48 protein-coding genes (2 of these 48 running past the window's edge) are annotated in these 57,671 nt (G+C 63.7%); 1 reads left to right on the top strand and 47 read right to left on the bottom strand.

The features are described 5' to 3' along the window. The 22 genes from GEMMAAP_RS10025 to GEMMAAP_RS10130 all read right to left on the bottom strand — a co-directional run. On the bottom strand, positions 1-294 hold the 5' portion of the coding sequence (locus GEMMAAP_RS10025) for an LEA/WHy family protein (RefSeq protein ID WP_043581632.1). The gene continues 186 nt to the left of window position 1, outside the view; 294 of the gene's 480 nt are visible here — the first part of the coding sequence; it begins with the start codon at positions 292-294; its stop codon lies beyond the left edge, outside the window. A gap of 2 nt (positions 295-296) precedes the next feature. Further along, a complete protein-coding gene (locus tag GEMMAAP_RS10030) occupies positions 297-1,718 on the bottom strand; it encodes a replication-associated recombination protein A (RefSeq protein ID WP_053334475.1) in 1,422 nt (473 codons plus the stop codon). Then, entirely contained in the window at positions 1,715-2,245 is a 531-nt protein-coding gene (locus GEMMAAP_RS10035; protein ID WP_026850675.1) for a hypothetical protein, read from the bottom strand. The genes GEMMAAP_RS10030 and GEMMAAP_RS10035 overlap by 4 nt, the downstream gene beginning before the upstream one ends. 9 nt (positions 2,246-2,254) lie before the next feature. Further along, on the bottom strand, positions 2,255-3,520 hold the full coding sequence (locus GEMMAAP_RS10040) for a CCA tRNA nucleotidyltransferase (protein WP_158514806.1): 1,266 nt from the start codon (positions 3,518-3,520) through the stop codon (positions 2,255-2,257). A gap of 20 nt (positions 3,521-3,540) precedes the next feature. Next, positions 3,541-4,293 (bottom strand): SDR family NAD(P)-dependent oxidoreductase, encoded by a 753-nt coding sequence (locus tag GEMMAAP_RS10045; RefSeq protein WP_026850673.1) that lies wholly within the window; start codon positions 4,291-4,293, stop codon positions 3,541-3,543. After that, positions 4,290-4,877: a D-sedoheptulose-7-phosphate isomerase gene (locus tag GEMMAAP_RS10050; RefSeq protein ID WP_202969111.1), complete on the bottom strand. Its 588-nt coding sequence runs from the start codon at positions 4,875-4,877 to the stop codon at positions 4,290-4,292. The genes GEMMAAP_RS10045 and GEMMAAP_RS10050 overlap by 4 nt, the downstream gene beginning before the upstream one ends. Before the next feature lie 25 nt (positions 4,878-4,902). Next, positions 4,903-5,646, bottom strand: a complete 744-nt coding sequence (locus GEMMAAP_RS10055) for a tyrosine-protein phosphatase (RefSeq protein ID WP_026850671.1) — start codon at positions 5,644-5,646, stop codon at positions 4,903-4,905. 87 nt (positions 5,647-5,733) lie between these two features. Beyond that, on the bottom strand, positions 5,734-5,958 hold the full coding sequence (locus tag GEMMAAP_RS20555; protein ID WP_158514807.1) for a hypothetical protein: 225 nt from the start codon (positions 5,956-5,958) through the stop codon (positions 5,734-5,736). A 143-nt stretch (positions 5,959-6,101) separates the two neighbouring features. Next, positions 6,102-8,882, bottom strand: a complete 2,781-nt coding sequence (gene alaS, locus GEMMAAP_RS10065) for an alanine--tRNA ligase (RefSeq protein WP_026850669.1) — start codon at positions 8,880-8,882, stop codon at positions 6,102-6,104. Between the two features lie 42 nt (positions 8,883-8,924). Next, positions 8,925-9,581 (bottom strand): regulatory protein RecX, encoded by a 657-nt coding sequence (locus GEMMAAP_RS10070; protein WP_026850668.1) that lies wholly within the window; start codon positions 9,579-9,581, stop codon positions 8,925-8,927. Positions 9,582-9,696: 115 nt separating this feature from the next. Next, a complete protein-coding gene (recA, locus tag GEMMAAP_RS10075) occupies positions 9,697-10,773 on the bottom strand; it encodes a recombinase RecA (protein WP_026850667.1) in 1,077 nt (358 codons plus the stop codon). Positions 10,774-10,873: 100 nt separating this feature from the next. Continuing rightward, positions 10,874-11,239 carry a YraN family protein gene (locus tag GEMMAAP_RS10080; RefSeq protein ID WP_026850666.1) on the bottom strand — a complete coding sequence of 122 codons (366 nt, stop codon included), beginning with the start codon at positions 11,237-11,239 and terminating at the stop codon, positions 10,874-10,876. A 122-nt stretch (positions 11,240-11,361) separates the two neighbouring features. Next, on the bottom strand, positions 11,362-12,135 hold the full coding sequence (locus GEMMAAP_RS10085) for a glycerophosphodiester phosphodiesterase family protein (protein ID WP_026850665.1): 774 nt from the start codon (positions 12,133-12,135) through the stop codon (positions 11,362-11,364). A 140-nt stretch (positions 12,136-12,275) separates the two neighbouring features. Next, the gene (locus GEMMAAP_RS10090) at positions 12,276-15,197 is read right to left on the bottom strand and encodes a TonB-dependent receptor (protein ID WP_026850664.1); all 2,922 of its coding nucleotides are present in this window, start codon (positions 15,195-15,197) and stop codon (positions 12,276-12,278) included. A 259-nt stretch (positions 15,198-15,456) separates the two neighbouring features. After that, positions 15,457-17,799 carry an FtsK/SpoIIIE family DNA translocase gene (locus GEMMAAP_RS10095; RefSeq protein WP_053334473.1) on the bottom strand — a complete coding sequence of 781 codons (2,343 nt, stop codon included), beginning with the start codon at positions 17,797-17,799 and terminating at the stop codon, positions 15,457-15,459. Positions 17,800-17,820: 21 nt separating this feature from the next. Next, on the bottom strand, positions 17,821-18,567 hold the full coding sequence (locus tag GEMMAAP_RS10100) for a 2-phosphosulfolactate phosphatase (RefSeq protein WP_026850663.1): 747 nt from the start codon (positions 18,565-18,567) through the stop codon (positions 17,821-17,823). Continuing rightward, complete coding sequence (accC, locus tag GEMMAAP_RS10105) at positions 18,567-19,925, bottom strand: acetyl-CoA carboxylase biotin carboxylase subunit (protein WP_043581629.1); 1,359 nt, start codon at positions 19,923-19,925, stop codon at positions 18,567-18,569. Before accC ends, GEMMAAP_RS10100 begins: the two co-directional genes overlap by 1 nt. Positions 19,926-19,985: 60 nt before the next feature. Continuing rightward, entirely contained in the window at positions 19,986-21,164 is a 1,179-nt protein-coding gene (locus GEMMAAP_RS10110) for a type IV pilus twitching motility protein PilT (protein WP_026850662.1), read from the bottom strand. 11 nt (positions 21,165-21,175) lie between these two features. Beyond that, on the bottom strand, positions 21,176-21,676 hold the full coding sequence (gene accB / locus GEMMAAP_RS10115) for an acetyl-CoA carboxylase biotin carboxyl carrier protein (RefSeq protein ID WP_053334472.1): 501 nt from the start codon (positions 21,674-21,676) through the stop codon (positions 21,176-21,178). A 53-nt stretch (positions 21,677-21,729) separates the two neighbouring features. Next, positions 21,730-22,839, bottom strand: coding sequence for a M24 family metallopeptidase (locus GEMMAAP_RS10120; RefSeq protein ID WP_053334471.1), 1,110 nt, complete (start codon positions 22,837-22,839; stop codon positions 21,730-21,732). A gap of 17 nt (positions 22,840-22,856) precedes the next feature. Continuing rightward, entirely contained in the window at positions 22,857-23,297 is a 441-nt protein-coding gene (gene aroQ, locus GEMMAAP_RS10125) for a type II 3-dehydroquinate dehydratase (RefSeq protein ID WP_026850660.1), read from the bottom strand. Further along, positions 23,294-25,804, bottom strand: coding sequence for a tetratricopeptide repeat protein (locus tag GEMMAAP_RS10130; protein ID WP_026850659.1), 2,511 nt, complete (start codon positions 25,802-25,804; stop codon positions 23,294-23,296). Before GEMMAAP_RS10130 ends, aroQ begins: the two co-directional genes overlap by 4 nt. A gap of 279 nt (positions 25,805-26,083) precedes the next feature. On the opposite strand from GEMMAAP_RS10130, the gene GEMMAAP_RS10135 reads away from it, so the two are divergent. Next, positions 26,084-27,916 (top strand): peptidyl-prolyl cis-trans isomerase, encoded by a 1,833-nt coding sequence (locus GEMMAAP_RS10135; RefSeq protein WP_026850658.1) that lies wholly within the window; start codon positions 26,084-26,086, stop codon positions 27,914-27,916. A gap of 81 nt (positions 27,917-27,997) precedes the next feature. Here the strand turns inward: GEMMAAP_RS10135 and GEMMAAP_RS10140 are convergent, their stop codons facing one another. The 25 genes from GEMMAAP_RS10140 to GEMMAAP_RS10260 all read right to left on the bottom strand — a co-directional run. After that, a complete protein-coding gene (locus GEMMAAP_RS10140) occupies positions 27,998-28,252 on the bottom strand; it encodes a Sec-independent protein translocase subunit TatA/TatB (protein WP_053334470.1) in 255 nt (84 codons plus the stop codon). Positions 28,253-28,263: 11 nt separating this feature from the next. After that, positions 28,264-28,542, bottom strand: a complete 279-nt coding sequence (locus tag GEMMAAP_RS21225) for a DUF4321 domain-containing protein (RefSeq protein ID WP_026850657.1) — start codon at positions 28,540-28,542, stop codon at positions 28,264-28,266. After that, positions 28,542-29,546, bottom strand: a complete 1,005-nt coding sequence (locus GEMMAAP_RS10150; RefSeq protein WP_026850656.1) for a polyprenyl synthetase family protein — start codon at positions 29,544-29,546, stop codon at positions 28,542-28,544. The genes GEMMAAP_RS21225 and GEMMAAP_RS10150 overlap by 1 nt, the downstream gene beginning before the upstream one ends. After that, on the bottom strand, positions 29,543-32,629 hold the full coding sequence (locus tag GEMMAAP_RS10155; RefSeq protein WP_026850655.1) for a tetratricopeptide repeat protein: 3,087 nt from the start codon (positions 32,627-32,629) through the stop codon (positions 29,543-29,545). The genes GEMMAAP_RS10150 and GEMMAAP_RS10155 overlap by 4 nt, the downstream gene beginning before the upstream one ends. A gap of 76 nt (positions 32,630-32,705) precedes the next feature. Beyond that, the gene (gene hutI, locus GEMMAAP_RS10160) at positions 32,706-33,983 is read right to left on the bottom strand and encodes an imidazolonepropionase (RefSeq protein ID WP_053334469.1); all 1,278 of its coding nucleotides are present in this window, start codon (positions 33,981-33,983) and stop codon (positions 32,706-32,708) included. 15 nt (positions 33,984-33,998) lie between these two features. Continuing rightward, the gene (locus tag GEMMAAP_RS10165; protein WP_026850654.1) at positions 33,999-34,991 is read right to left on the bottom strand and encodes a radical SAM protein; all 993 of its coding nucleotides are present in this window, start codon (positions 34,989-34,991) and stop codon (positions 33,999-34,001) included. A gap of 10 nt (positions 34,992-35,001) precedes the next feature. Next, on the bottom strand, positions 35,002-36,663 hold the full coding sequence (gene hutU / locus GEMMAAP_RS10170; RefSeq protein ID WP_026850653.1) for a urocanate hydratase: 1,662 nt from the start codon (positions 36,661-36,663) through the stop codon (positions 35,002-35,004). Beyond that, the gene (gene hutH / locus GEMMAAP_RS10175) at positions 36,663-38,180 is read right to left on the bottom strand and encodes a histidine ammonia-lyase (protein WP_043581626.1); all 1,518 of its coding nucleotides are present in this window, start codon (positions 38,178-38,180) and stop codon (positions 36,663-36,665) included. The genes hutU and hutH overlap by 1 nt, the downstream gene beginning before the upstream one ends. A 38-nt stretch (positions 38,181-38,218) precedes the next feature. Beyond that, entirely contained in the window at positions 38,219-41,182 is a 2,964-nt protein-coding gene (locus tag GEMMAAP_RS10180) for a putative LPS assembly protein LptD (RefSeq protein ID WP_026850652.1), read from the bottom strand. Next, positions 41,179-41,943, bottom strand: a complete 765-nt coding sequence (gene tatC / locus GEMMAAP_RS10185) for a twin-arginine translocase subunit TatC (protein WP_075071482.1) — start codon at positions 41,941-41,943, stop codon at positions 41,179-41,181. The genes GEMMAAP_RS10180 and tatC overlap by 4 nt, the downstream gene beginning before the upstream one ends. Before the next feature lie 31 nt (positions 41,944-41,974). After that, positions 41,975-42,841 (bottom strand): tol-pal system protein YbgF, encoded by an 867-nt coding sequence (gene ybgF / locus GEMMAAP_RS10190; RefSeq protein ID WP_053334467.1) that lies wholly within the window; start codon positions 42,839-42,841, stop codon positions 41,975-41,977. 29 nt (positions 42,842-42,870) lie between these two features. Next, positions 42,871-43,428 carry a peptidoglycan-associated lipoprotein Pal gene (gene pal, locus GEMMAAP_RS10195; protein ID WP_026850651.1) on the bottom strand — a complete coding sequence of 186 codons (558 nt, stop codon included), beginning with the start codon at positions 43,426-43,428 and terminating at the stop codon, positions 42,871-42,873. 104 nt (positions 43,429-43,532) lie between these two features. Further along, the gene (locus tag GEMMAAP_RS10200; RefSeq protein ID WP_158514808.1) at positions 43,533-44,828 is read right to left on the bottom strand and encodes a PD40 domain-containing protein; all 1,296 of its coding nucleotides are present in this window, start codon (positions 44,826-44,828) and stop codon (positions 43,533-43,535) included. A gap of 34 nt (positions 44,829-44,862) precedes the next feature. After that, positions 44,863-45,624, bottom strand: a complete 762-nt coding sequence (gene tolA / locus GEMMAAP_RS10205; RefSeq protein ID WP_043581625.1) for a cell envelope integrity protein TolA — start codon at positions 45,622-45,624, stop codon at positions 44,863-44,865. A 2-nt stretch (positions 45,625-45,626) separates the two neighbouring features. Further along, complete coding sequence (locus GEMMAAP_RS10210; protein ID WP_026850648.1) at positions 45,627-46,040, bottom strand: biopolymer transporter ExbD; 414 nt, start codon at positions 46,038-46,040, stop codon at positions 45,627-45,629. A 3-nt stretch (positions 46,041-46,043) separates the two neighbouring features. Next, complete coding sequence (locus GEMMAAP_RS10215; protein ID WP_053334465.1) at positions 46,044-46,784, bottom strand: MotA/TolQ/ExbB proton channel family protein; 741 nt, start codon at positions 46,782-46,784, stop codon at positions 46,044-46,046. Beyond that, positions 46,781-47,758 carry an NAD-dependent epimerase/dehydratase family protein gene (locus GEMMAAP_RS10220; RefSeq protein ID WP_026850646.1) on the bottom strand — a complete coding sequence of 326 codons (978 nt, stop codon included), beginning with the start codon at positions 47,756-47,758 and terminating at the stop codon, positions 46,781-46,783. The genes GEMMAAP_RS10215 and GEMMAAP_RS10220 overlap by 4 nt, the downstream gene beginning before the upstream one ends. Positions 47,759-47,923: 165 nt before the next feature. Further along, positions 47,924-49,378, bottom strand: coding sequence for a LysM peptidoglycan-binding domain-containing protein (locus tag GEMMAAP_RS10225; protein WP_026850645.1), 1,455 nt, complete (start codon positions 49,376-49,378; stop codon positions 47,924-47,926). Positions 49,379-49,587: 209 nt separating this feature from the next. Then, the gene (locus GEMMAAP_RS10230; RefSeq protein WP_053334464.1) at positions 49,588-50,097 is read right to left on the bottom strand and encodes a single-stranded DNA-binding protein; all 510 of its coding nucleotides are present in this window, start codon (positions 50,095-50,097) and stop codon (positions 49,588-49,590) included. A 108-nt stretch (positions 50,098-50,205) separates the two neighbouring features. Continuing rightward, a complete protein-coding gene (gene rimI / locus GEMMAAP_RS10235; RefSeq protein ID WP_082821222.1) occupies positions 50,206-50,715 on the bottom strand; it encodes a ribosomal protein S18-alanine N-acetyltransferase in 510 nt (169 codons plus the stop codon). Between the two features lie 11 nt (positions 50,716-50,726). Continuing rightward, positions 50,727-51,434, bottom strand: a complete 708-nt coding sequence (gene tsaB, locus GEMMAAP_RS10240) for a tRNA (adenosine(37)-N6)-threonylcarbamoyltransferase complex dimerization subunit type 1 TsaB (protein ID WP_053334462.1) — start codon at positions 51,432-51,434, stop codon at positions 50,727-50,729. Between the two features lie 45 nt (positions 51,435-51,479). Continuing rightward, positions 51,480-52,958 (bottom strand): HD-GYP domain-containing protein, encoded by a 1,479-nt coding sequence (locus GEMMAAP_RS10245; protein ID WP_145979085.1) that lies wholly within the window; start codon positions 52,956-52,958, stop codon positions 51,480-51,482. A 139-nt stretch (positions 52,959-53,097) separates the two neighbouring features. Next, positions 53,098-53,568, bottom strand: a complete 471-nt coding sequence (tsaE, locus tag GEMMAAP_RS10250; protein WP_158514809.1) for a tRNA (adenosine(37)-N6)-threonylcarbamoyltransferase complex ATPase subunit type 1 TsaE — start codon at positions 53,566-53,568, stop codon at positions 53,098-53,100. Between the two features lie 4 nt (positions 53,569-53,572). Further along, complete coding sequence (gene uvrB, locus GEMMAAP_RS10255; protein WP_026850642.1) at positions 53,573-55,672, bottom strand: excinuclease ABC subunit UvrB; 2,100 nt, start codon at positions 55,670-55,672, stop codon at positions 53,573-53,575. A gap of 91 nt (positions 55,673-55,763) precedes the next feature. Further along, positions 55,764-57,671: the 3' portion of a RelA/SpoT family protein gene (locus tag GEMMAAP_RS10260; protein WP_053334459.1), read on the bottom strand. 270 nt of this gene lie beyond the right edge of the window; the window shows 1,908 of its 2,178 coding nt (coding positions 271-2,178); the start codon falls outside the window, past its right edge; it ends in the stop codon at positions 55,764-55,766.

Consider the following 57,671-nt stretch of genomic DNA (forward strand, 5'->3'; position numbering starts at 1 on the left):
GGAATCCTTCTCGGGGACCACAAAGCGACTGTCGAGCGCCCCTTCTCCCAGTTTGATCGAATCGACGTCCACCTGATAGGTCATCTTGAGGGCGTCGAGTTTGTATCCGTTGGGATTATAGACCGACAGCACGACATCCACGCTGCCGCCCGAGAGCCCGAGGCCGGTGATGTTGAACTCCCGCAACCTCACATCCGGCTCCTTGAATGTCGCCCGCCCAAGAGCGGCACAGCCAACAGCGCCGGTGGCGACGACAGCCACTACCACGGCGGTCACCATTCGTTTCATGCGCATGCTCACGCGTTTTCTCCAGAGGTTGTCGTTGGGGTCTGACCGTCGGCGGTCGCTGCTGAACTGTTCGTACCCGAGGATGCCACCGGTGGTCCCCCGCGTTCTGCCCACCACGCCAACCGCTGCGCGATGCGCTTCTCCTCCCCGAACGGACCGGGGTGATAATACGTTTGCCCCTCCAGCTGATCCGGCAGGTAGGCCTGCGCCACGAAGGCACCCGGGAAATCGTGTGGATACTGATACGGCACACGCCGTGCCTCATCGGCGCGCAGGTGCATTTCCGAATTCAGCAGGTGGGCCGGGACTGGTACCGCGGGCGTGCCCTGCGCCGCCTGTTGCGCGGCCTGCCACGCCAGATAGAGCCGATTGGATTTCGGGGCGGTTGCGCAGTAGACCGTCGCCTGAGCGACCGCGCGCTCCCCTTCAGCAGGGCCAAGGCGACGGTAGGCCTCCCAGGAGGCCATCACCACCGGAAGGGCTTCGGGATCGGCGAGGCCGATGTCTTCGGTAGCGATGGCGGCCAGCCGTCGCAGGAAGATCTGCGCGTCTTCACCGGCCAACAGTGCCCTGGCCAGCCAGTACAGGGCCGCATGCGGCTCCGAGCCTCGGCAGGACTTATGAAAGGCCGAAAGGATGGCATGGCGATCGATGTCCACGCGATCGTAGGCGACGACGCGTAGCCCCATGGCGGCGGATAGGGCCTCGATGGTGATGGCCGCCCCATCCGCCAACGTCGTCGCGACCGCTTCCAGTGCACCAAGGGCCCGGCGGGCGTCGCCATCACTTTGCTCACCGAGCCAGCGAACGGTATCCGGGTGCGCCTGCAACGCGCGCGCGCCAAGCCCCCTGGCCGCATCGGTCATCGCTCTCACGACCACCTGCACGACATCCTCGGTCACCAGTGGGCGGAGCGCGTAGACCCGACAGCGGGAGAGGAGTGCACCCACCACCGCAAATGCCGGCACTTCGGTGGTTGCTCCACAGAGCGAAATCACTCCACTCTCCACATGCGGCAACAACGCATCCTGCTGCGATTTCGCCCAACGATGGATTTCGTCCACGACCACAAGGGTGCGACGCCCGTCAAAGTTCAGGCGCCGCTCAGCATCCGCCACGATCTCACGCAGTCGCGGGATCCCATCCGTCACCGCATTCAGAATCACGACGGTCTGTTGCGTATAGCGCCCAATCAGACTGGCGATGGTGGTCTTTCCCGTTCCGCTCGGGCCGGTGAGAATCACACTGCCAATGGTGCCGTTCCGAATGGCATCCCCCAGCGGACGGCCCGGGGCCAGCAAATGCTGCTGCCCCACCACGTCCTCAAGCCGATCCGGGCGCAGGCGCGCGGCCAATGGTTCGGCCTTGCCGGCACCGCCAAAGAGAGACGGCCCCTCACCCTCACTGCCCTTCCCCGCGCCTTTGCTCATACGGTGACTTCCGCGAGGCCCAGCCGCTCGGCCGCCGTTTGCAAGGCCTGCTCAAGCTGGGATTCTGGACGCAAGGTACTACGTGATGGGATCCACGTGGGCCGTGGCGGGACCTCCCGCTCTACGAGGCCCAGCCCATCCAACAGGAAGCCCCATCGATCCGTTCGCGCGTAAATCACCAGCAGCATTTCCGGGGTCAGCGACAGCTGATCGTTCCCGGTACCCACCGTGAGTTCAACGCCACCATAAGCCGACAACGGGAGGCGCAGACGGCCCATGGTTTCGCGGACATCGGGAAGCGCGAGCAGCGATCCCGTCCAGGTCCGCGCCGTGCGAACATCGTGCAGGCGAACATCGACCGCCGGATCGAGATAGGCGCTGAGCGCATGCCACAAATCCACCACGCGCTCCGAGGAGGCCCCGACCTTCGTCGTGGTGAAACCCTCGTGCGACGTCATCACAAACCAATCGGTCGCGTCCCGAAAACGATGTCGGCCCGCCTGGGCGAGACTGGTGAGTTCACTCATGGCGACGCGTTACGCGGGGTGTGCGGCGAGCGACAGCAGTGTCTCCCGCGTATTGCACGCGGGATCGTCAATGACCGCATCCAGCAAACGCTGCAGCGTCTGCCCAAGATGCGGACCGGCCGCGATTCCTGCGCGTCGGAGGTCATCACCATCCACCGCCAGATCCGCCACCTCGATAGCCTCGTTGAACGCGATCCGCAGGAGCTGTCGATACAACGCACGCACGGTGCGGGGCTCCACCCGTCGGTCGTCGGTTGCCCAGCGCGCCGCGCACAGACGCAGAAAGGCTGCAACCCGCAGTCGCCCCACGGCCGCTGCCAGACGGCGCAGATCGGCGCCGGACGGCGCGGATCCTGACGCCAACTGGTCGCCAAGCGAAGCACCAAAACGCGCATACCGGTCAACGAGCACCGACACCGTGGTGATGTCCTGATTGGAAAAGCGCAACGCCCGCATGGCCTGCTCCGCCGCCTTTCCATCGTGACCGCTAAAGAGCGCGGCAAACCGCAGCGGCTTCCGTAACGGTCTCGTGGAGAGCCCCGGCACCGGCAAGGCATCGACCGCGCGCAACAGGCTGTCTGGCGCGTCGGCGAGGGTGGGCACCAGCGAGGCAAAAGCGCCGCTCTCCCGCCAGCGGGCCAACGCGTCGGAAGGGCGCACCACCTGTTCCATGGTTTTGTCCAGTTCCTGCTTGACCCGTTCCGGAGACAACCGGGTGAGGAACGGTGCGCTGGCGACAATGGCCAACCACGTCGCCTCCTCAATCGCGAAATCAAAACGTGCGGCAAAGCGGATCGCCCGTAATGCACGCAGGCGGTCTTCGCGCATGCGTGCGTCGGCGTTCCCGACGGCGCGGACCACCCCTCGCTGCAGATCGGCCTGCCCCTCAAAGGGATCACGCAGGACCCGGGCAATGGGGTCGTAGGCAATCGCATTGATGGTGAAATCACGCCGCGCGAGATCTTCATCAAGGGAGGCCCCAAACTCCACTTCTGCATGGCGGCCGTCGGTGCGAACATCATGCCTGAACGTGGTGACCTCGTGCATGCGCCCATCCCGATCGAGCACGCCGATGGTGCCGAACTCAATACCGACGGGCACCGTCCGCTTGAACAGGCGACGGACCTCCGGCGGCGTGGCCGATGTGGCCAGATCCCAGTCCAGGTGCGCCAGCCCCAAGAGCGCATCGCGCACGGCACCGCCAACACACCACGCCTCAAAGCCCGCGTTCTGCAACGTCCGCGCGACTTCAATGACCTGGCCCGGTGGCCGCAAGGCGGGCACCTGGAGGGGGGTTATCCGCAGAGCACGCTCCCGCCATTCACGTTCAGAATTTCGCCCGTGACATGCCGCGCCAGCGGACTGGCGAGGAACAGGACCGGTCCGGCAATGTCCATGGGGCTCGCCACACGTCCCAGCGGGATATTGGCTTCAATTCGACCACGATCGGCCGCGAAGGGGCGGATGACGGCTTCCGTATCCACCCACCCGGGGGCGACGCTGTTCACCGTGATATCATGCGAACCCAGTTCCACCGCCAGCGATTTCACGAACGAAATCATCGCCCCCTTGGAGGCGGCATAATCGGCATGCCCGGCTTCGCCGCGCTGACCCGCAGTACTGGAGATGAACACCAGCCGTCCACCATTCGGCATGTGCCGCACAGCCGCTCGAGCGCCGAAGAACATGCCGTCGAGATTGGTGGCCAGCGTGTGGTGCCATCGCTCATCATCGAGCGCACTCACCGGCACGGGTACGTCTGGCCAGACCCCGGAGTTGCCAACGAAGATATCCACGTGACCGAAGTGCTCCACAGCCATCGCCACGAACGCATCATTGGCTTCGCGTGTAGCCAGATCGCCTTTGTACGCAAAGGCCTGTACGCCCATGTCCGTCAGTTCCCGGACAAGCGCCTGTGCTTCTTCGTCTCGGGACCGATACGCAATCCCCACATCCACACCAGCCTGAGCCAGCAGCCGCGCACAGGCCGCGCCGATACCGCGAGCCCCACCCGTCACCAGCGCTTTCTTCCCAGTGAGATTGATCATAGCGTCGCCTCGATGGCATCACAGATGGCGTGCTGAATGCACAGGTGAATTTCCTGCGCCCGGTCGGTCCGCGAGGTTGGAACCACTAGACATAAATCCGCCCGGTCCTTGAGCGCGCCGCCATCCTTGGCACTCAAGGCCAGCACAGGAATGCCCTTGGCGCGCGCAGCATCCGCCGCCAGCAAGACGTTCGGGGAATTGCCGCTGGTGGAATGGATGATGAGGAGATCCCCCGCCTTCCCGATGGCCTCGATCTGTCGTTCGAAGATATGATCGAATCCGAAGTCGTTGCCGGTCGCCGTGATCAACGACGTGTCTGTGGTGAGCGCGATGGCGGGATACGCCCGACGGTTACGCATGTATCGCACCACGTACTCCGTGGCCATATGCTGCGCGTCAGCCGCCGAGCCGCCGTTGCCGCAGAACAGGAGCGTCCCCCCTCGGGACACGGTGTCCTGCACCATGCGCAGCGCCTGGCCAATTTCCTGTTCCAGCTGAGCGGCAGCACGTTCCGCGGTGGTGGCCAATTCACGGAGAGCGCCCAGCAAGGGCGCCACGGCGGGGGAAGTTTCGCGGGTCATCATGATTGGAAGAAAGGACCGGTCAGCCTCATCGACCGAATAACCGCTTGACGCGCTCCATGAGTCCGGCCTTGAGCGGCGGCACCGGCAGCGGGTCTTCATCGCGCAATACGCAGTCGGCGTTGGCAAACGTGAGCAGGTGGACTTGTTCATCCGCACCACGTTCCAACAGCCATTCGCGCGCGCTTGCCAACGAGCGAGCGTCGCCATGGTTATCCGAGGCCAGGATATCGATGAGTCCCTCGCTCAACATGTTTCGCGCCAAATCTGCCGGCACACCACGTCCCATGAGGACCGACGCATCGGTCTGGATGACGACGCCCATTCTCCGCCACTCCCGGACGGCATCGAGCGTGCAGCCGAAATATCGCTCCGGATGTGCCAGCACCGGGGTGCGTCCGGCGCGGGCGATCCGACGAAGCTCGCTACTGGCCCCTCGTGGGAGGCCGCCCCGCGTGAATTCCACGAGAAGCGCCCGGGACTGCCCCAACGCCAGATGCGGCGCGCTCAGATCCACGTTGGGACTATCGAGCATGATCTCCCACCCCAGTTGCAACGCCAGCCCCGCCGGCGCCCGCTGCTGCAACTGGGCAAAGAGCTCGCGATGGCGTTCGATCGGTGCGTGCGCGGACTGGCTGGCGTTCAGGTGCGGTGTGCAGACAAGCGTGGTGACGCCCTGCGCCGCAAACCGTTCCAGCACTGGCAGTGACACGTCGAACGAGGGAGAACCATCGTCCACACCAGGCAACAGGTGCGTGTGGATATCAATCATGCGTCCTCCCTGGCCAGACCGTGCGCGCGTCGGCGCGCCACGCTGCAGCCCGCACGAGCAAGCCTGGCGCGACGCGACATGCGCCGGTCACCCCTTGAGTGCTTCAGGCAATGCCGCGATGCGCGCCATGGCACGCGCGGCCCGCTCTTCCAGTCGCGCGGGATCGTCCGCTGCCGCCTGGAAGGCGTAAGTGATGAGCGCATCCACCGCCAACAGATCGAGCGCCGTGGCGCGCGACGTGGAGCCTGAGGCCAGGAGTTCATCCAACAACTGCTCCCCAGCCTCCAGGCACGCTTCCGGAACCTCAGCCACAGGACGGGCTGCCGACGCACTAACCAACGTGCTCAGCCGACGGTGGAGAGCGGGTGGTGGTGCGGGATCCATTCGCGCGATCCACTCACCAACCGTTGCAGCCGTGGCCATGCTTTGCTCCGCGCCGCCAGCGGGCACCATCATCACGCCACCGCCAGCCGCGCAACGATGTCGGCCACTGCGGAAAGCGCACGGTCGATCTGCGCGGCATCCACCCCCGCTTGGGCCATGTGCGGCTTTCCACCGCCCCGACCACCAACAGTCGCGGCGACATCACGCACAACGATGTCAGCCCGCAATCCGCGATCACGCACATCATCCGTGACCACCGCGAGCAGCGCCCCCTTCCCGTCTGCCAAAGCCGCGCCCAACACCGCCACACCACTGCCCAGCGCTTCCCGCACGGCATCACCGAGCGCCTGCAGTGCTTTCACGTCCGCCACGTCCACGCGAGCGGAGACATAGCGTACCCCCGCCTCGTCGGTCGCCTGCGCCACCAACTGCTGTGCGAGACCACCGCCCTGAGCACCACCACGCATGGCCTCATCGAGACGCTTCTCCAACTGCTTCCGCTCGTCCATCAGCGCTTCGAGCTTCCGGTCAATCTGCTCCAGCCCGGTAGCCATCCCCGACAGTGGCACCTTGAGTCGCGACGCGACCTGCAACAGCGTCCGTTCGCGGTCGGCCATAAACTGGAACGCCCGAGGGCCAGCCACGGCCTCTATACGACGGACGCCGGCGGCCACGCCCCCTTCGCTGACAATGCGCACCAGACCGATTTCGGAGGTGTTGCGCACGTGCGTTCCGCCACAGAGCTCCACCGACAACGACGGAATCTCGACGACGCGAACCACATCGCCATACTTCTCGCCAAACAACGCCATCGCGCCTCGTGCCACTGCTGCCGTATATGAGTCCTCGGCGATCGTTACCGGCACCGACGCCCACACCCCGGCATTCACATCGGCCTCGATGGCGGCCAACTGCTCGGCCGTCACTGGTCCGTGATGCGTGAAGTCGAAACGCAGTCGATCCGGTGACACCAGTGAGCCGGCCTGATGCACATGCTCGCCGAGCACCTTCCGCAAGGCGGCGTGCAGCAAGTGCGTGGCGGTATGGTGTCGCTCGGTATCCTTGCGCCGATCACGCGGCACGGCCGCATGCGCACGGCCAAAGGTGATTTCTCCAGAAGCGGTCCCGATGGCGGCGATCCGACCGTCAAGCTTGCGAACTTCGTTGACGACGACCGACCATCCCTCGCCGGTGATAGTCCCTTGATCGGACACCTGTCCGCCCGACTCCGCATAGAACGGCGTCTCGCGCAGCATGACCGCCACCCTACCGTCAGCCAGCTGGCGTACCGCCGTCACCAGCGTATCGACTTCGATCACGTCGTACCCCACGAACCGCCCAAGCTTCTCGAGGTGCTGCTGATCATGCGTCCACTGCGTGGGATCGGCGAAGTCATCGGCGCTCACGGCAATCTGCTTCGACTTCCGTTCGTCCTGCGACTGCTTGCGCTGCGCGGCCAACGCCTGCTCAAAGCCCGAGATGTCCACGAGATAGCCACGCTCGCGGGCCATCAACTCGGTCAGGTCAATCGGGAAACCGAAGGTGTCGTACAAACGGAAGGCATCTTCACCAGACAGCGTACCGCGCAAACGGGGCGACCCCTGCGTGGAGTTCTCAGGCGCCAACTCCTCAAAGCGCGACATCCCGGCATCGATCGTGGCGAGGAAGCGGTCTTCTTCGGCACGCGTCGTCTCGAGAATGTGCTTCCGCCGCACGTGCAACTCGGGGTACAGGTCACGCATGTGCTCAATGAGCGTTTCCACGACATGCACGAGCGTAGGCTCACGCCGCCCCAGCAGCCAGGCATGCCGCACCGCCCGACGGAGGATGCGGCGCAGTACATAGCCCCGCCCTTCATTGCTGGGAAACACACCATCCGCCAACAGGAACCCTACCGCACGGGCGTGATCCGCCAGCACGCGGAACGAGGCCGGATCGATCTCCTTGCCGTCCTTGCCCACCGCCTTGCCAAGACCAACACCCGGGCGATACGGATACTTGATTCCAACAACATCCTCCACCTTTTCGATGAGCGGACGGAAGCCGTCCGTGTGGAAGTTGTTCGTTACCCCCTGCATGACCGCCGCGATGCGCTCAAGCCCCGCCCCCGTATCCACAGAGGGCTTGGGGAGCGGCACCAGCGTCCCATCCGCCTGACGGTCATACTGCATGAACACGAGGTTCCAGATTTCCAGGAACCGGCCGGCCTCGGCGCCTTCCACGAAGGCATCCAGTGAATAGTCGGCAATGTCCGTATTCGTCCACTCGCCAGACGCATCGGCCGGGAACGCCCAGTCAGGTGCCATCTTGGCGAGGTCAACGTAGATCTCCGTACACGGTCCACACGGACCCGTATCGGCCATCTGCCAGAAATTGTCCTTCGCCCCCAGACCGTAAATGCGGTTGTCTGGCACGTTGGCCACATCCTTCCACAACTGACGCGCTTCATCGTCCTCGTGAAAGACCGTGACACGAAGATGCTCACGCGGGATCTTGAGCTCTTCGGTGACAAACTCCCAGGCGAAACGGATTGCGTCGCGCTTGAAGTAGTCCCCGAACGAGAAGTTGCCCAGCATCTCGAAAAACGTGTGGTGACGCGCGGTGTGGCCGACCTGCTCGAGGTCGTTGTGCTTGCCACCGGCGCGCACGCACTTCTGCGACGTGGTGGCGCGCCGCTTGCCTTCGGGCGCGTCCTCCATGCCGAGGAAGACTTTCTTGAACTGGACCATCCCGGCGTTCGTAAACAGCAGGGTGGGGTCGTCGGAGGGTACGAGCGAAGAGCTCGGACGGATGGCGTGGCCGTTCTTTTCGAAGTAGGCCAGGAATCGGGCGCGGATTTCGGCTGCGAGCATAAGTGGCTCAATATAGACAACTTGGAGAGCGACTGCAGCGGCCTAGTGCCCTTCGTGCAAGACCTCTTTGGCGATACGGCGGGCAATCGTACCTCCGTATCCGCGCCGCAGCAGAAACCCTAGCAGCTTGCGCTGCGCCGCCGCGGGGTCTTCGGCTGTAAGCGAACGGGCGCGCCTTACGGCGACGGCCCGACAGGCCGCCTCCTCGTCGAAGCCATCCTCAAGCATCGCGTCGGCGACCGCCTCAGAGACCGTGGGACCAGCCACCCCTTTTCGACGTAACTGCTGCTTCACCCGGGCCGGTGCCTCTCCCTTGCGCAGTCGGGCGGAGGCCTCGGCCTGTGCGACCTGCTCATCGGACAGCACCCCTGACTGTTCCAGCCGATCAAGGGCCTCGCGGATCTGCGCCGGAGTCGCGTCGCGCTTACGGAGCCTGACCTCCAATTCCCGGCGCGTGCGACGCCCGCGCGCCAGATAGTCCAAGGCGCGGTCAGCCAGGTCGGTGATGACGTGCTCGTGCAGCAATCGGTCGAGGACCGTGGGCTCGATGGGCATTCCGGCACGGGTCAGCCCCGTCTCGGCCATTACACCAATGCCGACGACGAGCTGACGCCCGTCACTGAGCGACAACAGATAGCGACCGGGGCGTCGCGGGGACTCCCGGAGCTCTTTGAGCAGGAGGGATTCGGAGTGAGTCATGGGCAAAAAAGAGCCGAGGGGCTACTCACGATGAGGAGTGGTGATCCGGGCACCACTTCCCACCGCGAGCAACCCCTCGGCCCTCACACACGCGTCCGGTATGAGCGGGCGGTGCCTATTCCTCCACTTCGTCTGCCGGTGCATTGGGGGCGGGCGCCGTCATGCCCAGCACCACTTTCACCTTCTCCTCAATCTCTGCCATCAGCACGGGATTGTCCTTGAGGAACATCTTGGCGTTCTCACGCCCCTGCCCGATGCGCTGGGAACCATAGCTGTACCAGGCGCCCGCTTTGTCGATGATGCCGGACTCGGCGCCAATATCGACCAGCAGCGACGTATGGCTGATGCCTTCGGCGTACATGATGTCAAACTCGGCCTGCTTGAACGGCGGGGCGACCTTGTTCTTCACCACCTTCACACGAACGTGCGACCCGATGACGTCTTCCTTTTCCTTCACGGGACCGATGCGACGGATGTCCAGACGAAGCGACGCGTAGAACTTGAGCGCCTTACCACCGGTGGTGGTCTCCGGGTTGCCGAACATGACGCCGATCTTTTCGCGCAGCTGGTTGATGAACACCACGGAGACCTTGGAACGGGCAATGGCACCGGTCAGCTTGCGCAGCGCCTGGCTCATGAGGCGCGCCTGCAAGCCGACGTGCGAGTCGCCCATATCGCCTTCGATTTCCGCCTTGGGCACCAGCGCCGCCACCGAGTCGATCACAATGACGTCTACCGCTCCCGAGCGTACCAGGATCTCGCAGATTTCCAGTGCCTGTTCGCCTGTGTCAGGCTGCGAGATAAGCAGGTTCTCGATATCCACCCCAAGCTTCTTGGCGTACTCGGTATCGAGGGCGTGCTCGGCATCGATGTAAGCCGCAACGCCACCCGCACGCTGGGCATTCGCCACGACGTGCAGACAGAGCGTGGTCTTGCCGCTCGACTCAGGACCGTAGATCTCGGTGATGCGACCACGCGGAATTCCGCCCACGCCGATTGCCGCATCGAGATTGATCGCACCCGTCGGAATGGACTCGACGCGAACCTTGGAGTCAGTGCCCAGCCGCATGATCGAGCCTTTGCCGCAGCTCTTCTCGATTTGCGCGACCGCGAGCGCCAGGGCCTTGCGCTTGTCGTCTGTAATTACCGAACCCGCCATGAGGACCGCCGTCGTAAGGGGTGAAGCTGCCATGCCCTGGCTCGCGAAAATCTAGGGAGAACGCGAGCAGGACCAAGACCCGAATAAAGTACGAAGAAAACGCGATGTGGACAACTACCGCAAGTGCCCGATTTCAGGGCAGTTCAAACGCATTGGGTATATGCCTGACACGGACAGTTTGACCGATTATCAGCACTCCAACCACGTCGAAGCGATACTGCGTGGTTTTGGAGCCGAACCGATCGACCCAGACCCGAGCCGACTTCCCGAGCTCCCACTGTTTCCGGTGGTGCACCGCTTCCACTGGCGACCCGAAGGACACGCCACGACGCGCCTTGACCTCCACGAATGCCACATGATTGTCACGACGCACCACCAGATCGATGTCGCGGTGTCCACTCCGAAAGCGGTGAGCCACCACCTGCCATCCATCCCGCATGAGCCAGCGCGCCGCAATGCGTTCGCCAAGCAGTCCAAGTTCCTGCCGCGCTTTCGTCATGGAGCGAGTTTACCGCCCCCCTCTGACAAAAGTCGCATCACTTCTTCGCCCATTGTGCGATAGCTACGCGGCACGTCGGCGGTGAATGCGGTTCTATCGCACGGACCTGGCGCCGTGGCCGCTCACCCCCCGCTGCGCGAGGCGAGAATGAGCCCCGGATCGTCGCTGATGATCCCGTTCACGCCCTTTCGCCACAGCCGATGAGCATGCGACGCGCTATTCACCGTCCAGATGTGCGTAGGGATCCGGTGCGGACGCATGGTGCGCACAATGGCCCCTACGGGTACGGGAATCCCGATATGCGCTGGGGGAATACACAGCGCGTGATACCACGAGGCCGCGACGGGGCGTCGGAGCAATGCGGGAACCACCAGTCCTGCCGCCTCCGGTTGGCTTGCCCCTAATGCCACATTACCGCCCCGCAGCGGACGCGTGCTTTCCGGATCAAACCCGGCGACGATAATGCGCCCTGCGAGCTTGTGACGGGCAATCGCCGCTTGCAGCATGGACGTCGCGGCGGCCGTCTTCAGCTCAATAATGAGCGGGAGCGTAGCAGGCAGCGCATCGATAACCTCATCGAAGGTCGGCACGCCAACTCTTTTTCCGCGCCAAGGGAAGTCGCGCCCGTTTCGCGAAAATCGCGCCCCCGCGTCCACGTCGCGTAACTCGGCCGCCGTTCGGCTGGCCACCGGTCCCTTGGCATCAGTCGTTCGATCCAACGTCGCATCGTGCATCAGGACCAGCACGCCGTCCTTGGAGAGATGCAGATCGAACTCCACGGCATCGACCCCCAACGCGACCGCTTCCAACAGGCTGGGCAGCGTGTTCTCAGGGGCGTGCGCCCGGTTGCCGCGGTGACCAATCACCGGCCGAGCGTCTGGATCAAGCAGGATCATCTGCGCAAGATAATGCCTCGCCCGGGTATTCCGAACGGACCGTCGGCAACGCCGAAAAACGACAACGGGGCGACACCCGAAGGTGCCGCCCCGTCGCAACTCACACCGATGCGATGTGAGGGGACGCCAACCCTGTCTCGTTAGAAAGAGTACTGGATTCGCGTCATGATCATGCGGCCGATCTCCGGCACGCCCGGGAAGGTACGTACACGGTTATCGAACATGTTGGTCGCGTTCAGCGACCACATGAGTCGCTGGCCGCCGAGGTCAAAGCGCTTGGAAACCTGCGCATCCACCAGGAACTGCTCGGGGACGTTTTCGTAGCAGAATGTGCCGGCCGGTGCCGGGCTGCAGCGATTGGCACCGCCTGACGCGTTCGCTGCCGCGCCGGTCTGCCCGGCAGCCAGTGCGTACGCCACGTTGGTGGCATAAACACCGGAGTTCACCGGATACGCTTCTGCATACCGGCCACGGAGGTCAAAGCCCAGGCCATTGTCGTCGTTCTTGTAGCGCATGCCGAGCGAGCCACGGGACATCGGGGAGTTCGACATAAGCGGCTGGTTGTTGCCGCCGTCGATGCCCTGAAACACGTTGCGGCTCTGCCAGCTGTAGGCGAGGTCAAGCGTCACGCGATCGGTAGCACTGACATCTACCGCCATGTCGACGCCACGGACCCAGATCTTGCCGGCTGAGGTGAGGTATGTGGCATAAATCGCATTGGCCGCAGACGGCTGGTTGGCAAAGGTGACCACACCGACTGGGAGCGCCGCCACGCTGGGAGTCAGCGCCGTCGCAACGCCGCCCGCCAGTGCCTGAATCTGTTGGAGCGACAGTCCCAACGGCTGTGAGGCGAAGAACGCCCCAAGCTGCTGGCCCATGTATCCACCCAACTGCTGCGGGTTCCCGAAGAACACGTTCGGGGTGGCAACGGCCGCGGAGGTGCCGACGTCGCCACGTTCCTGGCCCCAGCCAGCAATGTCGTAGCGCAACTTGTTGCCAATGATGCCCTTCCACCCGATTTCAAACGTGTTGTTGAACGATGCCGCCAGGGGACGGATATCCTGCAGCTGTGCATCGGTGACCGCCGTCGTGGGGGCGGTGATATACGACACGCGCGTGGCAAGATCGGCGGACGTGGGAGAACGGCTCCCCAGGTACTGCACGGCACCCGTGGCCAGCGCCGTCGCCTGTGCCGCGGTAAAGCCGTTCTGCTGCAGGGCGGCCGCAATACCCGGGATCAAGCGCGGGGAGAGCGCCTGAATGGCGCCGGGGAATGCGGCAGCGGCCGAAGTACCGGTGAAGTTCCCGCCGTTGGCGTAGGCCGACTTCATGCACAACGAGCCCAACGCACTGCCGTTGCAGTTGCGCGCGAACTGGAACCCTTCCTTTGGCGGATTGCCGCGCGCCCGGATATCGAATCCGGAACCGCCCACATTGGGCGACTGAATGAGATCGAGGAAAAAGGAGAAATTGGCGGGCGTCGAGAAGGCCCGGTTGTACGTGAACCGAATATTCTGATTTTCCGCCGGCTTGAGAATGATGGCGGCCCGGGGCGAGAAGAACTGGCCCTTGATGACATTGTTCCCGTCACCACGCGCCGCCAGTAACACCTCGAGGTACTTGTTCGGACGCGTCGTGGACTGCACATACGCCCCGTACTCGGTGACGTTGTCCACGTCCTCATTCACGCCGTTGATCGTGTTTCCCGTCTGCGGGTTCGTCCAGATGTAATCGACGCCGTAGGTGAACGTCTGCTTCTTGCCCATATCGAACCCGTGCTGAACCTGACCAGCCGCCACTCGCGACTTGTCAACGATGGGCTGGCCCGAACGCAGCAGGTATGTGCCACTGGCATCCTGCGCATCGTCATTGCCGGCGTTGCTGCTGTTCAGGAAGGCCTGGGCAAAGAACTTGTTCCAGCGGAAACGCTGCTGGACGCTGAGATACGTCCAATTCTTGATCTGCGCCGATCCATTGGCGCCCGTGAGTTCGATGCCGCTACCGACCTTCGTGTAGCCCACCGTCGTAATGGCTTCGGTATTCACCGTGGGCCGAACATCGACACGCGCTTCGCCGGTGAAGCGCTGGAGATCAAAGTCACGCTGATTGGCCAGCCCGCGGCGCGCTGCGGGAACGTTGCTCGTGCTCGGGAACAGCGTGGGCTCACTGCGATCGTTGTACTCCCAATCGCGCCCCTGCATGTATTCGCCGGAGAGCTTGAAGGCCACGTTCTCATTGAGTTTCTGCGCCGTCCGCACACCGGTACGGATCACCGAACGCTCGCCGCCGTCCACGCTGATCGTCGTCCCCTGTGAATTGAAGGGCGACTTCGTGATGACGTGCAGCACACCGTTGGAGCTGTTCGGACCGTACAGCGCGGACGCCGGCCCGAGCAGCACCTCCATGCGATCGATGTCTTCGTTGGTGCCCGTAAACAGGAAGGGTACGTTCACGCGCAACGACGGCACGCCGGCAAAGCGGTAGTCCTGCAGCATGAGCATGGACCCGCTGAACGCATTGTTGAAACCACGGGCCACCACGTTGGCCTGCGCAATACCGCCCCGATTGATATCGACACCAGGCGTGGTACGCAGGTGATCGGTAACCGTGACGGCGGGCGTGGACTCGATCCGCTCACTGGAGATCACCGAGATCGACGCCGGTGCATCGAGCGCCTTTTCCGGCCGGGCGCGGCTGGCCGTCACCACGGTTTGTGAGAGGGTGGATACGGCTTGATTCAACGCAAAATTGACCACCTGACCGGGACGGACATTCTGGACGGCCTTGCTTTCGTAACCGATCAGCCGCGCCGTTACCGTGTACGAGGCGTTGGCAAGTCCGACCACGCGGAAACTGCCGTCCGGCCCGGTGATCCCGCCATATGCCTGTCCGCCCGCGGCCTGGGCCTTCACGCCAACATTTTCGATTGGCCGCCCGGTCGAGGCATCGGTCACCTTGCCGGTGATCGAGCCCGACTGCGCGTCAAGCTGCGCGGCGGCCACGGGCACTATGCCCAGCGCCAGCACGGCAGACGCGATTACACGACGGAAAAACAGGGACATCACACACCTCGTGTGGGAGGGAAAAACTTCGAGGTTCGGCGGGGCGACGATGATTCGCCGCCACTGAGGTAGGAATCCGCTCATCCGGTACGCCGGTGGGATATGCGGAATGTCCCTACGTTGGCGGAGTGAGCCTTACTCGTCAATACACAAACGAGACAAAGCGGCGTTAAAGCAACCAGAAACGTTGGCGGAGGACTCCTGAGCACGGGGCCAGTCGAATACTTGCCATGCCCAGCGTTTCGACGCCGCGCCGAGTTTACGCCTCGCCGCAGATGCGGTCCAGATCCTGCACCCCGACGAGCACATCCCGTGGACGGGCCGCACCTTCCGAAGGCGCCAGCACCCCCGCAGCTTCGAGTTGATCGATAATGCGTGCCGCCCGGCCGTAGCCAATCTTCAGTCGGCGCTGCAACAGCGAGGTCGATCCCTGACGGTGCTGGATCACCACTTCCGCCGCCTCCCGGAATCGGGCGTCGCGATCATCGGACCCGGTGGCGTCATCGTCGTCGTCGCCGGCCGCTTTCGCCTCCTGCGCCCGGACCGTTTCCAGAATGTCAGGTTCCGAATAACCGGGACCGCCAGCCGCATCCGCCTCCAGGCGAGCCCGCGCGTCGTCATACCATCGCAGCAACTTTTCCGTATCCTCGCTGGACAGATACGCGCCCTGCAAACGCGAGGGCTCCGATTTCCCAGGCGGAATGAACAGCATGTCGCCGTTGCCCAACAGCGCTTCGGCCCCGGCACCGTCGATGATGGTCCGGCTGTCCACCTGCGAGGCGACCCGAAAGGCAATCCGGCACGGGAAGTTCGCCTTGATGAGCCCTGTGATCACGTTCACGCTGGGACGCTGGGTGGCCAGAATGAGGTGAATGCCGATAGCACGCGCCTTCTGTGCCAGCATGGCGATCGGCGTCTCTACCTCGCCTTGCACCGTCATCATCAGGTCGGCCATTTCATCAATCACCACCACGATATACGGCAGAATCCCGGCGGTGTACGTCCGATCTTCAAAGGCCACATCGGGACTGCGGGGCTTGAGCACTGGCCCCCCCTCGCCAACCGCGTGCTGCGCGACGCGCTTGTTGAACTCCTGCAGGTTCCGGCAGCCGTTGGCTTCAAGCAGCCGGTAGCGATCCTGCATCTCCATCACGGCCCACTTGAGTACCGCCGCGGCGTCACGGTTATCAGTAATGACCTTGTGCCGGAGATGCGGCAGCGTGTTGTACACGCTGAGTTCCACCATCTTCGGATCGACCATCAGAAAACGCAGTGTCCGCGGCGTGTGCCGATAGACCAGACTGGTGATGATCGTATTCACGCACACGGATTTGCCGGACCCGGTCGCACCGGCAATCAGCAGGTGCGGCATTTTGGCGAGATCAGCCAGCACCGGCCGCCCCTCCAGATCCTTCCCGAGCGCGATCGGCAGCGCCGCGCGCGCCGAGCGAAACTCCGCCGCCTCCAGCACCTCGCGTAGCACGACCATTTCCGGCGTGGGGTTTGGTACTTCCACGCCCACCGCGCCACGACCGGGAATTGGCGCGACGATGCGAATGCTCGGCGCACGCATCGCCAGCGCCAGGTCATCGGCCAACGCGGCAATTTGCCGTACCTTGATGCCGGCCGCCGGTTCAATTTCGAACTGTGTCACCGTCGGACCGGTCGTCCGCCCAACCAGTTCACCGTCCACCTTGAAGGTGCGCAAGGTGTTCATGAGCTTTTCACCGGCCAGATCGAGTTCGCGCTTCCCCTGATCCGCATTGCGCACAGGGGCTGCCGTGAGCAGTTCCGTGGGCGGCAGGTCCTCGCTGAATGCCGCCGGTTCCGCCTGCTGGTCGAGCGCAGCCTCCACCGACTCTTCGCGCGAGTCCTTCCCCTTCCGGCCCTTGCGGTCGGCTACGCCGTCACGCGCTGGCTCGGCCGGCGCGTCTTCCACCACCACATCCTTGTTGCGCGAGCGGGTCGGCGACGTACTCAGCACATCGCGCGCCAAAGCGGGGTCGATCGCCGGCATCTCTTCCGGGTCCGGAGCCAGCCGCTCTGCGAGCGTCGGCGTCCACGCGGGCCCCGCCGCCTTCTCTGCCCCCGACGTCCCCGGACCAACCAGCAACCGAATGGGGTTCCACCGCAGCGTCGCGACAGTCAGGGCACTGGTGGCAAGGACAAAGGCGATCCACGCACCGGCCGTCCCCAGCCCTTTTCGCAGATAGAAGGCCGCAAAGCTACCCCACAAGCCTGCGCCATCAGAAGCGGCCGGTTCACCACCCAGAGCCAATCCAATGGCCACGGGCACCAACATGACCGTCCCGGCAAAGAGGAGCGTCCAATCGGAGGCATCATCCGCCCGCCGAATGCGCCCGAACATGGCCAGCGCCACCACAAGACACCCAAGAGCAATGAGCACCATGCCGGGGATGCCAACGGCAGAGACGAGGATACAGCGTGCGATGGTCCCGGCCGGCCCGAACGGTCCAACGGCATCTCCGCAGGACACACTGCTGGACGGCGTCCGCTGAAACATCAGTGCGCCCACCAGGAACACCGACAACAGACTGAGACCAATGGCCCCCAGTTCGCGTCGCAGCAGCTGTTTTTCCATGCCTCCTCCGGACGCCGACCGCTAGCGCGACGCCGTCACGCCGGCCAACTGCAGTTGCCGGTCATGGTAGCGCACCGCGACATCAAAACGGTCCAGCGATAAGCACGCCTGTACATCCGCTTCAAATCCGTTCGCGGCGAGCGAGCGGGCATGGGCGGCCTCAAATGCAACACTCGCGATTCCACCCACAAAGGGACGCTCGACGGCCTCGGCCACGCGCGCGCCATCACCACGCACCACATCGTGCCGACCCTCGGCAATGCCGCGCACCAGACGACCCGCGCACACCACATCTTCCAGCGCGAGATGTCGTTCATGACCGGCACACACCACCGTTACGTCGGCGCCGTCATTCAACGCCTCACGTACGGCCGCCACCGTCGCGGCCGCATTGACGAATGCCGCGAAAAAACAGCTGCGCGCGCCCTGCGCCGACGTCAGCGCGGCTGTGCCGTTGGTGGTGCTGTACAGGATGGTTCGGCCCGAGACCGCTTCGGCCGTGTACTCCAACGGCGAGTTCCCGAGGTCAAAGCTCTCAGGCCGAACCATGCGCCGCTCGCCCGCCAGTTGCACTTCCCCGCGGGCATACGCCTTGGCCCGCATGACGGTTTCTTCGATCGTCTCGAACGGAATCACGGCGCGGGCGCCGTTAGCCAACGCCGTCGCCACCGTGGTGGCGGCGCGCAGGACATCGATCACCACCACCACGCGATCGGCCACATCGGCGGGCGCCACGGGGGCCTCGCCGAGCAGCACGTCGATTCGCACTAAGACGGGTCCCTGAGGAGGTCCGCGCCTTCAAACTCGAGCCACTTGGTGTGCACTTTACCCGCCTGGAAGCCGGGGTGTTGCATCACGCGGGCCAGAAACGGCATGGTGGTCTTCACCCCCTCCACCACAAAACTCTCCAAGGCAATCTGCATGCGCTTGAGGGCTTCCTCGCGCGTGTTTCCCTGCACGATGAGCTTGGCAATCATCGAGTCATAATACGGTGGCACGGTGTATCCCGCATACGCATGCGTATCAATGCGCACTCCCGGACCGCCGGGCTGATGAAACACTTCAAGCTTGCCGGGCGACGGCTGGAAATTCCGCGACGGATCTTCGGCGTTCACGCGGCACTCGATGACGTGGCCACGGAACGGCGGCACTTCCTTCACCGACAACGGCAAGCCGGCCGCCACGCGGATCTGTTCCTTCACCAGATCCACCCCGGTCAGCATCTCGGTGACCGGATGCTCCACTTGAATGCGGGTGTTCATCTCCATGAAGTAAAATGAGCCGTCTTCGTCGAGGAGCATTTCAATGGTGCCCGCGCCAACGTAGTTGATGGCCTTGGCCCCACGTGTTGCCGCTTCCCCCATGCGCTCCCGCAGCTCGGGCGTCATCACCGGGCACGGTGCTTCTTCGATCAGCTTTTGATGCCGACGCTGAACAGAACAATCGCGCTCGCCGAGGTGAATGACATTGCCGTGCATGTCCCCCATGACCTGAAACTCCACGTGACGGGGACGTTCAAGGAACTTCTCCACGTACACGTCGCCGTTGCCGAAGGCCGAGAGCGCTTCGGAACGGGCCAGTTGGAAGGAGCGCAGGAAATCATCGGGGTCGCGGGCCACGCGCATCCCCTTGCCGCCGCCACCAGCCGCCGCCTTGATGATGACCGGAAAACCGATACCACGGGCGAACTCGAGCGCCTCCTCCGGATCTTCCACCGGTCCCGGGGACCCTGGCACGATGGGGACCCCGACCTCCTGCATTGCCCGCCGGGCCGACGCTTTGTCGCCCATCACGCGGATTTGCTCGGGGGTCGGGCCGATGAACGTGATGCCCGAGGCACGACACGTTTCCGCAAACTCGGCGTTTTCGGCCAGAAACCCATAGCCCGGGTGGATCGCATCCGCCCCGGTAATTTCCGCGGCCGCAATGAGCCGCGGGATCTTCAGATATGATTCACGACCCGAGGGGGGCCCAATGCACACGTCATCGTCGGCGTACCGGACATGGAGCGACTCACGGTCAGCTTCCGAGTACACGGCGACCGTCTGGATATCCAGCTCACGGCAGGCGCGAATTACGCGGAGGGCGATTTCCCCGCGGTTGGCGATGAGGACCTTTTTGAACATCCCCTATGGTGGCGAGGTAACGCGCTTGCCGCCAGCCCTTTACACCGCCCGGTTACCGCTTCAGCCGGCGCTGCTGCCCGGCTTGAAGCCCGAAAATGAGGTGTCGCTCGCCCCGTCCACCCCCTGCACCCGCAGCGCAAACTCGGCCGGGTTGGTGGCATTGAACAGCGCATTCTCGTAGGAGATCACGCCACGCGAGTACCAGTTCATGAGGGACTGGTCGAAGCTCTGCATCCCGTACGCGACGCTGCCTTCCTTGATCAGGTCGGGGATATTCAGCGCCGAAGACAGGTCGCGGATCTGGTCGCGGACGGCTTCCGTATTCACCAGAATTTCACAGGCCGGGACGCGGCCGGGCTGATCGGCGCGCGGTACCAGTCGCAGTGAGACCACCGCCGACAACGCATTGGCCAGTGCGAAACGCACCTCGTTCTGCTGGTGCGGCGGGTAGAACGACAACACCCGATTGATCGTCAGGGTCGCGTCCGTGGTGTGCAGCGTGGAAAAGACCAGGTGACCGGTGCCGGCGGCCTTGAGTGCCACCTCCAGCGTCTCAAGGTCACGGATTTCACCGATCATGATGACATCCGGGTCCTGCCGGAGCACCCGACGCAACGCCTGCGAGAAGGAGGAGGTGTCGGTACCGACTTCACGCTGGTTGATGTGACACTTCACATCACGGTGCACAAATTCAATGGGATCTTCAATGGTGATGATATTCGCGTTGCGGCGCTCATTGATGTACTGAATCATGGCCGCGAGCGCCGTGCTCTTCCCGGAGCCCGTCACGCCTGTCACCAGCACCAGTCCACGCGGCTTGAGCGAGATGTGCTCGAGGACCGAGGGCAGATTGAGGTCGCGAATACTGGACGCCGCGTGCGCGATGGCGCGCATGGCGAACGCCACGGTGCCCTTCTGCTGGTAGACGTTGACGCGGAAGCGACCGATGCCTGGCACATTGATGGCGAAGTCTGATTCGCGCATCTCCACGAACTCGCGCAATTGCGCTGGCGGAAGCAGATGTTCCGCCAGCGCTCGCAATTCCTCGGGCCGCATGGGCGGCATTTCGAGGGGAACGAGGTCTCCGTGCAATCGCAGCGTGGGAGGACGGCCGACCTTGAGATGCAGGTCGGACGCCCCTTCTCGCACCATACGCTGGAGCGCAGCCTTGAGGTCAAGGCCTGTCGCCGGTGTCGCACTGGGGGCGGCGCCAGTCGCGGCGCCGGAGACCATCGTCATGTCGTCATGTCTCAGCCGGTTGGATCAATGCGGTAGAGGACTTGGCCGTATTCCACCGGATGCGCGTCGGAGACACTGATCTCACGGACGACCCCGTCGAACTCCGACTCTAGCTCGTTCATGATCTTCATCGCTTCGATGATGCAGACGATCTGGCCCTTGCTGATACGATCGCCGACCGACACGTACGGCTTCGCACCCGGCTCTGGCGCCGTGTAGAACGTCCCCACCATGGGCGACTTGATCTCGAGGGCCGCAGACTTCGGTGCCTCGGCTTTCGGCACCACCGTCCCCCCCTCCTCTGCAGGACGCGCTGCCGGCGCGGCAGGCAACACGGCTGGTGCGGGCATGGGCATGGCAGCCGGCATGGCCTGCGCTACGGTTACGCCGCGCTGCTGCGGACTCTTCGAGATACGGAGCTTCATCCCCTTGTCGGAGGAGATCTCAATGGAATCCACGGTGGAGCCGTCGAGCATCTCGATCAGCTTCTTCACGTAGCGCAGGTCGATCATGGCGGGAAAGGCTGGGGAATGCGCGGCAACCCAAAGGGCCGACAGCGCAGAGATCAGGCGATTTCGAGCAACTGCCGAGGGAAACCGGTAAGTACCCGGGCCCCGGCGTCTGTGATCAGGACATCGTCCTCGATTCTCACCCCACCCCAATCCGGGCGATAGATGCCCGGCTCGATAGTGACCACCATACCAGTGGCAAGGGGAGCGTCGACGGTTCGGGCCAAACGAGGCGACTCGTGCACTTCCAGACCAATACCATGGCCCAGTGAATGCCCGAACGCCTCGCCGTACCCACACGCGGCAATGTAGTCTCTTGCCACCGCATCTGCAGCCATCCCCAGCATACCGGCCCGAACCGCACCCGAAGCGCGAATATTTGCTTCCAGAACGATGTCATAGACTTCCCGCTGTTCCGCAGACGCGCTCCCTAGAACAACCGTCCGGGTGATATCCGAGCAGTATCCGTCCGCCACCGCTCCGAAGTCCAGCAGCACCAGATCACCTTTGGCGAGCAGGCGATCGGCGGCGCGCGCATGAGGAAGGGCCGAGCGAGGCCCCGACGCAACAATGGAAGGAAAAGGAAACGCCTCGCTTCCAGTCTCCCGCAGATGCCGCTCCAACCGGCCAGCGACCGCGGTCTCCGTCAAGCCGGGCACCAATTCCTTCAGGGTGTGCTCCAGCGCCGTTTGCGCCATTTGGACCGCTCGCTCAATCGCGGCCACTTCGCCAGGGTCTTTGACCGCTCGCAACGTCTCCACCAACTCAATGGCCGGCCGCCATTGCCAGCGACTGCCCTGCTCCAGCAACCGGGCGAAGTCACGGTGCATCAGGTGTGCGGACTCAAAGCCGATGCGCTCGACCCCGGCCATCCCCACAATCGCCGGCCAGAGTCCGGTCCAAAGGCTGGTGGGCTCGATGCGAACCGTAGCGGCCCCGCCTACTTCATCCCCGACCTGCGTTTCGTAGCGGAAATCGGTAAACAGGACACATTCGCGCGCCGTGACGAACAGCAGCGCACTGCTCCCCGAAAACCCGGTGAGGTAGCGGATGTTGGGGAGCGCCGTGACGAGCAGGCCATCCAGGTCGGCGCGGCCAATCGCGTCTCGTAGGGCGGCGAGACGGCGGGGCCGGAAGTCAGCGGGTACCTCTGCATCAGCGCGCATGGCGCGATGCTACGCCTTCAGCCGCGGGAACGCAACGTATGGATGAGGCCGCGCAGCGCAAACTCATACCCGTGCGCTCCGAATCCACAGACCATCCCCAACGACGCGCTCGCGAGCATGGAGTGACGGCGCTCAGGTTCACGGGCGTGAATATTGGACAAATGCACTTCAACGAAGGGAAGCGCGGTGGCCGTCAGGGCATCCCGCAACGCGAGGCTGGTGTGCGTGTAGGCCCCAGCGTTCACCACGACACCGCTCACCACCCCGCGCCAGGCGTGTAGCTGGTCAATGAGCTGCCCTTCCCCATTCGCCTGATAGTCTCGCAGCTCGACGCCGAGGGATTCGGCGACAGGCACGAGACCGGCCAGGATGTCTGACAGCGAAGCCGTCCCGTAAATGGACGGCTCACGTGTACCAAGCAGGTTGAGATTGGGGCCATTCAGCACGCCAATGATCACGCGTTCCCCAATCCCTTGAGCCAGGCAGAGAACTGCGCCAGATCGTCGCTGGTTCGCACCGAAGGGTCGCTCTCCGCCATGCTCGCTGACGGGGGCTCAGCCGATGGAGCCGCCGCACTGCTCGCGGCAGGGTCGGGGAAGAACCGGTCAAAGGAGAAATCCCCCCCACTGCCAACGGCCGGTGCTGACATCGGCGTGGCGGGACCAGCGGCGGACACCGCCGGGGATGACGCGTGAGGAGTGGGAAATGCGGACGATCTGATTGGCGTGGGCTGACGTACGGCGCCATACGCCGGAGTGGGCTCCCGTGAGACGCCCGGGTCGCCAAAGAAGCTGTCGGCGAACGAATTGCCCACAGCCCCCGTCTCCAACGGCATTGGCGCGAACGCGTCGGCCAATACCTGAGCAGCGTCATTGTCCTGCGCTTCCGCCGATGCACCGAACAGGGCCGCGAGCGAGTCTGGCGACGGCACGCCCTCCGACTGGAGCGCCGGAGTAGGCATGGGCGTGGCCGACAACGGGGTCACCGACGCGGACGCGACGGGCGTGGCCGCCCGCGGTGGGGTGCGGCGAGGAACTCGTCGGGCCGCCAATGCCGCGAAACGCTCACGCGCGGTGTACAACGACACGGGCGCCGCCGCCGTGACCTGTTCCTGCAGTTCTGCCAGGCGCGCCGACAACACGGGATCGTAGGGACGGCGACGTACCAGCTCCTCGTACACAACCACGGCCCGATCGACAAATCCCTGCGCGACGAGCAATTCGCCCATGGTTTCCGTTACGAATGCCGGAGCCGACTCGGTCGCATCCGCGGACTCGTCGTCCGACAGTTCGTCCACCGACACGTCGTCGGGTTCCCCACTCGCACGGGCATCTTGCTCCATGGCCTGCACAATGGCCGCAACATCGTCAGACGGTGTTCCACTGGCGGCCAGCCACGGCAACTCTTCGCGCGGGTCCGCCGCACTGACCAGATCATCGACTTCGTCGAGGGCGCCAATGGGCACTGCCTCATAGGCCGGCGACTCGGACGTGATCGCCGCGTCCAGCAATGGGCCGGCCTCGCCCACCACCTCATCGACCACCTCATCGACCACCTCATCGACCACGGTATCCGAGCCATCGACAGCCACCTCAACTGTCGGGCCATCGGCAGCCCCGACATCGATGAACTGGAGGGCGTTTTCTGGCGTTGGCGTTGTCCACGCTGGTGTAGACCAGGCCGGTGTCGGCGACGCGCTCAGCGCCACCAGATCCGCCTCTTCGCCAAGAACTTCCGGTTCGGGCAACGGCAGAGGCGCGACGACTGGATCCCGCGGCTCACGGCCAAACGCTTCCGCCGCTTCTGGGAGCACCTCAACACTGAGTGGCGTAACCTGCCGTGGGGTTGGCTGGCGCGACGTGAACTCCGTCGTATCCGGCCAATCCGCAGTGACCAACCCCTCTTCAAATTCAACCGCCAGATCGGACGGTGCCGGCGTCTCGGTCGGCTCGGCCGAGGTCAGCGCCAGAGTGGACTCTTCGGCCGGCAGCTCTTCTTCGAAGCCGAAGGGATCATCCGCCATCGCCTGACCAGTGGGTGCGTCAATCATCGGGCGCGCTTCCGCCACCTCAACAAACGCTACCTCAACCAATTCACCGACGTCAGCCGCCAGCGGCTCCTCTGCCACCGGCGCCTCAGCTGCAGGCGACTCGGTCAGGGGGTCGAAGCCAAGGTCAATGGGCTCGGCAGGCGTGTGGCTGAGCTCCACTTCCACCACCGCGGCGTCGGTCGCCTCTGCCCCCAAGGCATTGCCGGCCGATTCAATAGCTTCCAGATCGAAGAATGCATGCGACTCCGGATGCCGGAGGCTCGCATTGACCTCGTCGAAGTCAACGGCGCGCATGGCGGCGTCAGGGGTCGGCGCCAACGGCAGGTCGCCCACCGCATTTTGCGGATATGGGGGAGTCGCGATTGCCCCCAGATCCGTCCGCACCGGGATGGCCCCGAGGGACAGAAAGTCGAGATCCTCAAGGGGCTCGGCGGACGGCGCAGAGGCCGAGGGCTCCTCGGCTACCACCGCGGGTACGGCCACCGGCGGGGTTCGAACCGCCGCCATGGGACGTATCGGGGTCGCCAGAGCGGCCAGCTGATGCGCGATGTCGTCGTTCCGGGGGTCCGTTTCGAGAGCCCGCTCATACCACCGCCGTGCGGTAGCCGTGTCACCAACCTGCCGGGCAATATGCCCAAGATGGTGCAACGCGATGAGGTTCTCGGGATCGAGCGCCAGAGCCTGCTCGAATACCACCCGACCCTCGTCCAGTTCGCCACTCTCAAAGAGGGCCTGGCCGAAGACGATATACCCACTCATATGACCGGGCTGCTTGGGCAGGTGCTCGCGACAGAGCGCGATGGCCTGCGTCAAGTCTCCGGCTTTCCGGAGTTCGTTGGCCAGCGGCGCAAAAAAGCGGCGCGGGTTCTCCTCGAACTTTTTCCGGAGCTCGTCGATCCGGGCGGCAGTGCTCATCCGTGCGTTGCCCTCAAGGTGGTATCCCGCGCAGTTGCCGGTGTCACACCGGCGGCATCCGGCAGGTGAAACATGGCGGCACTGGCGAAGACTGGGAATTCTTCGCCTGCAACCGGCGGGAAGTCAATTGTGATCACGTGAATAGGAAGTCGTGGCGTGTCTTGCCTTTAGGAGAACGCGCTGGCTAGCTTTCCAGACTCTTCGGTACACGCCCGTCTCCAGGGAGGTGCGTGTGCCTTTCCGTTTGCCCGTTTTTTCCGACCGAAGGAGTCACGCCCCGTGCTGCAATCGATGCGGAGCGCCGCGAAGTACATCTGGATCATCCTCATCGTGGCGTTCGTTGGCAGCTTCCTGCTGTACGAGACCTCGGGCTTGGCTGGTCGTGCTCCGGTGACCACCACCACGTCCATCGCCACGGTGAATGGCGAGGAAATTCTCCTCACCACCTGGCAGAACGCTGTCACCGCGCTCGAACAGGAGCGCCAGCAGCAACTGGGCAGCGCCATCACGCTCGATGAACGGCAGCAGCTCGAAGAGCGTGCGTTCAACGAACTCGTGACGGATCTGCTGCTGCAGCAGGAATACAAGCGTCGGGGCATCACGATTACTGACGACGAAATCCTCCAAGCGGCACGAATGGCCCCGCCCCCCCAGGCAATGCAGTCCCCGGACCTGCAAACCGATGGCCAGTTCGACATGCAGAAGTACATCCGGCTGTTGAGCAGCCCCATGGCGCGCCAGTCGGGCATGCTGGCAGGTCTTGAGGCGTACTATCGCAACGAGATCCCCAAGCAGAAGCTGTTCGACCAGATCGCCAGTGGGGCGTACATTTCGGACGAGCGTCTCTGGCAGGTGTATCGTGACCGTCACGACAGCGCCACGGTGAGTTACGTGGTCCTCTCCACGGCGGCCCTTACAGATACGGCCGTGAGTGTCACAGACGCGGAGATTTCGGCTTTCTACGAACGGAACAAGAAGCGGTTTGAGCGCCCATCACGGGCGGTCGTCTCCCTGCTGACGGTTCCCCGGTCCGTCACCGCCGCGGACTCCAGCGACGCCAAGGCTCGCATCGACGCCTTGCGTGCCGAAATCGCCGGTGGCGCCAAGTTCGAAGAGGTAGCGACGCGCTCGTCCACTGACTCGGTCTCCGCCCTGAACGGCGGGGCGCTGGGTCGTGGTCCCAAGGGCCGCTTCACCCCCAAGTTCGAAGACGCCGCGTACGCACTGAAGGTGGGTGAGATCTCGCAGCCCGTGCTGACCCCATTCGGCTGGCACATCATTCGTGTTGATGACAAGAAGGGCGATACGTTGGACCTCCGGCACATTCTGGTGACCATTGGCCAGAGTGATTCGAGCGCGACGCGCACCGATCGCCGGGCCGACTCGCTGGCCAGCAAGGCGGGTAGCCAGGAAGATCCCAAGGCGTTTGACGAGGCCGCCAAGATGCTCGGCCTCACTGCGGCTGCGGCCGTGGTGATCGAGAAGGAGCCGCTGTCGTTCGCCGGCCGCTATGTCCCCAGCGTCAGCGCCTGGGCCTTCTCCGGCGTGCGCCCGGGAGAAACCTCGGACCTGTTCGATTCGCCGGATGCGTATTACATCGCCCGGTTGGATTCACTCTCGAAGGGTGGCCCGCAGCCGTTGTCGGCAGTGAAGGAGGACATTCGTCGTCGCCTGTCACGTGACAAGCGCGTCGAGAAGCTGCGCCCGATGGGCGAACAGTTGGCCCAGGCGGCCAAAGCGTCCAGCCTTGAGGCCGTCGCGGCCCAGCGAAACCTGCAGGTCGAGAAGTCTGCGCCGTTCGCGCGCGTGGATGCTGTGCCGGGACTCGGTCAGTTCACTCCTGCCATCGGTGCGGCGTTCGCGGCCCCTGTGGGTCAGGTGGCTGGCCCGTTCACGGCGCTCGAAGCCATGGTCGTCATGCGGGTGGATGCCCGTACGGAAGCGAATCGGCAGGCGTTCGAAGCCGAGAAGTCCATTCAGCGCCAGCAGTTCCTGCAGTCGGCCCGCCAGCAGAAAGTCGATGAGTTCCTGACCAACCTGCGTGAGAGTGTGAAGGTCGATGACCGTCGCACGGAAGTGCTGTCGCAGTTGCGTCGGCAATCAGATAGCTGACACGCAGTAACCGAAAAAGCGCCCCCGCGAGCTGAGCTCGCGGGGGCGCTTTCTTGTGTACCCCGGATGACGGCGTTGCGACTACTGCAGTAACCGCTTGGGCTCCGGACGCTCTTCCTCGCGAGCCGCGGTAACCGGGGTGCCCGGGGCGATCTGCTGCTCCGTGCGCGGCGGCTCCGTGATTTGTCGCTGCGCATCACTGAGGTTGCGCTTGAACTCGTTGATGCCCTTGCCGAGCGATCCCGCAATTTCCGGGATGCGCTTCGCCCCGAAGAGGAGAAGCACGATCACCAGAATGATCATGATCTCCATGAAACCGAAATTCTGTAGACCCATGGGAAACGCTCCTAGAAGAGGGACCGCGCGATCAGGTAAGCGATCAATACCCCGAGGAGGCTCAGCAGGGAGACATCCAGGGCGACTGGTCCAACCGCAAACTTCAATATAATCAGATCCACGGGAAGTGGACCAACCGCCGGGGTGACCCCCGTGGTGAGGAACTCCTTCACGGCCCCGGCAGGGAGGAAGCGACGGGCGACCTGGGTGAGCAGCCCCCCACTTACGAAACCGGACGCCAGTACCAACAGGTGAAACACCGGACGATGCTTTGATGGTCCCTTGGCCATTACCAGCGACGCTCCACCACGTAGCCAATGGCATCCATCAGCGACGATTTGGAAGGTCCTTCCGGGAGCTCGGCCAGTGCGTCTTCGGCCTCGCGGGAGTACTGATCGGCTCGACGCCGGGCAAATTCCAACCCGCCGTGATCCCGCACAATTGCCACGACTTCGGCAATGGCTTCATCGTCCGGCTCTGGGGACGCAAAGAGGGCATCCACGCGACTCCGCGCGGCCGCAGGCATCTCGCGAAGCGCCGCGATGAGCGGAAGCGTGACTTTGTGCTCCTTCAGATCCAGACCGCTGGGCTTGCCGGTCATCTCCTGCTGCTCCGTATAGTCGAGCAGGTCGTCGGCGACCTGAAACGCCATGCCCAACCGCTCACCAAAGCGCGTGAGTGACTCGCGATGCTGCGGCGCACCACATTGCGCTCCCACATCACATGCGGCCATGAACAGTGCGGCAGTCTTGGCGCGGATCAGTGTCTCGTAGTCGCTCTCACTGAACGACAGCGCATCGTACTGCGCCAACTGTCGGATCTCGCCCAGGGTCATCTCGTTTGACGCGAACGTGATCGCTCGCATTGCGTCGAGATCTCCGATGGTCACCAGTTCCCGCAAGGCCCGCAGGTACAGGAAGTCACCCATGATGACCGAGACCTGATGGCTGAACAGGGCATTCAGCGTGGGCATGCCCCGGCGCAGCACGGAATGATCAACTGCGTCGTCGTGGACGAGCGTGGCGAGGTGTATCAGTTCGATAATGGCCGCGAAGGTGATCGCCTTTCTGGGCGATTCCCCATCGACACTGGACGACAGTAGCAGCAACGTAGGGCGGAAGAGTTTCCCCTTCATCCCCATCAGGTGCTCCTGGACATTCTGCACAAGCGGTACGTCTGCCGAGACGATACGCCACAACTCCTCCCCCACCGCAGTGAGGTCGGAGCGTACAGGTGCCTGGATGTCGCGCAATGCGGCGGCCAGCGCGGACGGAGTCCGCGTGGAAAGCGTCATCGGGAAGCCTGCTCGAGTGCCGCCAAGCGGGCGGCTACGTCACGGAAGTTGATATCGGTCGCGTACACGCGCTGAAAATAGCTACGGGCCTCGTCCCTGCGCTGCAGGGCTTCGCACGAATATGCGAGAAGATAGAGGACTCCAACGCGCTGGTCATCATCCAGTCCGGGTTCGTGGAGCGCCCGGGACAGGACCGTCGCGGCGACCTGGAATCTCCCCTGCTCCACGAAACATTGCCCCAAAGCCTCGTACGCCGGTAGCCGGTGCGCACGACTTCTAAGCGCCTTCTGGAATTCGGCGATCGCGTCGTCGAGCAGTCCCATCTCCTTGTATGCCACCCCAAGGTCGTAGTGACTCTCGAAATCGTCCTCACCCAATGAACGCGAGACCCCCTCCTTAAAGTGCCTGAGCAGGGAATCAAAATCCGCCTGTTCGTCGCCACTGATGGCCGGCTCCCGCATGCGCATGCGGGTATCCACCGGCTTGTCATCATCACGTAGCCAGTCGGCGAGATCCACGAAGCTATCGTCGGGCCGTGCGGCTACTGCCGGGGGGGGCGGAGGCGGCGCGGCGGGGCCGAGGGCCTCGCGCGCTCGGTCGTCGTAGGGGTCAATTTCGAGCACCCGAGCATAAACGGCGCGGGCGCGACCCTCCTCGGCCATACGAACCAGAGCATCGGCCAGATCCAGATAGGCCAGCCGCAACCGCTGCTGGTCATTGCTGCGGACGGCCAGCTCCACCCGTTTTTGGTGGTACGGGACCCGGTCAGGGCTCACATGCACCAGTTCGTCGGCAATATCCGAGGCCGCCACGAATTCGCCGTCATTCACCAGCCCGGTCTGGGCCGTTTCCAGCTCCGCCAGCGCCGCGTCTCGCTCGCCCGCCTCGAACAGCGCCTCGGCCAGTCGCCGGCGCAGCAGCCAATTCTTCGGCAGCCGGGCCACCGCTGCGCGGAGCGCATCCCGTCGGGAGGACGCCACACTGGTTGCCGCTTCAGCCACGGCAGCAATAGGCAAGGCAGGCGTGACGCTCACCGGTCGGCGAGGCACCTCGTCGGCACCGGCGTCCTCGTCCTCAACGGCTTCGGGGTCGAAGATCGTCTCGGCCGCATCATCATCGACGTCGAAGGTATCGTCTATACCGACGACCGGCTCCTCAGATCCCCTCCCGGCGGCCGATGCCAACGGCCATGACGCCGGCGCTTGCCGATCCGCGGCGCCGGCGGCCGCATCTGCGGGTTCGGTGGCGACCGCCTCCACCGACAGGGGCGTGTCGCGCAGAGCGCTCAGCGCGTCAGCGACTGCCGAGTCGGTGTCGGGAGCCGGCGAAGACGTCGAGACGGAGAGCCCCGCGTCAACAATGGCGTCGTCCAGCAGGAGAGGGGGGAGCTCGCCTGGCAGAATGAAATCGTGCGGATCCAACCGGAACGGCGGCCGGTACGGCTCCAGCTGCTCTTCCACCTCATCGATTACGTCGTCGATGTGGGCCAGAACCGCTGCCGGCGGGACCTCCGTCAGCACCACGGCCGTGTCGATGACTAGCTCTTCTTCCTCGACTTCCTCTTCTGTGGACGTGATTGCTGGCGCCACGATCTCCGACTGCAGCATCGGCATCGGCACGATGGGCGTAAGCACCATCGGCAGGACCGGGATCTCTTCCGCTTTCGCCGCGTCTTCAGCCAGCTCCACCAATTCCCGACCCGCCGCAATGGCGGCATCGAGCTCCGGGACTGATTCTACCTCCAGTGGCTCGATCGAGAGATCGTGGACATCGATCTCGGCGTCCTCAACAAAGGCCGGCACGTAGGCTGGTGTCTCGGTGTAGATCGCCCGGGCCACCCCCTGGTCGTTCGCCGAATCCTCGTAATCTTCGATGACAGCGTCATCGAGATGGGGAAGGTCCGGTTCGTTATCGGGGGGAAGGATCCACGTCACATCGGTGGCGTGAAGAGACGGATCCACATCCAGCACCGGGCTCAGCACCTCGTCGGGGGCAAAGCCCTCCAGCACGGGCGTGCCCTCTAGGTCTGCGAACTCGCCATTGGCCTCCAGCCCCTCAAGCGCTGGTACCGCACGATTCGCCATGGGCGTGGGGGCCGCGCGGTCAACAAACGGCTCCACCAACGGCTCCACCAACGGCTCCACCCACGGCTCGGATTGGACCGACAACGCGTCGATCACCGGTGCGTCAAGCTCAAGCGGCAATGCCATGGCGGACGAGTCGGCCATGGTTGGATCGACCGCAGCGGGTTCCAGCTCCACGCCCGTCTCTGGCGTGACCGGATCGACGACATCGACGGGAGCGAGGTCAGCGAGCGCCGGGGCCGGTTCGACCGTGGGCTCCAGCCCTTCCATGGTAACGATCAGCGCCGCCGACAACGGCGTAATTACCGAGGCGGTGGGCACCACCGTTTGTGACACCGGGGTCGGAATCTTTGCCGTTCTGGCCGGCGTGCGCCGTGACGCCTCGCCGTAGTCCACATCGAGGAACACCAGGTCCTGGGACTTCTGGTCACGCACCACCGTGTTGGACGCCGGCGTGGGCTGCCGGTCGGAGCGGAGCGGTGTCTTGCGGCGCGGAAGGGCAATCCCTGAGCGTGCCGCAAGGTCATCGACCATGGTGCGCACGTCGTTGAGCTCCGGCATGAGATCGAGCACTTCCGCCAGCGCCCGGATCCCCTCCTCAATTCGCCCATCCTGCTGCATGCGGGTGGCGTATTCGAGGAAGTTCCGGGTGGCATCTCCGCGGAGTCCCTTTCGCGCCGAGATGCGTCCGAGCGTGAAGTACACGTTGGCCCGCCCCGGTGCATTCCGCAGGATCTTGTTGCAGAGGGCAATGGCGTTGTTGAAGAGGCCGGACGTGGCGTAGTGCTCTACCGCCCGCTCGTAGTACGTGATGGCGTCGGGGACGCGCCCCTGCCGGAGCGCGAGGTCGCCCACCTTGTTGTAGAGGGCAACGTCTACGTCCTCGCCAGCCGACTCGCTCTCCTCAATGGCCTTGACGTACGAGGCAATGGCGCGGTCGATCTGCTTGAGCTGCTCGAACTCAGCCGCCTTCTTCCGATACTTCGCGGCGTTGGACATGAATTCGGGGCAAGCTCCAGAAAGCAGGAAAGTTCACAGCCGGAAATGGCCGCAGCGACACCAAGCTATCTACGGCTCAACCTGTCACGTGACAAGCACGTCCGCCGCGCCACGACCCGATACAGAGACGCTCGCCAAACCAGTAAGGCAACGCTCGGTAGTCCTCTACGGCGTGGACCGCGATATCGGCCTTATATCCCGGGGCAAGCTGTCCGGTTTCCCCCGCCAGCCCCAGCGCGGCCGCACCATTCACCGTTGCAGCGACCCACGCTTCAGCGGCGGACATCCGCAATTCACTGACAGCGAGCGTCAACACCAGCGGAAAGGCCTGCAACGGCGATGTCCCGGGGTTGAAGTCGCTGGCCAAGGCAACGGCCGCCCCCGCCTCCATCAAGGCGCGTACGGGCGCCTGGCGCCCCGTCCCAAGGAACAACATCGTCGCCGGCAGGACAGTCGCGACCGTGTCGCTGGCGGCCAGCGCCGCCACACCGGCTGGCGACACCGCCGCCAGGTGGTCCACGCTCACTGCGCCCAGCTCCACCCCTAGCGCCGCCGCCCCGCCGTCGTGCAACTCGTCCGCATGCATCTTGGGGCGCAGCCCCAGAGGCTTGCCGGCGTTTAACACCAGCCGCGTTTCCTCGGCGTTGAACACTCCGGGCTCGCAAAAAATGTCGGCGAACGTCGCCAGCCCTTCCGAGGCCACCTGCGGGAAAATGTCCCGGGTGATGGTCTCGATCCATGCCGCACGCCCATCGGTGCGCTCGCGATACTCCAGGGGGATCTCGTGGGCCGCTAGACAGGTGGCCACGACGCGCATGGGGCCTTCCGCCGCTAGGCGGGCAATGACCCGCAGCGTCCGCAACTCATCGTGGGGGGTGAGACCGTACCCGGATTTGATTTCGATGGTCGTCACACCCCCGGCGGCGATGCGGGCTAGTCGGGGACCAGCCAAGGCATACAACTCCTCATCGGACCGTGCGCGCAGATCGCGCACCGAACTGTGAATTCCGCCACCGCGCCTAGCGATTTCCATGTACGGCACACCGGTGGCGCGCAGTTCGTGCTCGCTGAATCGCGCGGCGCCAAAGACCGCATGGGTGTGTGAATCCACGAATCCGGGGGCCAGTAGCCCCCGCTGGCAATCGACCTCCGCGGCGTTGGGAATCTGACGACGCAACGCGTCATCTGACGCCGTGGCGACAATGCGATCCCCCTGCACCGCCACCCCCAGCCCGGCATGTACGCCGGCCGCCTGCATTTCGATGCCACGGCGGGCCCGCCCGGGGCCGGCACACGTGATGGTCTGGGCCGCGTTGACGAACAGCGTCGTGGGGTGCGCGTGGAGAGAGGTCATGGCAACCGTGCGTCGCTACTCGGTGGGAGTGACTGTAGCCATGACGTCCCGTACGCGGGACGCGAGGCGCAAGGGAGCCTGTGCCTCACCTCGGCAGGCGTAGAAACAGGCGTTGCAGTTGATGGGCTCATACCCCCGGTACGAATCCCACGGGCCGTCCGGCTTGAAGTCGGGACACCGCCGTACCTGCCCCTGCGGGTCAATGTGAATGGTGGTGGACCCGCTGTGACAAGGCTCGTTCATTTCGCCGCGGACATAGCGCGGGATCTGTTCGAGATAGTAATCAGAGTTGGTAATGACGCCGGCGCGCTTGCGCTTGTAGGCGAGCAACGCGTCGACCACGCGCTGGACTTCGGCCGGATCGATCGCCTGCAGCACGTGCTCTTCGTTGCCATTCTTGAGCGCGGTGTAGACGGAGAAATTCACCCCTCCACCCATGGCGGCCGCCTTCTCCACAATAGGGAGAATCTGATCGAGATTGTCGTTCTTGATCACGGTATTGAAGCGCACGCCGCCAATGCCGGCCTTCCGCATACGCGGCACGAGATCGAGAATCTTTTCGGTCAACCCCGGAATACCGCGCGCCGTGTCATGTCGACCATCGAGATAGTCGAGGGAGATATTGAATTGGTCCACCCCTGCATCCCACAGCGACTGCGCCCGCTCGAGGGAGAGCATGCCGGCGTGCGTAATGAGCTGCACATAGGTGTAGCGTACGGAGCTGCGGACGGCACGCACAATGTCTTCAAGATCACGCCGCAATGTGGGCTCGCCACCGGTGAACGTGACCAGCATGGGACTGAAGTGCTTCGCGATCTGCGCGAAGTTGGCCCATTCCCGTTGCTTCTCGCTGGCCGGCGTCTGCCAGTAGTCGCAAAACCCACAACGCGCATTGCAGCGCATCGTGACTTCAAAGTTCAGCAGGACCGGCCGTCGCCGAAGACGTAACCACGCATACTTGGCCAGAAAGATCGGAACATGATACGGCTTATACCGGCTGGACAGCATCAGGACTCCATCACTGTTCGCGCATGGGCAAGCGAATACCCTCACGCGCTGCCGTGTCCAGCGCAATCTCGTAGCCCGCGTCGGCGTGGCGCGCCACGCCAATGCCCGGATCATTCGTCAGGACGCGCTCCAGTCGGCGCCGCATGCGCTCGGTTCCATCAGCGACGATGACCTGCCCGGCGTGCAGCGAATTGCCAATGCCCACGCCACCGCCGTGATGGAACGAGACCCAGCTTGATCCGCTGGCCACATTCAGGAGCGCGTTGAGGATGGCCCAGTCGGCAATCGCATCGCTGCCGTCCTTCATGGCTTCCGTTTCGCGGAAGGGCGACGCGACGCTGCCTGTATCCAGGTGATCCCGACCAATCACAATGGGCGCCGCCACCTCACCGCGCGCCACGAGGTCGTTCAGTGCCAGCGCAAAACGCGCGCGCTCGCCCTGTCCCAGCCAACAGATGCGAGCCGGCAGTCCCTGAAAAGCAATGCGTTCCTGCGCCAGCGTGATCCACCGCGCGAGCTGCGCGTTGTCCGGAAACATCTCCAGCGCCAGCGCATCGGTGCGAGCAATGTCGGCCGGGTCGCCGGAGAGGGCGACCCAGCGGAATGGCCCCTTCCCTTCACAGAACAAGGGACGGATATACTCCGGGACAAAGCCCGGAATACGAAACGCATCTTCAAGTCCCGCATCGAAGGCGACCGTACGGATGTTGTTGCCGTAGTCGAAGGCCACCGCGCCGCGATCCTGCATGGTGCGCATGGCGCGCACATGGGCCACGATGCTCGCATCTACCCGTTCGAGGTACGCGGCCGCATCCGCTTCGCGCAGTGTGCGCGCCTCTTCGAGGGAGAGCCCGGACGGGATATATCCCACCAGCGGATCGTGCGCGCTCGTCTGATCGGTCACCACGTCCGGGGTCAGACCACGGCGGACGAGTTCCGGAAGTACGTCGGCGGCGTTGCCGAGCAACGCCACCGAGAGACCGGCGCCCGCGGTCTGCGCCTCGCGCAGCCAGACCAGGGCCTCGTCCAGCGATGAGGTGCGGCGATCGCAGTAGCGGGTGCGGATGCGCATATCGATACGACTCGAATCAACCTCCACCGCCAGCACGGCGGCGCCGTGCATGGCCGCGGCGAGCGGTTGTGCGCCACCCATACCGCCCAGACCGGCCGTCACCACGAAACGTCCCGCCAGTGTCCCACCAAAATGCCGCGACGCGACCGCGCCGAAGGTTTCGTAGGTCCCCTGCACGATGCCCTGCGAGCCGATGTAAATCCACGACCCGGCCGTCATCTGTCCGTACATGGTCAGCCCGAGTTTTTCGAGCCGACGGAACTCGCTCCAGGTGGCCCAGCGCCCGACGAGGTTGGCGTTGGCAATCAACACGCGGGGCGCATCACTATGGGTGCGAAAGACCGCCACCGGCTTGCCACTCTGCACCAGCAGCGTTTCGTCGTCGTTCAACGACTCCAGCGTGCGCACGATGGCATCGAACGCGTCCCATGATCGTGCCGCCCGCCCGGTGCCTCCGTAGACCACCAGGTCATCGGGCCGTTCCGCGACATCGGGGTCGAGGTTGTTGATGAGCATGCGCAACGCCGCTTCCTGCTCCCATCCCTTGCAGCGCAGCGCTGCCCCACGCGGGGCGCGCACTTGTCGCGGTCCACTGGTCATCAGATCACCACCGACGTCGTCAGGCTGTCAAAGGCTCCGGACGCCATGGCGGCACCAAGCCGGGCAATATCCGGAGCGGGCGACCGATCACCACTGGCGGGCGCCACCTGCGCACGCACCAGTGCGTGCGCAGCTTCCACCGCCATGCTGCTCCGCAGCGGCCGGCGATGCTCAAGCGCTTCGGCACCGGCAATCAGTTCGATCGCCAGCACATGACGCAGGTTTCGCACGGAGCGACGAAGCTTGAGCGCTGCGTTCATCGCCATGGGAACCACATCTTCCTTGTTACCGTCGGTGGGAATCGAATCCACACTCGCCGGATGCGCCAACAGTTTGCACTCGCTGGCGAGCGCAGCGGCGGTAACCTGTGACATCATGTGCCCCGACTCGAGGCCGGGGGACGCCGCGAGAAAGGGCGGTAGCCCCTGATTGAAATCGGGGTGCACCAGCCGATCAATACGCCGCTCACTGATGACGGCCAGGTTGGCCGTAATGATGGCCAGCATATCGCTCGCCATGCCCACGGCCTGTCCGTGAAAATTCCCACCGCTGAGCAATTCGCCGGTGGCGAGCACCAGCGGATTGTCGGTGGCGGCATTCAGCTCGCGCTCGATGATGTCACGCGTGAAGCGCAGCGCATCCAGCGCAGGGCCATGGACCTGCGGCACGCAGCGCAACGCATATGCGTCCTGCACCCGCGGATCACCAAAGCGATGCGACTCGCGGATTTCACTCCCCCCCAGGAGCACGCGCAACAGCGCGGCAGATTCTGCCTGCCCCAGTTGGCCGCGTGCCTCCTGAATCCGGGCGTCAAAGGCGTCGGGCGTTCCAAGCAGCGCCTCCAGTGTCATGGCCGTCGCGACATGGGCAATCCCCCAAAGTCTGATCAGCTCAGCACACGCCAGCCCGGCCACCGCCGTATGCGCCTGCGTGCCATTGATGAGCGCCAGCCCCTCTTTGGCCGCCAAGGTCACCGGCGTGAGGCCTACCTCTGTCATGAACACCGAGGCGAGATCTTCCCGATCGCCGAATCGTGCCGGCCCTTCGCCAATGAGCGCCAATGCCAGATGCGCGAGCGGCGCCAGATCCCCACTGGCCCCCACACTGCCCTGCTCAGGAACGACCGGCCAGATGCCGGTATTCAGCATCCCCAGCAGCGTATCCACCACATCGGGGCGCGCGCCGGCGTAAGCGGTCGCCAGGACATTGGCCCGCAGCAACATCATGGCCCGCACCTCCCGCTCAGGCAGCGGATCTCCCACGCCAGCGGCATGACTCCGTACCAGATTGCGCTGCAACGCCGTCAGCTGCTCGAGCGGAATGGTCACCTCGCTCAGCTTGCCGAAGCCGGTATTGATGCCATACACCGGTGCGCCGCGATCCACCGCGCGATCAACAACCGCACGGGTCTCAACCATGCGCGCACGTGCTTCGGGCGACAGCGAGACGGGACGCCGGGCGTCGGCGACGGCAAGCAGGTCGGTCAGGCGGAGGGAACGACCGTCAAGATGCAGCACAGGCAGGACTCCCTCGCCCGGAAGGGCGAAGCAGTGCCTCAGAAGTTGCTCGACCGATACGTTTGGCGGTCGTAGTTGAACTTGAGGTCAGGTTGGGCTTTCAACGCGATGAAGAAGTTGAAAGCGAAGTTACCACTCGGGGTCTGCGAGAACGAGAAGACGGCACTCCAGTCGTGCAACTGGCGCTGCAAGCCAATCTGTTGGCTGGCAAAGCGAGCCCGCTCCACATCATACTGGGTGGTCCACTGCGCGGACCAATTGGGGGTGATGCCGAACGACATGCTGGCATTCACACTCTGCACCGGAGGCTGGCGAACAAACGGGGCACCAATGGCACTTTGTCCCGTCCCGAGTCCCGTGGGTGGCGACGTCTGGGCGTTGAGGAAACAGCGCTCGTACGCAGCGATGCCCTGAGAGCGGAAAGGCTCACACTGTTTGACCGGATCCACCTCGATAACCAACCCGTTGCCAACGGGCGCACGCTGGCGCGCCGCGTTGTACTGGATGTTGAGGTTCCATCCCTGGTCCGAACCCGGCAGCGCCGACTGCATCCCGCGCATAGCGCCTCCCCCGGCCGCATTCATCTGGCGTGTTTGGCGTGTGATGTTCTCCTGCGACGCCGTTTGCCGAGGATTGATGGACGCGCTATCCGCCAGATCCGGCACCTCCTTGCCCAGCAACTTCGCCAGAAAGCCAAAGATGGCCGATTTGCTGTTCAGGGAGAACGTGACCCCCATGTCGGTGCGGTACGGATCGAAGACCGCCGTATCGGAGGCCGGGTCACCCTGAAAGAGATCGTAGCTGGCGCGGAAATCGAGCCCCGGCAGCAGATCCGTCCGTCCGCCAATGGAGAACATCTTGTCGGTGAATCCGTTGCCGGTACTGTCGGCCCGCACAAAGTCCCAACTCAACGGCGAGAAATTGAGCGACAACAGCTTGATCTTGCGTCCCTGATCGGGTTCGGAATCGGTGGGGGCGCGCAGCTTGGCTTCGAGATTGGTGGTCAGGTTGAGCGAGACGCGATTCTGCGCCAGCGCCCCCAGGTACCCCACGCGCGTGCGTCCGATGGCCTGCAGATACTCATCGCTTACCGAGGCCGCGGGGGAATAGCTGTAGCTGATCGCCGGCGTGATGGCGTGCCGCAATTTTGAGATGGGGCCGATGCCGGGGAGCATGGCATAGAGCGTGGGAGACGCACTCAGGGCGTAGCTCAGCCGCTTGCTCTGTGACACCCACTTGCCACCGCTGCGTTCGGTGCGGACAAAGAGCCCCCCCTGATCCACATTGGCCACCGATACGCTTGGGGACACGTTCCACGTGCCCTGAAAGAACCGCGGTAGATTGAACGAGGTGGTCCAATCCACGTTGGTTTCAAAGGTCCGGGCAAACACACGGATGCTCCGCACCGACGTATCGCGCACACCAATGATCTCGCGCTGCTCGGGGTAATCGCGGTACTGCTCCGTCACGGTGAACGAGTTCTGCCACTGGAAATCCCAGAGCTTGATGGGCGTATCGAATCCGAACTGCATGTTGCGGCGGCTCGCATTGAAGCGCGCACTATCCACGCCGCCACTGTTGTTGATGTTGTAGACAAATGGGAACTGCAGTCCCTGGTCGATCTTGCTCGACCCTGAGATCCCCAAACGCAAAGATGGCGTCCACGAGACCGGTCCGGCTTCGAGCGTCCCTGTGGTCACATTGAGCTGCGGGAAGTCCATGTCCACTTGCGGACGTCCCGGATATTGCACTCGCGAGCCACCCACGTTGATGGAGGCTGGCCCAATCTTGGTCTGGTAATTCAGCTGCGACCGGATGGTGGCATTGGCGGCCATCGGGTTCACGGTCGTATTGCGTTGAATCTGGGTGTTCTGCACCAGGTTCATACGCGCCGTCAACTTTGTATTTTTCGAGAAATCCTGGTTGTGATTCCAGGTCCACGACGTATTGCTGGTCCCGTTCCGGAGCGCCATGTATGACATGGCCAGCTCTCCGGTAATGAACCGGTTCACCCAGCGGTAGCGCATGTCGGCATTACTGCGCAAAAACCCGGGGTCGATCTCGGAACTGCGGGCTCCCGAACGCCAGTCCATGGAGACTTCGGCGTTCATGTAATCATTGATCGCAAAAAAATAGCCAATGTTCTGCACACTGCGGCGATACGACGGGCTGTTCCGGAACAATTCGGCCACGCCGAAATTCGGCGTCAGCATGCCGCTCCGGCGACCGGACCGCACATCCTGGAAGAAGAACGGGATCCAGAACACCGGCACTTCGCCGATGTACAGCACCCCCGGGCGCGCCACCATGACATTCTGCGACACGAACTTCATGTCGCGCGTCGTGAAATGGAAATGCGGCTCGGCGTGATCGCAGTACGTAAACGAGCCGTTCTTGGCGAACACCACGTGGCGACCGCTGACGAGCGTATCCGATAGGATCGTGCTTTCTTTGGCTGTGAGAAACAGACGCTGGCCACTCACCACCGATGTCGAGAACCCATTGGTGAACCCTTGCCGCGCCTCAAGATCGTATTCGATCCGTGAAGAAATCACGTCATCGGCGTCCTGCGCCGTTGGATCGCGCAGGAGTACCGTGTCGCCAGTCGCGACGACCTTCTTCGTCGAATCGTTGTACTGGATGGAATCGCCCACCAGCATCGTCTCGTCGCGAAGTACCGCCGACGGCTTTCCCTTGAGAATGAGAATGCGCGTATTGGCATTGAACTTCACCGTATCGCCCTGGTACTGCACCTTTCGGTACCCTTCCAGATCGAGCAGCGCGCGCATGGCGGAATCGGGGGCAGTCCACTGATACACCCGCGAATCCTTGGACAGCGGCCTCGTACTATCCTGCCCGGCCGCAGGCTGCCCCACGCCTGCCGGTCGCTGAGGGCGCTGCGGGGCGCGCTGCGCCTCTGCAGGAGCGCTCGCCACGAACAGCCCGGCCAGCACCGCCAGCCCGGCGCGCCACCAGCCGCGACGGGTGGGGCACTTGGTCACGCGGCCTCGGCGGCAAGGCTCCGCTCGCGTCGCCGCACGATGAGCTTTGAGACGGTAATTGAGACTTCGTACAGCCCGTAGAGCGGGATGGTCAGCAAGAGCAACGACGTAGGATCACTGCCGGGCGTAATGACAGCCGCGGCAATAAGACACCCGACGGCAGCGTGGCGGCGAAACTTTGACAGGTACTCCGGCTGCACGATGCCCAGCGCAGACAACAGGGCGATCACCACCGGCAGTTCAAAAATGGCGCCGAAGGCGAGACACATCGAAATGATGAGACCGATAAAGCGGTCAACCGTTGGCATGACCACAGCGGCTTCGCTTTGAAACGAAAAGAAGAACGCGAGCGTGACCGGCACGACATACTTGAACGCCAGCAGCATACCGAGCAAGAACAGCACGGCCGCGCCAACGAGTGCCGGGATCACGACCTTCTTTTCGTGCTTGTACAACGCCGGCGACAAAAAGCCCCAGATCTGCCAGGCAATCACCGGCGACGCCGCAATGAGCCCGAGCGTGATAGCCGCATCCATGGCGATGTCGAAGAGATCACCCGGCGCCGTTACGATCATAGGCCCCTTCAGGAACGGCCGAATGGGCTCCGACAGAATGGCCACCACATCGATCTGCTTGCTGAAGATCAGCACAAAAGACACACCGATCCCGATGGCCAACGCCAAGGCGATCTTGAAAAGGCGCCAACGCAGCTCCTCGAGGTGCTCGAGGAACGGCATTTCTGCAGGGCTACTACCGGTCATGCGTAGGGGATTCCAAAGTAAGCGGCAGCCCTTAACGGAGCGTCTTGAGCGTTTCCGTGGCCAGTTCTGCCTCGTCGCTGCGCGGGTAGCGTGCGACAACCTGCTCGAACAACTGGCGCGCCTGTGCGGTATTCCCCTGCTTCAACACCAGCTGGGCGCGCTTGTACAGCGCCGTGGGGGCTTTGGCCGACGACGGGTAGGCACTGACGACGGCGGCATAGGCGGCATCAGCCGCCGGCACGTTGTTCTCTTTGGCCAACGACTCCGCAATCCAGAACTGGGCATCCGAGGCGTAATCGGATTGCGGGTAGTTCGTAATCAGCTCCTGAAACGTCATGCGAGCCGTTGCCGTGGCCCCGCGAAGCAACTGGTCACGTCCCGTGGTATACAGCTGATTGGGACCAGCCAATACCGAAGTCGTGTCAACGGCAACGGCCGGTGGTGTCGTCGCGGGAGGATTCGACCGACTGCTCCCACTGCGTCCGGACGGTGCCGGATCAGCCGACGGCGCCGGCGCCGTCGGTGGAGGCGTCATGGTGTTTCGCACCTCCATTTCTGCCCGCAAACGCGCAATGGTGGCCTGACTCTGCCCCAGTAGCGTTTGGATCTGCAACAGCTGTTCACGAACCCCACGCATCTCGCCGCGCACATCGCCCTGGATGCTTACGGTACGCGCGCTGACCTTGGCCAGTGAATCACTGGCCACCTGAATCAGTCGCTGCGTTTGCGCGAGTGCGTCTTTGTGCTCCTGCTGGTTCTTCAGCATCTCGGCGCGCAGCGACACGATATCGCCTTGGACAATGCGAACATCGCCACGCGTCGCAAAGCAGCCCCCCGTGGCGCCAAACGCCACGAGGGGAAGCAGACGCCACACACGGTGGAAATACGGTTGGAACATGTCAGTCTCTCCGGGTGTGGCGATGCAGGTCAGCTGGCGGGCTTCAGATTCTCGCCGCCGGCCATGATTTCGAACTCGTCACGACGATTCTTCGACCACGCTTCTTCCGTGGAGCCCTGCACCGCGGGACGCTCGCGGCCGAACGACGACGTTTCGATGCGCGAGGCATCGATGCCACGGTCGGTCAGATAGCGCTTGGCCGCTTCGGCCCGACGACGGCCGAGCGCAATGTTGTATTCGTCGCTACCGCGTTCGTCGCAGTGTCCGGCGACCCGGATGCGCAACGCCGGATTCGCGTTCAGAATGGCAATCTTCGCATCGAGCGAGGACCGGGCATCATCACGCAGTTCGTCAGCGTCGTACTCGAAGAAAATCGTCTCCAGCAACCGCATGCGGGCCGACGCCACTTTCTCGTTGTAGGCGGCCATGGTGTCCACCGGCGTAGCCCGCGGCGGCGCACGGTCAGGCACACGCTCAGCGGGCGTGGACGGCGGCGTGGGTGCCACGGTCGGCTGCTTCTTTTTGCAGGCGCCGAGGACGAGCGCCGAGGACATCAGGACCAGCATCACACGAGAGCTACGCATCATCTTTTCAGGCTCCGGAGAGTGAGGGGGGAGACCAGCCACTGCACGACAACACCAACGGGCGTACCCTGTGGAGAGAACACGCCTTTACAACTGAAAAGCTGCGACTACTGCGCCAGCAGGCGTGGAGACCACGCCGACAAGCGCGTTTCCGGCCCGCGCGTCAACTGCCGAGCACGACCGGTTTCGGTATCAACAACCCACAACTGACGCACCCCACTGCGGTTGGAGGTGAGCACCAGATGACGCGAGTCCGGCGCCCACGAGGGGTCGTCGTTCCGGCCATCGTTCGTCACCTGCCGCACCGACTGGTCGCGCAGATTGATGGTCATGATCTGAAACGTGCCACCGTTGCGGGACTGAAACGCCACAAGACGACCGTCCGGCGACCAATCCGGCCCCGCACGATAGTCCCGATCGCCAAAGGCCGCCGCCGTCAGCAGTTCCGCGTTCGTACCATCCAGATCGCTAATATAAACCTCCGGATGCCCCGAACGATCGGACATGAAGGTCAGCCGCTGTCCGTCGGGGCTGAATGAGGGTTGGGCGCTGGCCCTTCCCCGACCCACGGTGATGCGGCGGGGCGCGCCCCCCTCCATGGGCTGGACATAGAGATCCGTCCCACTTTCGGACCCTCGGGCGTACACCAGCGTCCGACCGTCAGGCGAGATGGCCGGCGTCGTGTGTTCAATGCCTGACGCGCTGGCCAGCGTACGCTGGGCCCCCGTCTGCAGATCGGTGAACATGATGGGGTTCCGGACCCCGTCGAGCACGCTGTACACCAACCCACGGCCCGTGGGAAGCCACTGCGGTGACATGCCGGACGGCGTGACCGCGGTGACGTTGGCCCCATCGCTGTCCACGGTCCATACCCGCCCGCCCCGCGTGAAGGCAATTCGGGTCTGGGCAATGCCACGCTGCCCGGTCACCCACTCTTCCACCGCATCGGACACGCCATGCACCGCGAGGCGCCAGGCAGCGGACAGCGCCGGCGACGGCAGGGCGAAGTCCTTCTGGCTTCGGATGCTCTTGAGCCCGACATCATGAAGCACGACACGCACCCACCCGCTGGGCAGAACGGTGCCCTGAACGATGCCATCCACCCCCAGCTTGGCGAACAACGCCCAATTGATGGTGCCCGTGATTGCCGGCGCGGCCGATGACCCCACCACCGTGAAGCGATCGCTGTAATCGAGGTCGCGGCTCATCATGGCGGTGAGCGAGTCGCCATTGGCCCCGCGTACCGGCACCACGATCAGCGTCGTCTTCTCGCCCGGGCGGTACTGGAGCCCCAGACTGACGCCCTTGGTGGGCTGGGCGCTGGCGACACGCGTCGGCCCACTCAACACCGACAACACGGCGCACATGCCTGCAACGAATCGGACAAACGGGAAACGGGCCATCAACACGGTGGGAAGAAGAGAGAAGGCGGAGCGCTCACTGCGGTCGCAATGCGTAATCGAATGTGAAATACACCACCAGCACATCATCTGCCCAGCCGGTTGGCAAGGGGCCAAAACTGCGGGAGGAGCCCACCACCTCAATGGCCCCCATGGCATCAAGATCATACAACCGATCGCCCGACCGTTTGACTACCTCGATACCCACCACGGTGCCATCGCGCCGAATCATGAACTTGAGTTCGGTGACCAGCGCGGCCGAGACCTTTCGCGGCGACCAATTGAGCGCAATTTGCCGCACGATATTCGACAGGTACCCGGGATAGGGGAATGCGATCCCGTCGGTGCGCACGTTGGCCACATCGGCGCCTTTCGTCCCCGTCGCTCCCGCTCCGGACTTCGGCGCGACGTTCTTGCGTGTGGTTGTAGCGGCCGGGGCATTTTTCGCCCCACCCTTCTTGGTCCGGTCGGTGGACGGCGTGGCCTTGGGCGAAGGCAAGGTCTTCTTGGCCTTGGACGCCGACGGCATCGTCTTTTCCTCTTCCACCCGCTCGGCACCAGCAACAGCATCTTTTGCCGCAGTGGCCTCGTCGACGGGCTTCTCAACACCAGCCTGCCGCAATCCCGCCTGACCAATCAGTTCCACCCGATAGACGGGTGGCCGTGGGGGTTCAGGGCGACTGCCCGCCCACAGCACGACGCCAAGCAGGGCCACGTGCACCAATGCCGACAGCGCCATTCCACCGCCCAACCCGCGGCGCCCTGCCACGGACGAACGAGATGCACTGACGGTCGCCATACTCAGCGATTCTCTTCCGGCTCAGCGACGAGTCCCACTTCCGTGATGCCCCGCGCCTTCATGGCGGCCACCAGTCGGATGACCGTGCCGTAGTCCACGCTCTTGTGCGCACGCACAAACACCCCACCGCCGCCCTTCCGGTCCGACAGCGCCTTGATGCTCCCCGCGAACTCCTCGTAGGTGAGCTTGGTGTCATCCACGAAGATCTGGCCCGTGCGGTCAACGGTGACCACCAAACCGTTCTTGGGCTCCAACGGCTTGACTTCGGCCGAGGGCAAATCGATGTCCACGCCGCCCTGCATCATGGGCGCGGTGATCATGAAGATGATCATGAGCAGCATCATGACATCGATGAGCGACACGACGTTGATCTCGCCGTTGACGCCCATGCGCTCCCCACGTCGGCCACGGCGCATGGGTTAGATCCGCCCCTCGCGCACCATCAGGGCCACCAGCTCCGAGCCGAAGCCCTCCAGCTCATTGTCAAACCGATTCAGTCGCGACGCAAACACGTTGTAGGCAAACGCGGCGGGAATGGCCACGGCGAGTGCGGCCGCGGTGGCAATGAGCGCCGTGGCGATACCCGGGGCCACGGCGCCGATGTTCCCCGAGCCCTTGGTGGCGATGCCTTCGAAGGCTTCAATCACCCCGAGCACGGTGCCGAACAGCCCGATGAGTGGACTGACACTGCCAACGGTCGCCAGCCACGGAATGAATCGCCCGAGCTCTTCCCGCTCGCGCCCCGACTGCGAGTCAAGCACCAGGCGGAGCGCTTCCACTTGTGAGCCAGACAAGCGCGCCGTGCGATCGGTGGTGGCTCCCAACGCCGGCTTGGTGTCATTGATGAACTGCACGGCCCGCGAAAAGACCGCCGTGAACGGGCTCGCCTTTGAACGCTGGGCCATCAACATGGCGTCATCAATGCCCCGCGCGCGCTCAAATTCGCGCACGAAGGATGCACCGCTGGATTCCGCCACACTGAAGGCACGCCACTTGGCGAACATGATGGCCCATGACAACAGCGACAACACCGCCAACAGCAAGAGCACGGCCTTGGTGACCGGATCGCTGGTGAGAATGAGCTCAAAGAACGACCGCGGGGCGGCACTCCCGCCTTGAGTGGACAGCTGCAGCAGGAAGAGCCCGCTCACCGCGCTCACGCCTTGGCCTCGGCGGCGAGTCGCGCGCGGCGGTCGGAAAAGAACGTGAAGGTGTTGGTGAGCCCTTGCGACAGTGGCACCTTGGGTGACCACCCCAACACAGTGCGAGCCTTGTCCGTCTGGAGCGCAGACCGGGCGAGTTCACCAGCCCGGGCCGGCGCATAATCGATGGGGGCCGTGGCACCGGACACCGTACGCAGTGTTTCGGCGAGCGTATTGACCGAGGTTTCAATGCCGGTGCCAATGTTGAAGGCGCGGGCATCAAGACGGCCTCGGGGGGGCAATGTGGCCGTGGCGGCGGCAAAGTTGGCACCGGCCACATCACCTGCGTAGACGTAGTCCCGGGTCTGCTCGCCGTTGCCGAACACGGTGAGCGCGCGCCCATCGAGCAACCGGTTGCAGAAGATGGCCACCACGCCGGCCTCACCATGCGGGTCCTGACGCGGACCGTATACGTTGCCATAGCGCAAAGCCACGGTGTCGAGTCCATGCACCCGACCGTAGTACGCGAGATAATACTCCACGGAGAGCTTGGCGATGCCGTACGGCGCTTCCGGATCCTTCGCAAAGGATTCGGTGCTGGGGGGCGGATCGAAATCGCCATACAGCGCCCCACCCGTGGACGAGAAAATCGTCCGCGTGGGATGTCCACCCGTGCGCACGGCTTCCATGAGGTTGAGTGTCCCGAGAATATTGCGCGTGGCATCATAGACCGGGTCGAGCACACTGCGGCGCACATCAATCTGTGCAGCCAAATGACACATCACGTCAAATTTCCCATCACGCACCAACGTCGCCGCGTCGGGCGAGGTGATGCAGCCCCGCACGAAGCGCGCTGCCGACGGAATGTTTTCTTCACGACCACTTGAGAGATCGTCAAGGATGGTGACCTCCCATCCTTCGGCCAGAAACCGGTCTGCCACATGGGAGCCGATGAATCCCGCACCGCCCGTCACCAGGACTGAATTCGCCATGCCGTGTGCAGCCTCTCCATTGGGGTATTGAGTTGTGGATGTTCGCAATGTAAACACGCGCCGGGGCCCACGGGGCACCCGGCGCGTCTTGAACTGCAGGAACTTCAATGTGGGAACGTTTACATCGCGCAGGAACGTGACACCCCTGCGGCATCTCAAAAAAGATCAGGGCGCTTTGGCGTAGCGGCGTGCGGTCATCCCCACGCTGATTTCGGTCTGGTACTGACGCGTGATCACGGTCGCCGAATGATCTCGCTCCGCGCGGACAACACGGACGGTTGCCACCAGAGCCTCCGTGCTTCCCTTGGCAATGCGGCGGTACACCGCGAGCTCATCGCCGGCCTTCAATCCCTGCGCGCTTCCAGCCCCCACGAGGAGAAAACTCTGGAGCGTGGGCATGGCTTCCTGCCCGTCGAGCCAGCTGACTGTGGTGCTCACGTCTGGTGCGTCGAGCTTCACGGCCTTGACCCATTCCGCGTTGGACTCGCTCGCGACCAACAGGCGTTGTCCTTGTTCAATCCGTCCGGTCTGCCGGCGGACCATCGCGAGGGCTGGCTTCCCGGCGTCTGCCTTCACCACCTCAATGACGCCGGTCGGGTACACCAGCACTTGTCCTTTGGCGAACGTGCCTGGGGTCACGAAGGTGATGAGGCGGTCACCCACCTTGTAGCTCCCCTTCGGGGGAGGCTCGAGCTCCACTTGATCCGTCTTGATGGCACGCTGCGGGTATGCTTCTCCCGACGTTTGCGGGGAACCCACACGGGCCAGAATGCGCCCCACATTCACCAGCGACTGCTCACCCACCAGAAACGGAGCCGCCTCATACTCGGCGGTACGTGGTGCCGGTGTGTTGGGACGCAAGACCGCGCGGGTGCGCCGTTCGGCCTCAGCGGCGTCTGGCAGATCGCGGTGGAAAACAGTCACCACCTCGCTGGCTTTCCGGGAATCCACTTGGGCATCCTGATCAACCAGTCCAATGCGAAGGACGGTGCGTTCGCCCATCATGGTCCCAACCGTCGGCGTCAAGTTTGCCTTTTCGGTCTCGGAGGCGGCTGGTGCCGTCGGTGCTGCGGGCGTTACGGGCGCGGTCACACGGGCCTTCGCCCCCGCGCCTGCGTTGCCTTTGCCCGCCGTCTGGCCGGCCAAGGAACCGGCCGGTGCCCGGGAGGAGATCTCATCAGGCTTGGGCAGGGTGCCTTCCCCAGCCTTTGTCAGCGCCGCCTTGGGGACAGTACTGTCCGCTGGGGCGGCAGCGACCTCGGCAGCCTTCGCTCCACGAACGGTGGGGCGGGCTGGTACGGTAAGCCGCATGCCAACCCGTAGGGGCGGCTCATCCGTGATGGGGATACCGTTGCGTCGTGCCAGGGACTGCCACTGGTGTCCGTCACCGTAGTAACGGGCGGCGAGGCTCCAGAGCGTCTCGCCGGCCTTCACCACGTGCGACTTGGCAGCCGCCTCCTGCGCGGCGGGCTTCGCGTCCTGCGCATGGAGCAGCGTGGGACGCCACACCAGCAACAGGGCGAGGGTAGCAAGAACGGCAACAACCAGGCGGCCCAGCATGGCGGTCGCCTGACCGTGCGGATTGGCGGTGGAGGCGTGCGCCCGGTTGGCAGCGCGCATCGGCAAACCTCGACAAAGGGATGGTCTTGTGCGTCCGGTATTTCAGGACGCGGGTACCCGCACAACACCGCATGCAAGTCCCCATATCGCAGACGCCTTCGGCGTCACGGGGTAACGAGCCAATCCCACCGCCGCTGGCCTGGATCATTTCATTGGTGGCACTTCCATAACGCCGGATCCCCGGGCGTTATGGGACCTGCTTCTGCAGATCAGAACGGCAAATCGTCGTCTTCGTCGGCGAGCGCACCGGGGAAGTCATTGAAATCATCGCCGCCTGCCGCTGGAGCGGCCGCCTTGCGGGGCGCCGACGGTGCCGGAGCCCGACGAGGCGCAGAGTCCATGTCGTCGCCCATGCCGCCGGAACGCCCACCGCCCCCGCCCAGGAGCATCAACTCCTTAACCTTGATTTCGGTGGTGTAGCGCGTCTGCCCCTCTTTGTCCTGCCACTGACGATATTCGATCTCCCCTTCCACGTAGATCTTTTCGCCCTTCTTGACGTACTTCTCCACCACGTCGGCCAGGCCGCTGCCGCGCGCACTGTTCCACACCACGCAGCGGTGCCACTCGGTCTTTTCCTGCTTGTTGCCCGTCTGGTCCGTCCACTGCCGGCCCGTGGCCAGCGAGAACGTCGCCACGCGGCCACCGGTTCCTACGGTGCGGATTTCGGGATCACTCCCGACGTTGCCAATCAGAATGGCCTTGTTCAAGCTGCGGCTCACGATGCCTCCTCGAAAATCGAATGAACTGCTGATGTGGTATCGAACGACCGGATAATACAGGAACCGGTCTGACAATGCGTGACCGGAAACTCGCCCATTGTCCCGTAATTACGCAGAGCTTTCCGTCGCTCCGGGAAGCGTGCGGCGGAGCACCAAGGCATCCTCGGTCGGATGCTGATAATAGCCACGGCGGCGGCCAACCATTGAGAATCCTCTCGCAGTATACAGGGCGCGGGCGGCCGTATTCGAGATACGCACCTCGAGAAACACCTCGACCACCCCTCCCGCATCAGCCCACGTGAGAGCGTCATCCAGCAAGCGACCGCCCATTCCCTGCCCACGCGCCGCGGGGGCCGTACAGATATTGGCAATTTCTCCCTGATCGGCAGCCCGAAGGAGAATGCAGTAGCCCAACAGCTCCCCGTGAGGATCGGCAATAACCCTCAGGCGCGCGTAGTCGCGCTGCAACAGGTCGGTAAAGGCGGACGGAGGCCACGCGTCGCTGAAGGAAGCCGCCTCGATGGCAGCCACCGCTTCCACATCAGCCGACGCCATGTTCCGAAGCGTCAGGCCGTCCGTGGCCAGCCCCGGTGACGCCCCGTCTCGCCCCAATGGCACGGACGCGGTCGTTACGACGACACGACTGGCGAGTCTGGCAACGGCTTCCCGTGCGACTCCTCCCACTTCACCTGCGCCTCAGCCAGCCGCCCATATATGGGCTCCCATCCCTCGAGTGACACGGCTTCGTCGCGCCAGCGGCCCTGCGCTCCGGCCAGATCCCCAACGGACGGTTCCACGATACAGGGCTCGTCCCCAAAGGGAGAGGCACACACCGCCACCCGCCCAGCCGCCGTACCGGCCGCTTCCAGTTGTGATGCCGGGATGCGCGCCAAAGGACCTGACGGGGATACCGAGCCTTCCGCGGACCGCTCGACGGGGAGCACATAGCGCTCGCCACGCAGCGCGTCGGCGTGCACCAGATAGCGCCCAGGCGCCAACGAGGGCGATGCGGTGGCTGCTGCCACGAGGAGCGATGGCACCGCGTACAAGGCACAGCCCGTTCCATGGGCCAGCCCCTTGGCCAATGACGCCGCAATGCGCAGCGACGTGAAGCTACCTGGGCCTTCCCCACACACGACCCCCTGAAGTACTCGAGGGCTCAGCCCGTTGGACGCCAGCAGATGCTGCATGGCCGGGAACAGGCGGTCCTCACGGCCAACGCCCATGGGCACCACTTCTACACCGGCAAGCCCGCCATCAAGCCAGAGTGCAACCGACCCGACGGCGGTCGATGCCTCAATGGCGAGCAGTGGCGCGGTAAAGGAGAGAGAAGGCACACAGGGATTCTACCTCCCCATCCTCCCGCGACGAACCCCCCGGCGTCAAGCGACCCGGTGGGATCGTGAGTCTATCGACTGAACGGGGATCACTTCCTGGAGCTGCTCGAATCCATCCTCGGTCACCGTCGCCAAGGAGGCAAAAATCCCGGTCTCCGCCAGACCTACCGCCGCCTCGAACACCTGGGGATCAAACGCGGTCCCGCGATCGCGAGCCATGATATCGACGACCGTGGCAACGGGCAGGCCATCACGATACGGGCGATTGGCCGTCAGGGCCTCATAGACGTCGGCCACTGCAAGGACGCGGGCCGTGAACGACAGCTGTTCTCCGCCCACGCGCCACGGATATCCGCGACCATCCAATCGCTCGTGGTGGCGTGCCGCATCAGGGGCGAAATGGCGGAATGCCGACACGTGGTCAAGAATCTCCAGCGTCCACGCGGGGTGTTTGCGAATCTCTGCGAACTCGTCGTCGGTCAGCTTGTCTGGCTTGTCGAGGATGCGGTTGGACACCCCGAGCTTGCCAATGTCGTGCAACAGTCCCGCACGCAACATATCGCGCGAGCCTGCACCATCCACGCCAAGCGCACCAGCAATTCCGACCGCGTAGCGTGCCACGTTTGTGGAATGCCGCGCCGTGAACGGTGTCTTGGCGTCGATCACGGCCGCAAACGCAAACGCGATGCGGTCCAGTCGCTCGTCGGTAGCCACCAGGGGCGCACTACCCGGCTCCAGCGCCACGACCGATTCCCCCAGTCGTTCACTGTCGGCCAGCTGCGACCACCACGCCGCGTCGCGACGGAATGCCAGCAGATGATCCACCATCGTTGGATCAAACCACGTCCCGCGACGCTTCCGCGCCATCTCCATGGCGGCCTTCGTTCCCTGTTCGCTCCAGAATGCTTCCACGGTTTGCGCCAGCAGAATGATGCGGGACATGAGCGGGATCTCTTCTCCGGCGATGCCGAAAGGATGCCCCAACCCACACCAGTGTTCATCCACATACAGAATGGCTTCCGAGGTCGCCGCCGGGAACCCGAGCACCTGCGCGATCTGCGCGCCACGCTCACACCGCGTCTGAATGATGTCCCGGGTCAGCGTTGGTGTTTGCGCGACCATGAGGAAGTGGCGAATGCGATGCACCGGGTTGAGCCCTACCCCGCAGCTCCTCGCCGTTCGCATGGCCAGCGTCCAGCGATCGTGCCAGTCCACCAGACGCATGTTTCGCTTGAGCTCCTGATCGGGACTGCCAAACAAGGCCGACATGCGCGCGGCATTGCTGGAACAGCCGGAGTCCTTCAGGAGTGCCGCATAGTACAACGCCTCCAGCTCGGCGCGCCCTAATCCCGCGGCCTCCCCAAGGCGCATCGCCAGCAACGTGCTGCGCAGCGTGTGCCCCGGTCGCTGCCCTTCAGTGAGGTCCAGGGCGTACGTCAACGCAGCAATGACGTCGGCCAATCGCACCGTGCCGACGCGGCCGGCACCAATCGCCGCAGAAGGTTTCGGAGTCAGTCGTGGCACGATCACCGGTCATCTAAGGCCCGTCCCGCGTGGCGCGGGTCTCTCAAGTAACGAGTATCGGACGCTCAGGTTACCAAACCAACGGGACGAACAGGCGGCCCCAGACTACCCACCTGTGGTCCGGCTCGCGCGATGACGATTAGCGCCGGGTGGGTGACACCACGCGCAGCACGCGCCGCATGGGGTCGGTGGCGTCATGTGACAACGTGATGGTGATGACGTCGTGCGGCAGGGTGTGAAGCGCTCGCTCCGGCCACTCCACCAACAGCACGGCCGCGGATGCCATCAGCTCGTCCCAGCCAAGCGCATCCAGTTCGGCGTCGCTCTTGAGACGATACAGGTCAACGTGAACGACCGGCCCTCTCGGCGCCTCATATTGCTGCACCAGCGAGAAGGTTGGGCTGGTGACGGCCGCCAGATTCGGGACGCCAATACCAGCGCACAACGCCTTCGCCAACGTCGTTTTGCCGACCCCGAGATCTCCCTCGAGTGCGATGATCGCGGGGCGCGGCAACGCCGCCCCAACCGCCTTCCCCCACGCTTCAAGTGAATCACGATCGGGAGAGCGCGGCGCCCCACGGGCCAGCAGATGTTCGAGGGCGTGACTCAACGGCTCAGCGCCCACGCTTTCCTCCCGCCCGACGCATGGGCGCACTGCCTGGCGGTCGCTTGGGCGCCGCCGTATTGCCACGCGCTTGCGCCGGCTTCTCCCCCAGCGCGGTGCGCACCTCAAACAGCTGATCGCGCAATCGTGCCGCCGCCTCAAAGTCCAATGCCGTCGCGGCCTCCCGCATGGCCACTTCCAACTCCCCAACCAACTGCTCCAGTTCGGGGCGGGAACGCGCGGTGCTCTCGCTCTTCAAGCGCTTGGGCGCCGGCGCCTCCCCTTCACGTTCCACACGAGCATCGGCCACGCGCGTAATGAATCGCACTTCGTCCACGCTCTTGCTGACCCCGGTCGGCACAATGCCGTGCGCCACGTTGTGCTCATGCTGAATGGTACGCCGACGATCGGTTTCATCCATGGCGCGCTGCATGGAGCCGGTAATGCGATCGGCATAGAGAATCGCTCTGCCGTGCAAATTGCGCGCCGCGCGCCCAATGGTCTGGATGAGCGAGCGATCACTGCGCAAAAATCCTTCCTGATCGGCATCAAGGATGGCTACCAGGGAGACCTCCGGCATATCGAGTCCTTCGCGCAACAGATTGATCCCCACCAACACATCGAACTCGCCGAGGCGAAGACCACGGACGATCTCCATGCGCTCAATGGCATCGATGTCCGAATGCATGTAGCGCACCCGAACGCCCATCTGCTGCAGGTAGTCCGTGAGATCCTCCGACATGCGCTTGGTCAGCGTGGTGACCAGCACCCGTTCACCCTTCCGCTCGCGCACGTGAATCTCGTGCAGCAGATCATCCACCTGCCCCTTCACCGGTCGGACCTCGAGCACCGGATCGAGAAGTCCCGTAGGACGGATGACCTGTTCTACCACGACCCCCTCAGACAGCTGCAACTCCAGCTCCCCCGGGGTGGCGGACACATTGATGAGCCGCGGCACGAGTTGCATGAACTCATCGAACACCAGCGGTCGATTGTCCAAGGCACTCGGCAAACGGAACCCGTAGTCAACCAGCGTGAGCTTGCGCGCCCGGTCGCCATTGTACATCGCACGCACCTGCGGCAGCGTGACGTGCGATTCGTCCACCACGACCAGAAAATCATCCGGGAAATAATCCAGCAAACACGCCGGACGTTCGCCCGACTGTCGCCCGCTGATGTGCCGCGAATAATTTTCGATGCCAGCACAGGTCCCGATTTCCGCCAACATCTCCAGATCGAAATTGGTGCGCTGCTCCAGTCGCTGTGCCTCGAGCAACTTCCCAGCCATCCGCAGCTCGGCCAGGCGCTCCGCCAATTCGTCGCGAATGGCCTTTGACGCCCGCTCAATCGTGGGACGATTGGTAATGAAGTGCTTCGCCGGATAGATCGCCATGCGCTCCAGCGTGGCTATTGTATCTCCAGTGACCGGATCGATCTTGGAAATGCGCTCGATTTCGTCGCCCCACAGCTCCAGCCGTACCGCCTGTTCCTCGTAGGCCGGATAGATCTCCACGGTATCGCCACGCACGCGAAACGTGCCGCGATCGAAGGCGACATCATTACGCAGATATTGAATGCCGACCAGAGCGCGCAGAATATCGTCGCGCGGGATCTGTTGCCCGCGCGCCAACGACACCATGCGCTCGCGATAGGATACCGGATCACCCAGGCCATAGATGGCCGATACCGTGGACACGATCACCACATCTTCTCGTTCCATCAGCGACGACGTTGCCCGCAAGCGCAGCCGATCAATGTCTTCGTTGATGCTGGCGTCCTTCTCGATGTATGTATCGCTTGAGGGGACGTAGGCTTCGGGCTGATAGTAGTCGTAGTACGAGATGAAGTACTCGACCGCATTGTTCGGAAAGAACGATTTCAGTTCCCCGTACAACTGCGCCGCCAACGTCTTGTTGTGCGACAGCACGAGCGTGGGCCGCCCCCATTCCTCAATGACGTTGGCAATCGTCATGGTCTTGCCGGAGCCCGTGACGCCGAGCAACGTCTGGATCCGATCGCCGCGATGCAGCCCGGATTTGAGTTCCGCAATGGCGCGCGGCTGATCGCCGGCGGGCGAAAATGGCGAATGCAGGCGATACAATGAGCTCATTGCCGGAATATAGCGCTCATCGGCATTTCTTCGGTATCCCTTTCCGGCAACAGGCCGCAACCGCTGCGCCCGGCATCGGGCGTTCGAACTGCTAGTCCTCGGCGGTGATCTTCTCGCGCCGGCTCACGACCGCGATGCCCTTCACGCGCCGAGCCGCCTTCATGATCCGTTCGAGATGCGCCAGGTTCTCCACTTCCACCATGGCTGAGCCTGACACTTTGCCATCGGTTGTCTTGAGCTCGAGGCTCTTGATGTCCGTACCGGTCGCACTGACGGCCGCTGCGACATCAGCGTATAGCCCGCGCCGGTCATTGCCCTCCAACGCGAGCCGTACGACAAAACGCTCACCGGCCATTTCCTGCCAGTCGATATCCAGGCGGCGTTCCGGCTCGTGGGCCAGCAGCAGCAGATTGGGGCAGTCACCGCGGTGGATGCTGACGCCGCGCCCACGCGTGACATAGCCAACCACCCGGTCGCCTGGAACCGGCTGACAACACTGGGCGTAGCGAACCAGCAGCCCGTCTGCGCCCTGAATGCGAATGCCCTTCCCGGTTCCTCGGACCCGATCGACAATGCGCTCGAGGGTGCTCGGCTTCTCCGCCTGCTCCGGCGTGGTATCGAGCAACGGGTGTAGCAGCTTGAGGACCTGCAAGACATGCACGTCGCCGGCGCCCACGCTGGCAATGAGATGGGGCGCATCCTTGAGCTTGAGCAACCGCGCAATGGGATACAAATCCTGCTCATCCGCCTTGGGCAAACGGCGACGGCGCAGTTCGCGCTCGAGGATTTCCTTGCCCAGGCGCATGGCCGAGGAATGTTCTTCAAGGCGCAGCAGCTGGCGGATCTTGTGTCGGGCCTTGCCCGTGCGCACATGCGCGAGCCAATCGCGACTGGGCTTTGCATTCGGATTGGTGAGAATCTCCACCGTCTCCGAGTTTTTGAGCTCACGCGAGAGGGGGGCAATCCGACCGTTCACCTTCGCGCCGGCACAATGGGCACCAACCTGCGAGTGCACCGCAAAGGCGAAGTCCAGCGGCGTCGCCCCCTTGGGCAACTGAATCACGTCGCCGGTCGGGGTAAAGACGAAAATCTCGTCCTGATACAAGTCGAGCTTGAGAAACTCGAGGAACTCCCCGGGCGTCTCCGCATCGAGCTGCAACTCAAGCACCTGGCGGAACCACGCCAGCTGCTTGTCCAGTTCATCGGCGCTGCGCGAATTCTCCTTGTACAGCCAATGCGCCGCGATACCGAAGTCCGCAGTACGATGCATATCGCGCGTACGGATCTGAATTTCGAACAGCTGCCGACCAGGACCGAACACCGTCGTGTGGAGCGACTGATAGCCGTTGCTCTTTGGCTGTGCGATATAATCCTTGATGCGCTCCTGCACCGGTGTCCAGCCGTCGTGGATCACGCCCAACGCGTGATAACACTCCAGGACGTTGGGGACGATGACGCGAATGGCCAGCAGATCGTAGATATCCTCGTACGGGCGATCTCGCTGCTGCATCTTCTTGAAGATCGACCACAGGTGCTTGGGGCGCCCCGTGACTTCGACATCCGCGATCCCCGCCTCCGTAAGTCGCTTCTCCAACGGCTCACGCATCTGGCCAATGAGCGCTTCACGCTCTCCACGCTTGGCCGCAACCAGTTTGGCCAGCGTCTTGTACGCCTCCGGTTCAAGATGCTTGAACGCCAGGTCCTCAAGCTCCCAGCGCACCTTGGCCATACCGAAACGGTGGGCCAGCGGGGCATACAGATCGCGCGTTTCCTGCGCAATGCGTCGACGTTTTTCGGGAGCGAGCCAATCAAGCGTCCGCATATTGTGCAGGCGATCGGCCAACTTGATGAGAATGACGCGGGCGTCTTTCGCGATGGAGAGCAGCAGCTTGCGGTAGTTCTCCACCTGCCGCTCTTCCCGGGACGACATGGGCAGATTGGCAATCTTGGTCAACCCGTCCACGATCTGCGCCACTTCCACCCCGAACTCACGGGAGAC

Source organism: Gemmatimonas phototrophica, from assembly GCF_000695095.2.
GTDB lineage: Bacteria > Gemmatimonadota > Gemmatimonadetes > Gemmatimonadales > Gemmatimonadaceae > Gemmatimonas > Gemmatimonas phototrophica.

Coding starts and splice junctions, on each gene's coding strand:
- GEMMAAP_RS10200 (WP_158514808.1), bottom strand. CDS start 44,828: ATGGCCCGTTTCCCGTTTGTCCGATTCGTTGCAGGCATGTGCGCCGTG.
- tatC (WP_075071482.1), bottom strand. CDS start 41,943: ATGACCGGTAGTAGCCCTGCAGAAATGCCGTTCCTCGAGCACCTCGAG.
- GEMMAAP_RS21225 (WP_026850657.1), bottom strand. CDS start 28,542: ATGGCCAAGGGACCATCAAAGCATCGTCCGGTGTTTCACCTGTTGGTA.
- GEMMAAP_RS10050 (WP_202969111.1), bottom strand. CDS start 4,877: ATGATGACCCGCGAAACTTCCCCCGCCGTGGCGCCCTTGCTGGGCGCT.
- GEMMAAP_RS10090 (WP_026850664.1), bottom strand. CDS start 15,197: ATGTCCCTGTTTTTCCGTCGTGTAATCGCGTCTGCCGTGCTGGCGCTG.
- hutI (WP_053334469.1), bottom strand. CDS start 33,983: ATGACCTCTCTCCACGCGCACCCCACGACGCTGTTCGTCAACGCGGCC.
- GEMMAAP_RS10085 (WP_026850665.1), bottom strand. CDS start 12,135: ATGATCCTGCTTGATCCAGACGCTCGGCCGGTGATTGGTCACCGCGGC.
- GEMMAAP_RS10165 (WP_026850654.1), bottom strand. CDS start 34,991: ATGCTGTCCAGCCGGTATAAGCCGTATCATGTTCCGATCTTTCTGGCC.
- uvrB (WP_026850642.1), bottom strand. CDS start 55,672: ATGAGCTCATTGTATCGCCTGCATTCGCCATTTTCGCCCGCCGGCGAT.
- alaS (WP_026850669.1), bottom strand. CDS start 8,882: ATGCTCGCAGCCGAAATCCGCGCCCGATTCCTGGCCTACTTCGAAAAG.
- GEMMAAP_RS10150 (WP_026850656.1), bottom strand. CDS start 29,546: ATGACGCTTTCCACGCGGACTCCGTCCGCGCTGGCCGCCGCATTGCGC.
- GEMMAAP_RS10110 (WP_026850662.1), bottom strand. CDS start 21,164: ATGACGATGGTCTCCGGCGCCGCGACTGGCGCCGCCCCCAGTGCGACA.
- GEMMAAP_RS10225 (WP_026850645.1), bottom strand. CDS start 49,378: ATGCGCGCTGCCAACCGGGCGCACGCCTCCACCGCCAATCCGCACGGT.
- GEMMAAP_RS10120 (WP_053334471.1), bottom strand. CDS start 22,839: ATGCGCGCTGATGCAGAGGTACCCGCTGACTTCCGGCCCCGCCGTCTC.
- tolA (WP_043581625.1), bottom strand. CDS start 45,624: ATGGCGACCGTCAGTGCATCTCGTTCGTCCGTGGCAGGGCGCCGCGGG.
- accB (WP_053334472.1), bottom strand. CDS start 21,676: ATGATCGACCTGCGCTACGTGAAGAAGCTGATCGAGATGCTCGACGGC.
- GEMMAAP_RS10045 (WP_026850673.1), bottom strand. CDS start 4,293: ATGATCAATCTCACTGGGAAGAAAGCGCTGGTGACGGGTGGGGCTCGC.
- GEMMAAP_RS10055 (WP_026850671.1), bottom strand. CDS start 5,646: ATGATTGATATCCACACGCACCTGTTGCCTGGTGTGGACGATGGTTCT.
- GEMMAAP_RS10130 (WP_026850659.1), bottom strand. CDS start 25,804: ATGAGCACTGCCGCCCGGATCGACGAGCTCCGGAAAAAGTTCGAGGAG.
- GEMMAAP_RS10220 (WP_026850646.1), bottom strand. CDS start 47,758: ATGGCGAATTCAGTCCTGGTGACGGGCGGTGCGGGATTCATCGGCTCC.
- GEMMAAP_RS10140 (WP_053334470.1), bottom strand. CDS start 28,252: ATGGGTCTACAGAATTTCGGTTTCATGGAGATCATGATCATTCTGGTG.
- GEMMAAP_RS10030 (WP_053334475.1), bottom strand. CDS start 1,718: ATGAGCAAAGGCGCGGGGAAGGGCAGTGAGGGTGAGGGGCCGTCTCTC.
- GEMMAAP_RS10210 (WP_026850648.1), bottom strand. CDS start 46,040: ATGCGCCGTGGCCGACGTGGGGAGCGCATGGGCGTCAACGGCGAGATC.
- ybgF (WP_053334467.1), bottom strand. CDS start 42,841: ATGTTCCAACCGTATTTCCACCGTGTGTGGCGTCTGCTTCCCCTCGTG.
- recA (WP_026850667.1), bottom strand. CDS start 10,773: ATGGCAGCTTCACCCCTTACGACGGCGGTCCTCATGGCGGGTTCGGTA.
- GEMMAAP_RS10080 (WP_026850666.1), bottom strand. CDS start 11,239: ATGACGAAAGCGCGGCAGGAACTTGGACTGCTTGGCGAACGCATTGCG.
- pal (WP_026850651.1), bottom strand. CDS start 43,428: ATGATGCGTAGCTCTCGTGTGATGCTGGTCCTGATGTCCTCGGCGCTC.
- GEMMAAP_RS10070 (WP_026850668.1), bottom strand. CDS start 9,581: ATGACTCACTCCGAATCCCTCCTGCTCAAAGAGCTCCGGGAGTCCCCG.
- GEMMAAP_RS10035 (WP_026850675.1), bottom strand. CDS start 2,245: ATGAGTGAACTCACCAGTCTCGCCCAGGCGGGCCGACATCGTTTTCGG.
- accC (WP_043581629.1), bottom strand. CDS start 19,925: ATGTTCAAAAAGGTCCTCATCGCCAACCGCGGGGAAATCGCCCTCCGC.
- hutU (WP_026850653.1), bottom strand. CDS start 36,663: ATGACCAGTGGACCGCGACAAGTGCGCGCCCCGCGTGGGGCAGCGCTG.
- GEMMAAP_RS10155 (WP_026850655.1), bottom strand. CDS start 32,629: ATGTCCAACGCCGCGAAGTATCGGAAGAAGGCGGCTGAGTTCGAGCAG.
- GEMMAAP_RS10095 (WP_053334473.1), bottom strand. CDS start 17,799: ATGGAAAAACAGCTGCTGCGACGCGAACTGGGGGCCATTGGTCTCAGT.